The organism is Kineococcus rugosus (assembly GCF_050871975.1).
Classification (GTDB): domain Bacteria; phylum Actinomycetota; class Actinomycetes; order Actinomycetales; family Kineococcaceae; genus Kineococcus.
In genome coordinates, this window is record NZ_JBJLSJ010000024.1 from 1 (window position 1) to 56,661 (window position 56,661).

Here is a 56,661-nt window from a genome sequence, read left to right on the forward strand (position 1 = left end):
GGCCCCTGCCGTTCGGCAGGGGCCCTTCCGCGTCCGCGCTCAGGCCTCGTTGAGCACGAACGAGCGCACGGCGTCGGCGACGAGCTGGACGGCGATGGCCGACAGCAGCAGCCCGGCGACCCGGGTGACCAGCAGGACCCCGGAGTCCCCCAGCACCTTGTGCACGAGCCCGGCGAACCGCATCGCGAGCCAGAGCGTGACGTGGACGGCGAGCACCCCCAGGGCGACCGCGGACCAGTCCGCCCAGCCGTCCGACTGCTGGACGAAGACCATCGTCGCCACGATGGCCCCCGGCCCGGCCAGCAGCGGCGTCCCCAGCGGGACCATCGCGACGTTGACCCCGACCGTGCTCGTCGGCTCGTCGCCCTTGCCGGTGAGCAGCTCGAGGGCGATGAGCAGCAGCAGCAGGCCACCGGCGGCCTGCAGGGCGGGCAGCGAGATGTGCAGGTAATCCAGGATCTTCTGCCCGAAGACGGCGAAGGCGACGATGACGCCGAGGGCCACGAGGACGGCCTGACGGGCGGCCCGGGACCGCTCGACCGCGCTGAAGCTGGACGTGAGGCCCAGGAAGATCGGGACGGTCCCCAGCGGGTCCATGATCACGAACAGGGTGACGAAGCTCTCGCCGAACAGTTGCCAGTTCACGGGAGCGGGTGCACCGCGCGCGTCGAGACGGCGAGCGCGTCGAGGCGTTCCAGGGACTCGGGGTCGGTGGTGTTCTCGCCCAGCCGGTTCTGCTTGCCCGCGCCGTGGTAGTCGCTGGAGCCGGTGATGAACAGGTCCAGGTCGCGGGCCAGGTCGCGCAGGTGGGCGCGCTCGCCGTCGGAGTGGTCGCGGTGGTCGACCTCGAGGCCGGCCATCCCGGCCTCGGCCATCGCCTCGATCTCGGAGTCCGCGATGCAGCAGCCGCGCTTGGACGCGGCCGGGTGGGCGACGACGGGCACCCCGCCGGCGCGCCGGACGCGGCGCACGGCCTCCACGGGGTCGGGGGCGGTCTGCGGCACGAAGTACTTGCTGCGGCCCGACAGCAGCGTCGCGAACGCCTCGTCCCGGTCGGTGACGACACCGCGGGCCACGAGGGCGTCGGCGATGTGCGGCCGCCCGATGGTCGCGGCGCCGTGGACCTGCTCGAGGACGTCGTCCCAGCGCAGCCCGGTGTCGGGGGTCAGCCGCTCCACCATCTGGCGGGCCCGGCCGACCCGCGAGGCGCGGGACTCGGCGAGCATCCCCACCAGGACGGGGTCCTCGGGGTCGTGGAGGTAGGACAGCAGGTGCACGGACACCCCACGGAGCAGACAGCTGATCTCGACCCCCGGCACCAGCCGGAGTCCCAGTCGATCGGCCGCGGCCGTGGCCTCCTGCCAGCCCGAGCTCGTGTCGTGGTCGGTGAGGGCGACGACGTCGAGTCCGGCCTGCGCGGCGGAGGCGATCACGTCGGCCGGGGATTGTGTCCCGTCGGACGCCGTGGAGTGCGTGTGCAGGTCGATGCGCACCCGTCGACTCTACGCCGCGCGGCGCCCTCGTCCGTTCACGTGCGGGCCGGGACGGCCTCGGCGGCCCAGCGCAGCCGCGGCGACAGCGCCCCGCAGGGCACGTCGAGCTCGTGCGCGGGGTCGCGCAGGTCGACCAGGTGCAGGTCGTCCAGCAGGGTCAGCCCGGCCGCGGCGGGCCACAGCAGCGCCCACAGCCACACGGCCCCGGCCTCCCCCACCAGCACGGCGCGGTCGCCGTCGGCGGGCACGCTCCACAGCGGGGTCCAGGCCTCGGCGGCGTGCAGCCGCACGGCGGGCCGGCCGGAGGTGAGCCCCTCGCCGGGGTCGACGTCGTCCCGGCCGGCGAGGTGGGCGCCGAGGCCGGTCCCGGGCTGCTCGGCCACCAGCAGCACGTCCGCCACGGGCGAGCCGCCGGCGGGCCCGTGGTGGGGGCCGCTGACGGCCACCGCGACGGCCTGCGCCTCGTGCTTGCCGTCCCGCACGCAGCGGGTGCCGGTCACGAGCCAGCCGTCGGGCAGGGGCCACGGCAGCCAGACGGGCACGTCGGAGTGGCGGGCCACCCACGCCAGGTGCTCGGCGTCGGCCGGGTGCGGCGGTTGCAGCGGGACCACCTCCCCGTGGACCGCGCAGGTGTACCCCGAGTGCCAGATGCTGGGTGCCCGCACCGCGCCGTCGCAGCGGGGGCACTGCGAAGTACCGCCCATACCCCACGGTCACCCCGACCCGGCCCCACCGTCAACCTCTGCTCACCGTGCGTGCTCGGCGCTCGCGGGCGGGGTGACGGCCGCCCCCGGCGCGGGCGATGATGAACCGGTGACATCGCAGACGACGACCGGATCCGACGCGCAGGCCCGGGACACCACGATCGAGGACGTCCTGGACCGCCGGGCGCCCGAGGCGGGCGGCGCCGCCGTCGAGGGGCAGGCCGGGGACGCGCAGGGGGCCGAGGACGCCGACCGGCACCGCGCCGTGCCCCGCTCCGCCGCCTTCCGCCGCTTCATCGCCGACGGCTGGGGCCCGCGACCGGCGCAGGACCTGGACGCGGCGCCGTGGGCGCCGTACGCCGCGCGCCGCCGCGAGGTGCTGTCGTCGCTGTTCCCCGGCGAGCTGCTCGTCGTCCCCGCCGGCACCCTCGTCCGCCGCTCGAACGACACCGACTACCGGTTCCGGCCGCACTCGGCGTTCGCGCACCTGACCGGCCTGGGGACCGACCAGGAGCCCGACGCGGTGCTGGTCCTGCACCCGGACGGCGACGCCCACCGCGCGGTGCTGTACGTGCGCCCGCAGGCCGGTCGCGACACCGAGGAGTTCTTCGCCGACGCCCGCTACGGCGAGCTGTGGGTGGGCCCGCGCCCGACGCTGGAGGCGTTCTCGGCCCGGACCGGCCTCGCCGTGCACGACGTGGCGGCCCTCACCGGGGACCTGACGTCCTCCCTGGCGTCGGCGAAGGGGTCGCGGGTGCTGACCGAGGCCGACGCGGGCGTCACCTCGGCCCTGGCGGCGCTGCGCGGGCCGGTGCCGGACCGGGCCGACGACGAGTTCGCGACGGCCCTGTCGGAGCTGCGGCTGGTCAAGGACGAGTACGAGGTGGGGCAGCTGCGCGAGGCCGTCGCGGCCAGCGCCCGCGGCTTCGAGGAGATCGTCCGCGCCCTGCCGCGAGCGGTCGGCCACCCCCGCGGCGAGCGCGTCGTGGAGGCCGCCTTCGACGGCAACGCCCGCGTCGACGGCAACGCGGTCGGCTACGAGACGATCTCGGCCGCCGGCGACCACGCCTGCACACTGCACTGGATCCGCAACGACGGCCCGGTCGAGGCCGGTCAGCTGCTGCTGGTCGACGCCGGCGTCGAGGTGGACTCGCTGTACACCGCCGACGTGACCCGGACGCTGCCGGTGGACGGCACCTTCACCGAGCCGCAGCGCCGCGTCTACCAGGCCGTGCTGGACGCCGCGGAGGCCGCCTTCGCGGTCGCCCGGCCCGGGGTGCGGTTCCGCGAGGTCCACGAGGCCGCGATGCGGGTCGTCGCCGAGCGGCTGGAGGCGTGGGGGATGCTGCCGGTCGACGCGGCCACGTCGCTGCTCCCGGAGGGGCAGTTCCACCGCCGCTGGATGCCGCACGGCACCAGCCACCACCTCGGCCTGGACGTGCACGACTGCGCGCAGGCCCGCAAGGAGATGTACCTGGACGCGGAACTGCGCGAGGGGATGGTGTTCACCATCGAGCCGGGCATCTACATCAAGACCGAGGACGAGCTGGCTCCCGCGGAGCTGCGCGGCATCGGGGTGCGGATCGAGGACGACGTCCTCGTGACGGCCGACGGGGTGGAGAACCTCACCGCGGGCCTGCCCCGCACGCCCGACGCCGTCGAGGCGTGGATGGCCTCGCTGCGCTGAGGCGCGGGCCGGGCCGGGCCGGGCCGGGGTCAGCCCCGGTCGTCGCGGTCCTGGTCCTGGCGGACCGGGTGGGCGCCGCCCTCGGCGGCCTGGCGCGCGCGGGCCTCGGCGGCCCGCCGCTCCCGGCGCGCCTCCTCCACCTTCTGGGCGTACGTGGGCCCGGACAGGTCCATCGGCGGCGCGGGAGCCTCCTCGCGCGGCTTCTCGAACGAGGGCGGCGGCGGCTGGTCGGCCGGCGCCGACCCCGGCGGGGGCGGGGGCAGGTGGGCGCCGGGCGCGGCGGGGGGCGGGGCGGACGGGGGGCCCCAGGGCCGCGCGGTCGGGTCCGGCGCACCCCACGGCGCCTGGCCCGGGGTGGCCGTCCCGGTGCCCCGGCCCAGGCCGTTGGGCAGGCGGGACAGCACCTCGCGGGCCTGGGCGGCCATCTGCGGCAGGCAGAGCACGGTGTACTCCGAGGCCACGATCTGCGACGACGACGTGAAGTCGCGCCGCCCGCCGGTCAGGGCGTACGAGATGACCCCGAAGAGCATCCCGAACCCGGCCCCGATGAGCAGGCCGGTCAGCAGCGCGCCGGTGCCGCCGGACCCGAAGACCGACAGCATGAGGCCGATGAGCAGACCGAACCAGGCCCCCGAGACGGCGCCGGCGCCGGCCGCGCGCCCGTAGGTGAGGCGGCCGGTGACGCGCTCGACCATCTGCAGCCCGTTGCCGACGATGGTCACGTTCTGCACCGGGAAGTGCTCGTCGGAGAGGAAGTCCACGGCCCGCTGGGCCTCGGAGTACGTCGCGTAGCGGCCGATCGCCTCCCCCGACGGCGGGGTGGGGGTGGAGATCCGCTGCGGACCGCCCATGGGTCCGAGGTTCGACATGACGCTTCCTCACCGGTCCTGGCCCGTCCCGCGACGTCGGCGCGGGATCGGGGCGATGCTCTCGTGCGGAGATCACCGACATCCTGCCCAACGCCGCGGGGGGCGCGATCGTGCCCGTCCGGGCGGACGCCCGGGGACGGTCAGGAGGACTTGCGCTTGACCCCGGCGCGGCCGGCCTGGCGGGTGGCCTCGACCTCGGTCTGGGCGCCGGCGGTGCTCAGCTGCCCGCCGGAGGTCTCCAGGTGGGCGCGGACGAACCAGTGGTACTGCTCCAGCTGACCGGCCTGCGCGATGAGCAGGTCCTGGGTGACGAGGTCGAGGTCGTCGGTGGCCTCGATGGCCTTCCGGTGGTCCTCGATGACGCCCGCGTAGACGAGGTCGAGGGCCCCGAGGTGCTCGATGGCCCCGGCCCGCCCGATCGAGTAGTCGTCCCAGGTGCGGTCGGCGACGAGCGCGCCGGGGGTCCCCGACGGCGACAGCCCCAGGGTCGCGATCCGCTCGGCGGTGGCGTCGGCCATCTCCCGCACGGCGTCGACCTGCGGGTCGAGCATCTCGTGCACGGAGATGAAGTGCGGGCCCACGACGTTCCAGTGGATGTGCTTGAGCGTCAGGTGCAGGTCGGTCAGCGCGTTCAGGCGGTCCTGCAGGACCGCGGCGATGGCGGCGCCCTGCTCGTTGGTGAGCCCGGGGATCGTGTAGAGGGGGGTGCCCTCGGACTTCATCTTCTTGCTCTCCTTGGCCATGGCGCCACGGTAGGAGCGGGCCGGGGCCCGCGCGCGCTGGGAGCCCCTTAGCCTGGAACGTGTGACCGGACCCACCACACGTGTCTTCGCCGCCCGCCTGGCGGGCACGGCGGTGTTCGACCCGCAGGGCGACCAGGTCGGCCGGGTCCGCGACGTCGTGGGCATGCTCCGGCCGCGCGGGCCGGTCCGCGTCATCGGCCTGGTCGTGGAGGTCCCCGGCCGCCGGCGCGTGTTCGTCCCCATGACGCGGGTCACCTCGATCGACGCCGGGCAGGTCATCACCACGGGCCTGGTGAACATGCGCCGCTTCGAGCAGCGCGGCACCGAGACGCTGCTGCTGGCCGAGCTGCTGGACCGCACGGTCGAGCTCGCCGACGGCAGCGGCCAGGTCACCATCGAGGACCTGGGCCTGGACGCGGTGCGCGCCCGCGACTGGCACCTGACCCGCCTGTTCGTCCGCCGCGGCGGCGCTCCCCGCGGGCTGTCGGGCCGGTTGCGCCGCCGCGGGGAGACGATGACGATCCCCGTCGACGGGGTCGCGGGCGGGGTCGTCGCGCTGGCCTCCCCCGACCTGGACCAGGGCGCGACGAACCTGCTGGCGGCCTTCGAGGAGCTGAAGGCGACCGACCTGGCCGAGGTCATCCACGAGCTGACGCCCAAGCGCCGCCGCGAGGTCGCCGCGGCCCTGGACGACGAGCGCCTCGCCGACGTCCTGGAGGAGCTGCCCGAGGACGACCAGATCGAGATCCTGTCGGGTCTGGCCGGCGACCGGGCCGCCCACGTCCTGGAGGAGATGCAGCCCGACGACGCCGCCGACCTCCTCTCGGAGCTGCCGCCGGAGCAGGCCGAGCGGCTCATGGGGCTGATGGACCCCGAGGAGGCCGACCCGGTCCGCCGGCTGCTGGCCTACGACGACTACACCGCCGGCGGCCTGATGACGACCGACCCGGTGGTGCTGGCCCCGGACGCGACGGTGGCCGAGGCGCTGGCGCACGTGCGCCGCACCGAGCTCAACGTGCCGCTGGCGACGGCGGTGTTCGTGTGCCGCCCCCCGCTGGAGACCCCGACGGGCCGGTACCTGGGCGTCGCGCACCTGCAGCGGCTGCTGCGCGAGCCGCCGCACACGGCGCTGGGCCAGATCCTCGACAACGACGTCGACCCCCTGGCCCCCGAGGAGACGCTGCAGGCGGTGACCCGCCGGCTCGCGGCGTACAACCTGGTGAACCTGCCGGTGGTCGACGAGGACGGGCACCTGCTGGGGGCCGTCACGGCCGACGACGTCCTGGACCACCTGCTGCCGGAGGACTGGCGCGACGTCGACGAGGAGGTCCTCGACGGGCCCGGTGGGCAGGAGGCGGCCCGTGCGTGAGTCCCGCCAGAATCGCCGCGACCAGCGCCGGGAGGCGGTGTCGCTGGACACCCCCCGCGAGAGCCGGCGTCCGCTGCTGACCCGTCCGCAGGTCGACCCGGACGCGTTCGGGCGCGCCTCGGAGGCCTTCGCCCGCTTCATGGGCACGGGCCGGTTCCTCGTCTACATGACGGGGTTCGTCGCGGTGTGGCTGGCGTGGAACACCTTCGCCCCCGAGAGCGTGCAGTTCGACCCGCGGGCGCTGAACTACACGCTGCTGACGCTCATCCTGTCGCTGCAGGCCTCCTACGCGGCGCCGCTGATCCTGCTGGCGCAGAACCGGCAGGACGACCGCGACCGCGTCCTGAACGAGCAGGACCGCGCGCAGAACGAGCGGGGGCTGGCCGACACCGAGTACCTGACGCGGGAGGTGGCGGCCCTGCGCATCGCGCTGCGCGACGTCGCCACGCGCGACTTCGTCCGCTCGGAGCTGCGCTCGATCCTGGAGGAGCTGGCCGAGGAGGGCGGCACGGGCGTGCCCGCCCGCTCGCGCGACGCCAAGCGCAAGGGCGGGGGCAAGAAGCGCAAGCGGGACGGCTCGCCGTCGCCCACCGCCGGGCCGGGTGCGGCGGGCGCGCCCGCCGGGGCCGGCTCAAGTCCGGCGGGGGACGTGCCGACAGCGGACGGGTGACGACTCTCGACGACGGCCCCGGCGTCCCGGCCACGGGGCAGGTCCCGGCCCAGGGCGGCGCCCAGGTCCGCAAGCGCCTCGGTGACGTCCTCGTCGAGAAGGGCCTGCTGGTCCCGGAGGACCTCGACGTCGCCCTGGCCGAGCAGCGCAACGTCGAGGGCCCGCGCCGGCGCCTGGGCCAGATCCTCGTCGAGCTGGGGATGGTCTCCGAGGCCGAGCTCGCGCAGTGCCTCGCCGAGCTGCTGAACCTGGAGCACGTCGACCTCTCGCGCATCACCCTGGCCCCGGACGTGGTGCGGATCCTGCCGCGCGCGGTCGCCGAGCGCTGCCGGGTGCTGGTGCTGGACCGGACGCCGGAGTACCTGCTCGTCGCGGCCGCCGACCCGACGAACGTGCTCGCCCTGGACGACGTGAAGCTGTACACGCGCACGCCGGAGCTGCACGTCGTCGTGGCGATGGACTCCCAGATCCGCGACCAGCTGGCCCGGGCGTGGTCCCTGACCGAGGACACCTCGCAGGTGTCGCGGATGGTCGAGGACGCGACCGACGACGACGACGAGGACCCGCTCGCGGCCCTCAACGGCTCGGTCGACGACGACGCCCCCATCGTCAAGCTCGTCAACCGGATCCTGTCCGACGCCGTGCGGCTGCGCTGCTCCGACATCCACCTGGAGTCCCAGCGCGACCAGCTGCGGGTGCGCTTCCGCGTGGACGGCCTGCTGCGCGACGTGATGAGCGCGCCGAAGCGGGTGGCGCCCAGCGTCATCAGCCGCATCAAGATCATTTCCGGGCTGGACATCTCCGAGCGCCGCGTCCCGCAGGACGGCCGCACCCGCGTGGTGGTCGACGGCGCCGCGATCGACTGCCGCGTCTCGACGCTGCCGGCGCTGCACGGGGAGAAGATCGTCATCCGTCTGCTCACCCGCGGCGACGACGTGCCGTCGTTGCCGTCGCTGGGGTTCGAGCCCGAGCAGCTGGAGATCTTCGAGAAGGCGCTGAGCGTGCCGCAGGGGCTCGTCCTCATCACCGGTCCCACCGGGTCGGGGAAGACGAACACCCTGTACGCCGCGATCCACGCGACGATGTCGCCGGAGAAGAACATCATCACGCTGGAGGACCCGGTCGAGGTCCAGCTGCCCGGCATCACGCAGGTGCAGGTGCACGCGAAGGTGGGGATGACGTTCTCGGCGGGTCTGCGCTCGGTGCTGCGCCAGGACCCCGACATCGTCCTGATCGGTGAGGTCCGCGACTCCGAGACGGCCGAGCTGGCGCTGAAGGCGTCGATGACCGGTCACCTCGTGCTCACGACGCTGCACACGAACTCGGCCGTCGGGGCCCTGACGCGCCTGGTCGACATGGGGGCGGCGCCGTTCCTGGTGGCGAGCTCGCTGACGGCGGCGATCGCGCAGCGCCTGGTCCGCAGGCCGTGCGACTCGTGCGCCGACGGGTACATCCCGGACGACGACACCCTGGCGCTGCTGGACCTGACGATCGAGGACATCCTCGACGCGACCCCGCTGAAGGGCACCGGCTGCCCCGAGTGCGGCGGGACCGGCTACCGGGGCCGGACGGCGGTGTACGAGGTCCTGGACGTCACCCCGAGCATGCGCAAGGTGCTCATGCAGGACGCGACGGAGTCGGCGCTGCTGGCCGAGGCGGAGCGGATCGGGATGAAGACGCTGCGCCAGTCGGCGCTGGCGAAGGCGATGCGCGGGGAGACCACCTTCGAGGAGGTCATCCGCGTCACCGCCGGCGGTTGACCGACAGCTGTCGATCTGAGCGGCGTACCCTTCTCGACGCACCACTCGCCGAGGAGAGGAGACTGCCGTGCGCGCAGTCCAGTACCGGACCATCGGGGGCGCCCCGGAGGTCGTGGAGATCGAGACGCCGACGCCGGGACCCGGTCAGGTCCTGCTGGAGGTGACGGCCGCCGGGATCTGCCACTCCGACGACTTCGTCATGAGCCTGCCCGCCGAGCAGTACACCTACGGCCTGCCGCTGACGCTGGGGCACGAGGGCGCCGGCCGCGTCGTCGAGCTCGGCCCGGGCGCCGAGGGCGTCGAGGTCGGCACGGACGTCGTCGTGTACGGCCCCTGGGGCTGCGGCGTCTGCCACGCCTGCGCCCAGGGCAAGGAGAACTACTGCCCGCGGGCCGCGGAGCTGGGCATCGCCCCGCCCGGGCTGGGCGCCCCCGGCGCGCTGGCCGAGCACATGGTCGTCGACTCCCCCCGGCACCTGGTCCCGATCGGCGACCTCGACCCGGTGACGACCGTGCCGCTGACCGACGCCGGCCTCACGCCGTACCACGCGGTCAAGCGGTCGCTGGGCAAGCTGCGGGCCGGGTCGAGCGCCGTCGTCATCGGCACCGGCGGCCTGGGGCACCTGGCCATCCAGCTCCTGCGGGCCCTGTCCCCGGCCCGGGTGGTCGCCCTCGACGTCACCGAGGAGAAGCTCGCGCTCGCCACCGCCGTCGGCGCCCACGAGGTCGTGCTCTCCGACGCCGACGCGGCCGCGAACGTGCGGAGGGCGCTGGGCGGGCGGGGCGCCGACCTCGTGCTCGACTTCGTCGGCGCCCAGCCCACGATCGACACGGCGATGGCCGTGGCCGGCGTGGAGTCCGACGTGACGATCGTCGGGATCTCCAGCACGCCCGCGGCCGCGCAGGTCGGGTTCTTCCGGCAGGCCTACGAGGCGTCGGTCTCGGTGCCCTACTGGGGCACCCGCGGGGAGCTCATCGAGCTCGTCGAACTGGCCCACCAGGGCGTGCTCGACGTGCACACCGAGACCTTCTCGCTGGAGGAGGCGCCCACCGCCTACGAGCGCCTGCGCGCCGGGACCCTGACCGGGCGCGCGGTCGTCGTCCCCTCCCGCTGAGGACCCTCAGGAGCCGGCGAGCTCGGCTCCCAGGGCGGTGACGGCCGGGCCGAGGTCCAGGTCGGCCGTGCGCACGGCCCGGCCCGTCGCCAGCGAGGCGTTCCCCGCGATGCCGACGACGACCGACCGGACGCCGTCGCGCCAGGAAGCGGTGCGCTGCAACGGGTCCGGGCCCGGGCCGTCGAAGACGTCGCGCAGCAGCAGCGCGTCGCCGCCGCCGTGCCCGCCCTCGCCGCCGACGATCGGGACCTCGCGCGCGGTGCGGAAGTGCTGCTGGACGACGAGGCGCTCGGACACCGGCCGGGCCGCGTCGGCGCCCACGCCGTCGGGGTGCATGCTCGGGTCGACGACCACCCCGTCGGCTCCCCCGGCTCCCCCGGCCCCGTCGGCCGGCGGCACCGACCCCCGCTCCACGACGGTCAGCTCGGCCCGGCCGCGGGTGCCGTTGACGGCCACCACGTACCCCTCCCAGGGCGAGTGCGCGTTGAGCGCGTACGACATCGTCGCGGTCCGCCGGCCGGCGGCGTGGGGCACGGCGTAGTCGACGACCAGGGCGAGGTTGTCCTCGATGGTGATGCCGTCGTCGAAGACGTCCCGGTCGCGCAGGTACCCGTCGTACCGCTCGTTGTCGAGGTACAGCTCGCGGTAGGCGTCGTTCGCGGCGAGGTCCAGGCTGAAGGCGTCCCGGCGCCCGGCCTCGGACGTCCCGCGCTCGGGGCGGGGCCCGAGCCCGCGCGCGGCGGCGTTCTCGGCGCCGTAGAAGCGCAGCCCGCCGCTGGCGAAGACGCGGGTGGGGACGCCGGAGGTCCACCAGTTCACGAGGTCGAAGTGGTGGGAGCTCTTGTGGACCAGCAGGCCGCCGGAGTTCTCCTTCTGCCGGTGCCAGCGGCGGAAGTAGTCGGCGCCGTGGGCGGTGTCGAGGACCCACTCGAAGTGGACCGAGGTCACGTCGCCGATCTCGCCGTCGGCGATCACCTGCTTGAGGGCGCTGTTGCGCGGCGCGTACCGGTAGTTGAACGTGACGAGCACCTCACGCCCGGTGCGCTCGACGGCCTCGGCGATGCGCCGGACGCCGTCCTCGTCGGTCGTCAACGGCTTCTCCACCACGGCGTCGGCGCCGGCGTCGAGCGCGGCGACGACGTGCTCGGCGTGGAAGCGGTCGGGGGCGGTGACGATGACGCGGTCGATCCCGAGGCGACGCACGGCGTCGGCGAGGCCGGTGGGGTCGAGGTGCTCGGGGGCGGGCCGGCCGGCCTCGACGAGGCGGCGGGTGTGCACGGCCATCCGGCCGGGGTTGGTGTCGGCGAGCGCGACGAGCAGGTCGCCGCGCCCACCGGTGTCGGCGGCGAGGGCGGAGACGTACATCGAGGCGCGGGAGCCGGTCCCGACGAGGGCGTAGCGACGAGCGGGCACGTGGTCCTCCACGGTGAGGGAAGCGCTTTCCAGCGTCACCCTCCCACCGGGGGGCGGAGGGGTCAACCACCGCCCCGTACGCTGGGGGCATGTCGTCCACGCCCGGTCCCGAGAGCGTGCGCGCGGGAGTCCTGCAGGCCCTGAAGTCGGTCGACGACCCCGAACTGCACCGGCCCATCACCGACCTCGGCATGGTCGACGGCGTCGACGTCGACGACGCCGGGCAGGTCGACGTGCGGATCCTGCTCACCACCGCCGGCTGCCCCATGCGCGACACCCTCACCCGCGAGGTCACCGCCGCGGTGCGCACCGTCGAGGGCGCCCGCGCCGTGCGCGTGCACCTCGGGGAGATGAACGCCGAGCAGCGCCGCGCCCTGACCGCCACCGTCCGCGGCACCACCGGTGCGGCCCCGACCATCCCCTTCAACGACCCCGGCAACCTCACCCGGGTCTACGCCGTGGCCTCCGGCAAGGGCGGGGTGGGCAAGTCCAGCGTCACCGCCAACCTCGCCGCGGCCATGGCCGCCGACGGCCTGCGCGTCGGCCTGCTCGACGCCGACGTCCACGGGTTCTCCATCCCGCGCCTGCTCGACGTGCGGGGCAAGCCCACCAAGGTCGACTCGATGATCATCCCGCCCGTCGCGCACGGCGTCCGGGTCATCTCCATCGGGATGTTCGTGCCCGGCAACCAGCCCGTGGCCTGGCGCGGCCCGATGCTGCACCGCGCCCTGCAGCAGTTCGCCTCCGAGGTGTTCTGGGGCGACCTGGACGTGCTGCTCCTGGACCTGCCGCCGGGCACCGGCGACGTCGCCATCAGCGTCGGGCAACTGCTGCCGCGGGCCGAGATCGTCGTCGTCACGACCCCGCAGGTCGCCGCGTCGGAGGTGGCCGAGCGCGCCGGGTCCGTCGCCGCGCAGACCGAGCAGCGCGTCGTCGGCGTCGTGGAGAACATGAGCTGGCTCGAGCTGCCCGACGGCCAGCGCCTGGAGGTGTTCGGCTCCGGCGGCGGGGCCGTCGTCGCGCAGTCGCTGACGCACAAGCTCGGCACCGACGTGCCCCTGCTGGCGCAGGTGCCGATGGACGTCGCGCTGCGCGAGGGCGGCGACGCCGGGGCCCCCGTGGTGCTCACGCACCCCGACTCCCCCGCCGCCCGCGTCCTGCGCGACCTCGCCCGGACCCTGGCCCGCCGCCCGCTCGGGCTCGCCGGCCGGCGCCTGGGCGTCAGCGTGGCCTGAGCCTCAGCTCAGGTCGCGTCCTCGTCGTAGGGCACCGGGGAGGGCTTCGCCGCCGGCGCCGAGGCGCCCTTCGACAGGTCCAGCCCACCGGTGGAGCGCTTCGCCGGCGTCGACCGCGGCGCGGGCTCGTCGTCGTCCCACGCCTCGGTCAGGGCGTCGCGCACGATGCGGCGCGGGTCGTACTGCCGCGGGTCGAGCTTCTGCCAGTCGATGTCGTCGAACTCCGGGCCCAGCTCCTCGCGCATCTGCGCCTGAGCGCCCTTGGCGAAGCGCCGCGCGGACTTGACCAGACCTGCCAGTTGCTCGGCGTAGTGCGGGAGGCGCTCGGGACCGAGCACCACCAGCGCCACGACGAGGAGGACGATCAGTTCGCCCCCGTTGATGCCGAACACGCTGCGATCCTAACCGTCGGCTTCGAGCGTGACGGGGACCTCCACCGTCTGGTCCCCCCGCCGGACCGACAACGTCACCGTTTCGCCGGGTTCGCGGGCCCGGATGTCGACGATCAGCTCCACCGGTTCGGTCACCGGGCGCCCGTCGATCGCGAGCACCACGTCCCCCGGGCGCAGACCGGCGCGGTCGCCCGGTCCACCCGCCTCGACGGCACCGGGCTGGTCGACGATCTGCACGCCCTGCCCCGTGTAGGAGTTGTCCAGGGAGACCCGGATGACCGGGTGGACGGCCCGGCCGGTGCGGATCAGCTGCTCGGCGGTGCGGCGGGCCTGCTCGGACGGGATGGAGAACCCCAGCCCGATGCTGCCGGTCCCGCTCTGCCCGGCCCCCGGCAGGGCCGCGATGGCCGAGTTGATGCCGATGACCTGCCCCGCCGCGTTGAGCAGCGGCCCGCCGGAGTTGCCCGGGTTGATCGCGGCGTCGGTCTGGATGGCCTGGATGTAGGAGGCGTCGTCGGACTCCCCGGCCGTCACCGGGCGGTTCAGGGCCGAGACGATCCCCTCGGTGACGGTGCCCTGCAGCCCCAGCGGAGCCCCCACGGCCACGACGGGGTCGCCCACCACGACGGAGGCGGAGTCGCCGAACGGCAGGGCGGCGAGGTCGGTGCGCTGGACCCGCACGACGGCCAGGTCGTAGGAGGCGTCGGCCCCGACCACCTCGGCCTGCGCCTGCTGGCCGTCCTGGAAGACCACGACGACGCCGTCGGCCGAGGCCCCGGCCACGACGTGGTTGTTGGTGAGGATGAAGGTGCCGTCGTCGCTGGGGGCGTCGAGCACGAAGCCCGACCCGGTCCCCGCCCCCTGGGCCCCGACCACCTGCAGGGCGACCACGCTGGGCAGCGCCGTCGCGGCGATCCCGGCGACCGACCCCTGCGGGCGCTCGGTGCTGCCGGCCGACGGGCTCGGCAGCGCCACCGACGGGTACGTGCCGTCCCGGTCGGACAGCTCGTCCTGCAGCAGCCCCCCGGCGAAGCCCCCGACGACGCCGAGCAGCAGCACCAGCGACCCCGCCCCGATCCAGCGGGCGGGCGAGCCCTTGCCCCGGCGGGGAGCCGGGCCGTGGGGGTCCGGTGGCGCGACCGGCCCGGGGCCGGGACCGACCGCGTAGGGGTCGACCGGCGCGTGCGGGGGGTAGGCGTCGTGACCCGCCGGCGGCGGGGCCCCCTGCGGCCCGGGCTGCCACCACGGGTTGGTCGAGCGGGGGTCCTGCGGGCCGCCGGCCCACGGGTCCCGGGGCGCGGGCCCGTCGGCGGGGTCGGCCCAGCCGCCGGGCCGGTCCGGCTCGCGCCCGGACCGGTCGCCGCCGGGGTGGCCGGGGGTGCTCACGGGGCCGCGGTGGGGGTGGCGCCGACGGCCGGGTCCGCGGCGGGCGGGGTGACCGTGGCCACCGGCGCGCCGGAGGACGCCGACGGGGTCGCCCGCAGCTCCGCCACGGGCGCCTGCACGTCACCACCGCCGGGCAGGCCGCCGAGCACGAGGACGCCGACGATGCCGGCGCCCAGCAGCGAGAAGGTGCCCGCGAGCGCGACGGCCACCGGGCGGCGGCGCGCGCGGCGCACCGCGCGGCCGGCCGGGCCCCGGGTGCCGCGCCGGCGCACCGGGTCGGTCCGCGACGGCGGGGCGACGCCCACGACCGGCCGCGCGGGGTTGGCGATCGGGGCGTCGCGCGGGCGCAGCGGGCCGCTGGGCCCGCCGATCTCCAGCAGGCGGGTCACGAGGTCCTCGGACAGCTCCGGGACGCCCAGGGAACGCAGGCGGGCCCGGACCAGCCGCTCGGCTTCGACGGCGTCGGCGCACTCGGGGCAGGCGCGGACGTGCTCACCGGCGCGGGCCTCGGCGTCGGCCGCGAGCCGCCCGTCGACCAGCGGGGACACGCGGGCGCCGAGGTGCGGACCGCTCACCGCTTCTCCTCGCCGAGGGCGAGCTGGGCGGTGCCGGTACCGGGCCGCGGCGCGCGGTGGGCCAGCGCGGCGCGCAGCTGGGCGCGGCCGCGGTGGATGCGCGAGCGCACGGTGCCGAGCTTGACGCCCAGCGTCGCGGCGATCTCCTCGTACGACAGCCCCTCGATGTCGCACAGCACCACGACGGCGCGGAAGTCCGGCGGCAGGGCGTCCAGGGCCCGCTGCACGTCGTCGTCGAGGTTGCGGTGCTCGTAGGCGCGCTCGGGCCCGACGTCGGTGCTGGGGAGCTTCTCGTTCGCGTCGTCGGCGAGCGCGTCGAACCGGATGCGCTGCTTGCGGCGGACCTGGTCGAGGAAGAGGTTGGTGGTGATGCGGTGCAGCCAGCCCTCGAAGGTGCCGGGCTGGTAGTTGGACAGGGACCGGAAGACGCGGACGAAGACCTCCTGGGTGAGGTCCTCGGCGTCGTGGCGGTTGCCCGTGAGGCGGTAGGCGAGGCGGTACACCCGGGTGGAGTGGTCGCGCACGACCTCCTCCCACGTGGGCGGCACCCACGCCGAGGCCGCGACCGCGGGCGACAGCGTCGCGGGGTCGACGGCGGGTACGGCGGACCGACCGGCGGTGTCGCCGGTGTCGTCGCTCACGGTGTTCCTCCTGGAACGGGCGGGGAAGGGGGCCGCGAACGGCACCGCCAGTGCTCCCATGGTCTCCCACTCCCAACGTCTGGGCCAGTCACCACCGCCAGGTCCACCCCGTCGGCGTCGGGGGGTCCAACGGAGGTCTGACCTGCGGGGTTCCCCGGTCCTCCCGAGGGGCGTCGACACGCGGCCCCCGCACGCCTCGGTCACGGTCCGCGCACAGCGAGGGCACCCACGCCTTGACGCAGCGCAGCCGTTCGGCGACGAGGGGTGAGATCGGGGTGTGCACTAGATTGCGCACGTGCCGACGTCTCCGTCTCGCCCGTCCAGCAAGCAGCCCGCCAGCTGGGCCTACACCGAGCAGTTCGTCCCCGAGGACGACGTGCTCCAGCGAGCCCGGGCCCGCGCCGCCGAGCTCGACGTCGAGCCGGTCAGCACCGGCGTGGCCGCCGCCCTCACCGTGCTCGCCGCCGCCGCCGGCGCCCGGACGGTCGTGGAGGTCGGCACCGGGACCGGCGTGTCCCTGCTCAGCCTGCTGCGCGGCATGGCCGACGACGGGGTCGTCACGACCATCGACCCCGACGGGGAGGCCCAGCGCGCCGCCCGCGAGGCCGTCGCCGACGACGGCATCCGCACCAACCGGGCCCGGTTCATCAACGGGCGGGCCCTGGAGGTGCTGCCCCGGCTGACCGACGGCGCCTACGACCTCGTCCTGCTCGACGGCGACGAGCGCGAGTACGGCGCCTACCTGGAGCAGGCGCACCGGCTGCTGCGGGCCGGAGGGCTGCTCGTCGTGGACGACGCCCTGTTCAAGGGGCGCGTGGTGGACCCGGCCGTGCGGGACGCCTCGACCGCGGCGCTGCGCGAGGTGTCCCGCGTCGTGCTCGAGGACGGCAACTGGTTCCCCGCGATGCTGCCCACCGGCGACGGGCTGCTCCTGGCCGTCAAGCACGGCTGAGCCGCCGACGGCGCCGGCGGGTCGGCCCCGCGGGGTCAGCCCCGCGCCACCGACGACTCCAGCCACTCCAGCAGCAGCCGGGCCCCGAAGCCCGTCGCCCCGCGGGTGACCTCGTGCTCGGGACCGTCGGCCCGGCCGGTCCCGGCGATGTCCAGGTGGGCCCAGCGCCGGCCGCCGGTGAAGGGCCGCAGGAACAGCGCCGCCACGATCGAGCCGGCCCCGTGCCCCGGGGTCGTCGTCACCTGGCGGGCGTCGGCCACGTCGGACGCGATGGCGTCGGCGTAGTCCTCGACCAGCGGCATGTGCCACACCCGTTCGCCCGTGACCCCCGCCGCCGCGACCAGCTCCTCCACCAGGGACGCCTCGGTCGCGTACAGGGCGGCGTGCCGCTTGCCCAGCCCGAGCGTCGCCGCCCCCGTGAGGGTCGCCACGTCGACGAGGACGTCGGGGCGCAGGACGGCGTCGGCGTAGGCCAGGGCGTCGCCCAGCACCAGCCGGCCCTCGGCGTCGGTGTTGTTGACCTCCGTCGTGCGGCCGCCGTAGTGGGTCACGACGTCGCCGGGCCGGTAGGAGGAGGCGCCGAAGGAGTTCTCGGCCAGCGCCAGCAGCCCGGTCACCCGCACCGGCAGCTCCAGGCGCGCCGCGGCGGCGACGACGGCCAGCACGGCCGCCGACCCGGCCATGTCGGTCTTCATCGCCACCATCGACTCGCGCGGCTTGATGCCCAGCCCGCCGGTGTCGTACGTGATGCCCTTGCCGACCAGGACGACGTGCGGCGCGCCCGGCGCGGCCCGCGGGGTCCAGCCCACCTGCACCAGCGCGGGCGGGGACGCGGACCCGGCGCCGACGGCCAGCAGGCCGCCGAAGCCCTCCCGGCGCAGCCGCGCCTCGTCGCGCACGTCCACCTCCAGCCGCAGCCCCTGCGCGACCTGCCGGGCCTGCTCGGCCACCCACCGCGGGTCCTTGAGGTTCGACGGCGTGGCCGCCAGGTCCCGCGCCAGGACGGTCGCGCCGGCGCTGACCTCGGCGTGCCGGACGTCGGCGGGGTCCACCGCCCCGAACAGCACCAGCCGGCGGGCGGCCGGCTCCGAGGCCGCGCGGCGGCCGCTGACCGGGGGGGCGTACGAGGCGAGCAGGAACCCCTCGACGAGGGCGCGGGTGCCGGCCGGGCCGACCCCGTCGGCCAGCGTCGTCGCCACGTCGCCGGTCGAGGCGGCCCGCGCCAGCGCCGCACCGCTGCGGCGCAGCGCGGCCGGGGAGGAGTCGCCGACCGCGACCACCAGCAGCTTGCGGGGGCTGCCGTCCGGAGCGGGGACGGGCAGGCGGGTCACCGCGGCACCGGCCCCGGTGACCTGCTCGGCCGCGCAGACCGCGGCCAGGTCGATGCCGTAGCGGACGGCGGCGTCGGCGGCCCCCGGTCGCGGCTGCAGCGGCGCGTCCGCGCCCTCGCCCGCCGCGACCGGCACCGCCAGGACGTCCAGCCCGGACAGGTCCGCGCCCACGAGGTCGCCGCGGCGCACCTCGACGGCGGGCGGCACCCAGCGGCGCAGGTCGGGGGCGGCGGAGGTGACCGGGGAGCCGGTGGTGGAGGTGCTCACGGGGTGTCCTGTCGTCGAGGTGACGGGTGGTGCGAACGGGTCGGGGCGGGCACCGTCGCGGTGCCCGCCCCGTCCTGGTCCCTCAGCCCACGACCGAGGTGATGGCCTCTCCGAGCGCCTTGGCCTCGTCGGGAGTCATCTCCACCACGAGCCGGCCCCCGCCTTCCAGCGGCATCCGAAGGACGATGCCGCGCCCTTCCTTGGTGACCTCCAGCGGACCGTCCCCGGTCCTCGGCTTCATGGCCGCCATCGGCGTGCTCCCTCTCGTCGTCTCTCGTGCGCAGCGGACCCGGCGACCGGTTGCCTGCGCACCCGGTCAGGTCGGCGTGTCGGGGTACATCATCCCCCACCGGACCCCCCTGCTCGGCGCAGGGGCTCGCCGACGATCACGCGCGCAGCGCGCGCCGGTCACGGCGGCCAGTCCGCGGGCGGGGAGAACCGCCACAGCCAGGCCACCCACACCACTTGCAGGGCAAGCGAACAGACGACCCACCCGGTCAGCGGTGCCGGTCCCCGGCGACCGGTCGCGACGAGCGCACCGAGGGGGAAGAGGAAGATCAGGTAGCGGAACAGGCTGGTGAACGGGTCCAGCACCAGCAGCAGGTACCCCACGTACGCCAGGCACCACGCCCGCAGCTCCGGGCCCAGCACGCGGGTGCGCGCCGACAGCAGCCACCAGGCGTAGGCGGCGACGGCCGCCACCAGCAGCAGCGGGCCGGGCGGGCCCAGGACGTACTGCGAGATCCCCCACCAGGGCTCCAGCGGGACCACCTCACCGCCGGCCCGCCAGGCCCCCATCGTCGCCGTGTAGGCGTCGCGGCGCCCCGTCATCGACCAGGTGATCAGCGGCCACAGCAGGCCCGCGGCCCCGGAGGCGGCCAGCAGGCCCAGGCAGCGCAGCGCCTCCCGGCCGCCCAGCACCGCCCCGGCCCGGCGCCCGGCCCGCGCGCGCAGGGCCAGGTGCACGACCACGACCACCGACAGCGGCACCGCCACCGGCCGGGTCAGCCCCAGCAGCAGGGCGACGAGCGCCGCCGGGCCGTACCGGCCGCGCTGCAGGCACAGCAGGAAGGCCACCAGCAGGGCCAGCGCCGGGCCCTCGGTGTACGGCACCTGGAACACCGGGGAGGGCGGGGTGAGGCAGAACAGGACGGCCGCGCTCCACGCCCCGCGCCGGGCCACCGCCGGCGGCACCCGCTCGCTCAGCGCGCGGTGCAGCAGGGCGTGCACCCCCACCGCGGCGGCCGCACCGCCGGCCAGGGCGACGAGCGCACCGGCCGCCTCGAAGGACATCCCGGTGACCATGAGGAGCCGGGCCAGCAGCGGGGCCAGCGGGTAGAACGCCAGCGCCGACTGCTGCGGGTCCCCCGCCGGCCCCAGCGGCACCGACGAGGGGTACCCCTCGGTGGCGATCCGCCGGTACCAGGTGGCGTCCCACAGCCCCAGCACGTCGCCGTAGCCGGGGTCGTCCGGCGTCCACTGGCTGGCGACCTGGAAGCGGGCGACCTCGGCCAGCACGAACGCCGAGAACAGCCGGGCGAGGGCGTAGACGGCGAGCACCCGCGCGGCGGCGGGCGCGCGCGACCACCACCGGTGCGCCGAGGCCGTCGCCGACCGGACCGACCGCGCCAGCGGTGAGGGCGCGCGCGGTCCGGTGACCGGTGCGCTCACGACGGTCCGCGCAGGTCGTCCGCCGCGGCGCGCAGCACCGCCTCGAAGGCCGTCCGGCCCACCAGGCCCGGCAGCGGGCCGCCCAGGGCCGCCAGCCGGGCCAGCCACCGCGGGCGCACGACGATCCGCTCGGTCCACTCCACCCGGACCAGCCCCGGCCCGGCGGGGGCCACGACGATCTCCACGTCACCGCCGAGCACGTCCCCCGTCTTCACGACGCCCACGCGCCCGGCGACCCCGGAGGCGGGGTCCGGCACGACGCGGGAGACGACCTCCATCGAGTCGACCAGGACGAACGGACCCAGCGTCGTGGTCGCCGTGAACCGCTCCCCCACCGCGGCGACGGGCCCGCCGTCGGGGCGCGCCACGACGGTCGCCGGGACCCAGGCCGTCTGCCGCGGCCAGTCGGTGAGGACGTCGAAGACGTGCCGCACCCGGCCCGGGACCAGGGCGGTGGCGGTGAAGTCCACGGTCCCGCGCGGGCCCACGGCGCTCAGTCCTCGGCGGTGCGCCACGCCGCCAGCTCCTCGTCGCGTTCGCGGATCTCCTCGCGCAGCCGGTCCAGGACGGCGTCCACCTCGTCCATCCGGTAGCCCCGCAGGCCCAGGGAGAAGCGGACCGCGTCGACGTCGGCCGCCACCACGGGCCCCTCGGGCAGCCCGCGGAACGGGCGGGTGGAGGTGGCCGGGCCCAGGGCGCCGCTGACGCGGCCGGTGACGACGGCGACGACGGCGCCGACGGTCAGCAGCACGAGGACCAGCAGGACGAGCGTCACGACGTCCCCCCCTCCCGCAGCGCCCCGGCGCCGTCCCCGGTGTCGGTGGGGAACTCCACGAACGTCCCGACGATCTCCGAGCTCGGCAGCCGCACCCGCTCCCGGGGCGCCCGCTCCAGGTGGTCCAGCGCCTCCTCGGGGTCGTCGGTCCAGCGGATGCAGTCGAAGACCAGGGGGCGGGCGAAGCCCCGGGCCACCAGCCCCTCCAGCCAGTCCTTCAGCCCCGCGTAGTGACCGTCGCAGTCCAGCACCGCGAGGGGCTTGGTGTGCAGGCCGATGGTGCGGGCCACCCAGATCTCGAACAGCTCCTCCAGCGTCCCGAGCCCGCCGGGCAGCACGACGAACGCGTCGGCCCGGGCGTCCATCTCGGCCTTGCGCTGGCGCATGTCCTGGGTGACGACGAGCTCGCCGAGCCCGGCCGGCGGCAGCTCGAGCTCCATCAGCGCCTGGGGCATGACGCCCGTGGTGCGCGCCCCCGCGGCGCGGGCCGCGGCCTCGGCGGCACCCATGACCGACGTCCCGCCCCCGCCGTAGACGAGGTCGTGGCCGCGTTCGCCGATCAGCCGCCCGACCCGGGCGGCGAGCTCGACGTGCGCCGGGTCGATCCCGCCGGATGCGCTGCCGTACAAGCAGATCGTGCTCACGAGTCCCCTCCCAGCAGCCAGCCGGAGAGGACGTCGAGGCACTGCTCGAGCTCCGCGGTCCGGCAGCGTTCGTCGTCGGCGTGGGCCGTGGCGTTGTCGCCGGGCCCGTAGTTCACGGCGGGCACGCCCAGCGCGGAGAACCGGGCCACGTCCGTCCAGCCGTACTTCGGCAGCGGGGTCGTGCCCGTGCGGGCGACGAAGTCGGCCGCCGCGGGCAGGTGCAGCCCGGGCCGGGCGCCGTCGGCGGCGTCGGTGACCCGCACGTCGAACCCGTCGAAGACCTCCCGCACGTGCGCCTCGGCGGCGGCGGCGTCGATCGAGGGCGCGAACCGGTAGTTGACGGTGACGACGCACCGGTCGGGGATGACGTTCGTGGCGATGCCGCCGGAGACCAGCACGGCGTTGAGGGCCTCGCGGAACACCAGCCCCTCGACGTCGACCTCGCGCGGCTCGTACGCGGCGAGCCGGGCCAGGACGGGCGCGGCGTCGTGGATGGCGTTGCGCCCGCGCCACGGCCGGGCCGAGTGGGCGGCCTTGCCGGTCGTGGTGACCTCGGCCCGCAGGGTGCCGTTGCAGCCGCCCTCCACGACGGCCGAGGACGGTTCGAGCAGCACCGCGAAGTCGGCCGCCAGCAGGTGCGGGGCGTTGCGCGCCAGCCGGCCCAGGCCGTTGCGGGCCGCCTCGACCTCCTCGTGGTCGTAGAACACGAACGTCACGTCGCGCCGGTTGGCCTCCCCCGCGGCCGCGACGCGCCGGGCCAGCGCCAGCTGCACCCCCACGCCGCCCTTCATGTCGCACGTCCCGCGGCCCACGAGGACGTCGCCGTCGACGGGGTGCTGCTCGCGGCGCACCGGCAGGTTCGGCGGGTCGGTCAGCGGGACGGTGTCCAGGTGCCCGGCCAGCAGGACGCGCTCGGCGCGGCCCAGCGCCGTGCGGGCCACCACGGCGTCCCCGTCGCGGGTCACCTCGAAGACCCCGGGGGCGCGCAGCGCGGCCTCGACGGCGTCGGCCAGCGCGGTCTCGTCACCGCTGACGGAGGGGGTGTCGCACACCCGCCGCGTCAGCTCGACGACGTCGATCGAGGGGTCGGTCAGGTCGAGCGGGTGGGGCGCTGCGGTCACGGGCTCACCCTAGCCACGGCCCGCGACGGGACGTCGGACCCGCGGGGCGGCGCTTGTAGGGTCGGGTCCGTGAGCGCGCAGAGCACCGACGACCAGACCCCCGCGACGTCCGGGACGACGACGGGCCGGCGGGCCTGGGGGCACGGGCTGGCGACCTACGCCGAGGACGGGACCGTGCTCGACGTGTGGTTCCCCTTCCCCGCGCTGGGGGGCGCCCCCACGACCAGCTCCTACGGCGTGCCCGCCGAGCTGGCCTCGCTGGAGACCGACGACATCCACCGCCGCACCAGGCAGCGGGTCCTGACCGTCGACGTCGACCTCGACGCAGCCCCGGCCGACACCGCCGACGCCTACCTGCGCCTGCACCTGCTCTCGCACCGGCTCATCGCCCCGCACGGGGCGAACCTCGACGGGATCTTCGGGGTCCTGGCCAACGTCGTGTGGACCAACCACGGCCCGTGCGCCGTCACCGACTTCGAGCGGACCCGGCTGGCGCTGCGGGCCAACGTCGGCCCGGTGACCGTCCTCGGCATCGACAAGTTCCCCCGGATGACCGACTACGTCACGCCCACCGGGGTCCGCATCGCCGACGCCGACCGGGTCCGCCTGGGCGCGCACCTGGCCGAGGGCACGACCGTCATGCACGAGGGCTTCGTGAACTTCAACGCCGGCACCGTGGGCGTGTCGATGGTGGAGGGCCGCATCTCGGCCGGGGTGGTCGTGGGCGACGGTTCCGACGTCGGCGGCGGCGCCTCGATCATGGGGACGCTGTCCGGCGGCGGCAAGCAGGTCGTCCGCATCGGCGAGCGCACGCTGCTGGGCGCGAACTCGGGCACCGGCATCAGCCTGGGCGACGACTGCGTCGTGGAGGCCGGCACGTACGTCACCGCCGGCACGAAGGTGACGCTGCTGGCCGAGGACGGCACGGTCCGCGAGATCGTCGCGGCGCGCGCGCTGTCGGGCTCGGACGGGCTGCTGTTCCGCCGCAACTCCCTGACCGGCCAGGTCGAGGCGCTGCCCCGCAAGGGCGTCAAGGTCGAGCTGAACGCCGCGCTGCACGCCAACTGAGGTGCCGACCCGCGACGCCCGTCCCGCCCGCCCCGCCCGTCCCCGCCGCCCGTCGGCGGGGACGCGCCGCACCCGCCGGCTGCGCCTGGCGACGACGCTCCTGGTGACCGGGGTGGTCGTCGCGGGCACGGCGGTGTGGATCACCCGCGACCCCGACGCCCCCGTCGTCGTCGAGCGCTGCACCGCCACGGTCGACGGCGAGTCGACGTCGATGAGCCCGGAGCAGGCGGCCAACGCCGCCACCGTCGTGGGCCTGTCGGTGCGCCGCGGCCTGCCCGCGCGGGCGGCCACGATCGGGATCGCGACGATCGTGCAGGAGTCGGGGATGCGCAACCTCGACCACGGCGACCGCGACTCCCTGGGCCTGTTCCAGCAGCGGCCCTCGCAGGGCTGGGGGACCCCGGAGCAGCTGCAGGACCCGGTGTTCGCCACGAACGCCTTCTACGACGCGCTCGTGGAGGTCGAGGGGTACCGGGACATGCCGGTCACCGACGCCGCGCAGCGCGTGCAGCGCAGCGGGTTCCCGCTGGCGTACGGCGACCACGAGGACGAGGGGCGGCTCATCGCCTCGGCGCTGACCGGCTACTCCCCCGGCGGGTTCACCTGCCACCTGCGCGACGCCCCGCGCTCGCAGGTCTCCGGCGACGACGTGCAGCTGTCCCCCGAGGCGCAGCGGGTCGCGGACGCGGCCACGACGCAGGTGACGACGGCGACCCCGCGGGTCGTGGAGGGCACCCGCGGCCGGGCGCTGGAGTTCGAGCTGGACGGGGACGCGCGGCTGGCGTGGGCGGTCGCGGGCTGGGCCGTGGCGAGCGCCGCGGCGTACGACGTCACCGAGGTCAGCGTCGAGGGGTCGCGCTGGACGCGCAGCGCGTCCGGGCGCGGGTGGACCGACGCCGCCACCGGGTTGCCCCGGGGCGGCGTCCAGATCCGGCTGGGGGTCTGAGCCTCAGCGGCCCTGCAGGTCGACGTAGTCGCGGGCGCCCTCGCCGACGTACACCTGGCGGGGGCGGCCGATCTTCGTGGCCGGGTCGTTGATCATCTCGCGCCACTGGGCGATCCAGCCGGGCAGGCGGCCCAGGGCGAACAGCACCGTGAACATCTTCGTCGGGAAACCCATGGCCTTGTAGATCAGGCCCGTGTAGAAGTCGACGTTCGGGTACAGCTTGCGCTCGATGAAGTAGTCGTCGTTGAGGGCGATCTCCTCCAGGCGCAGCGCGATGTCGAGCAGCTCGTCGCGCTTGCCGAGCTGGGACAGGACCTGGTCGGCGGTCTTCTTCACGATGGCCGCGCGGGGGTCGTAGTTCTTGTACACCCGGTGGCCGAAGCCCATCAGGCGCACGCCCTTCTCCTTGTTCTTGACCTTCGTCATGAACGTGTCGACGTCGTCGTCGGAGTTCCGGATGGTCTCGAGCATGTCGAGGACGGCGGAGTTCGCGCCGCCGTGCAGCGGCCCGGACAGCGCGTGGATGCCGGCCGAGACGGAGGCGAAGAGGTTCGCCTGGCCCGAGCCGACGAGCCGGACGGTGGAGGTGGAGCAGTTCTGCTCGTGGTCGGCGTGCAGGATGAGCAGCTGGTCCAGGGCGCGGACCAGGACCGGGTCGAGCTCGTAGTCCTCGGCGGGGTTGCCGAAGGCGAGGCGGGTGAAGTTCTCCACCAGGCCCAGCCGGTTGTCCGGGTACAGCAGCGGCTGGCCCAGGGACTTGCGGTGCGCGTACGCGGCGATGGTCGGCAGCTTGGCCATCAGCCGGATGGTGGACAGCTCCACCTGCTCGGCGTCGAAGGGGTTCAGCGAGTTCGGGTAGAACGTCGACAGCGCGCTGACGGCGCTGGACAGCACGGGCATCGGGTGCGCGTCGCGCGGGAAGCCGTCGAAGAACCGCTTGAGGTCCTCGTGCAGCAGCGTGTGCCGCTTGATCCGGTCGGTGAAGTCGGCCAGCTCGGTCTCCGAGGGCAGGTGCCCGTGGATGAGCAGGAAGCTCGTCTCGACGAAGGTGGACTTCTCGGCGAGCTGCTCGATGGGGTACCCGCGGTAGCGCAGGATCCCGGCCTCACCGTCGATGTACGTGATCGCCGACGTGCAGGACGCCGTGTTGGTGAACCCGGAGTCGAGGGTCACCAGCCCGGTCTCCTTCAGGAGGCTGCCGATGCCGAAGCCGGCGGCACCCTCGGCGGCGGGGGTCACGGGGAGGTCGAGCTCGCCACCTGCGTGCTTCAGCGTCACGGAGTCAGCCATGTCGCGACCGTACCCGCCCCCGCCGACGCACCCCAACACCGGTCCCGCCGCCCCGCCGTCGAGTCAGGCGAGACCGCTCAGCCGCCCGGGCACCTCGCCGATCCGCTCGTCGGTGGAGGTCAGCGCCACCCGGACGTGCCGCGCGCCGGCCGGCCCGTAGAAGTCCCCGGGGGCGACCAGGACGCCCCGCTCGGCCAGCAGGTCCACCGTGGTGCGGCAGTCCTCGTCGCGGGTGCTCCACAGGTACAGCCCCGCCTCGGAGGCGTCGATGCGGAAACCGGCGCCCTGCAACGCTTCTCGCAGGACGCGGCGGCGGCCGCGGTACAGCTCGCGCTGAGCGGCGACGTGCTCGTCGTCGGACAGCGCGGCGCGCAGGGCGACCTGCACGGGCCACGGCACGATCATCCCGGCGTGCTTGCGCAGCTCCAGCAGCTCGCGGACCAGGGCCACGTCCCCGGCGAGGAAGGCCGCGCGGTACCCCGCGAGGTTCGACTGCTTCGACGTCGAGTACGCCACGAGCAGCCCGGTGTGATCGTCACCACACACGCGGGGGTCGAGCACCGAGGTGACCAGCCCACCGGTGGTGGTGTCGTGCGCGGGCAGCCAGCCCAGCTCGGCGTAGCACTCGTCGGAGGCCACGACGACGTCGTGGGCGCGGGCCCAGGCGACCAGCGCCGCCAGCTCCTCCACCGTGCGCACCGCGCCGGTCGGGTTCGACGGCGAGTTCAGCCACAGCAGCCGGACGCGGGCCCCGGCCTCCCACGCCGCGTCCAGCTCGGCGACGGTGTCCGCCGCCAGCGGCGTCGCGCGGGCCAGCCGGGCCCCGACGTCGTAGGTGGGGTAGGCCACCGCGGGGTGGGCCACGACGTCGCCCTCCCCCAGCCCGAGCTGGAAGGGCAGCCACGCGACGAGCTCCTTGGAGCCGACCGTGGGCAGCACGCCGTCGGGGTCCAGGTGCGGCACCCCGCGCCGGCGGGCGAACCAGGCGGCGACGGCCTCGCGCAGCGGCGCGGTGCCGTGCGTCTGCGGGTAGCCCGGGGCGTTCGCCGCGGCCCGCAGGGCGTCGGCGACGACCTGCGGGGTCGCGTCGACGGGCGTGCCGACCGACAGGTCGACGATCCCGCCCGGGTGGGCGGCCGCCCGGGCCTTGGCGGCCGCCAGGGAGTCCCACGGGAAGTCCGGCAGCGCCGCGCCGACCCGGCGACGTGCGTGCTGCGGCCGGGTCGGCGCGGTCATCAGTGGCCCTCGCCCTGGGGCGGCAGCCCCTGGACGACCTCGGCGTCGGCTTCGATGCGCCCCATCTTGGCGGCGCCACCGGGCGAGCCGATGGTGTCGAAGAAGACGACGTTGGCCGCGGTGAAGGCCGACCACTGCTCGGGGACGTCGTCCTCGTAGTAGATGGCCTCCACGGGGCACACGGGTTCGCAGGCACCGCAGTCGACGCACTCGTCGGGGTGGATGTACAGCGATCGCTTGCCCTCGTAGATGCAGTCGACCGGGCACTCCTCGATGCAGGCCTTGTCCTTGACGTCCACGCAGGGCTGCGCGATGACGTAGGTCACGGGATGTCCTCCTCCTCCGGCGGACGGGCGGCCGGGCGTCCCGCCTAGTATCGCCGACGGCCCGCGGGCCCCGCACACGCGCACCACCGCTGGAGGACCACACGTGGCCGACGTCACCCCCACCCACCCCGTGCGGGACCTGCCCGTGGGCGCCCGCGTCGTCGTGCGGCACCGCCTGCCGGACGGCTCGGCCACCGACGCCCTCGGCGACCTGGTGGCCGCCGACGCGACGACCCTGCGGATCGCGACGCGCCGCGGGGAGGTGAGCGTGGCCCGCGCCGACGTGCTGGCCGCCAAGCCGGTGCCCCCGCCGCCGGCGCGCCGGGGCGCCCCGCACACCGCGATCGGCACCGAGGACCTCCAGCGGGTGATGGCCGAGCACTGGCGGCCGCTGGAGCGCCTGGACCTGGGCGGCTGGCGGCTGCGCGCCGCCGGCGGCTTCACCGGCCGGGCCAACTCGGCGCTGGCCCTCGGCGACCCGGGGCGCCCGCTGCCGGAGGCGATCGCCGCGGTCGAGGCGTTCTACGCCGCGAGGGGGCTGCCGCCGCTGGTCGCCGTCGCGCACCCGGCCGGCGGGCTGGGCGAGGGCACCGAGCCCGCCGACGCGCTCGCCGCCCGCGGCTGGACGGTCCGGACGCCGACGCTCGTGCTGACCGCCGCCACCGACGACCTGCCCGGCCGGGCCGAGGCCCCGCTGCCGGCCGGCCTGCGCGTCGAGACCGCCGCCGTTCCCGACGAGGCGTGGCTGGCGCAGTACCACTACCAGGGGGCGCCGACCGTGCCGGAGGCCGGGCGGCGGATCCTCGTCTCGGCCGACGAGCAGGTCTTCGTCCGGGTCGTCGAGGGCGCGACGACGGTCGCCGTCGCCCGCGGGTCGCTGTCCCCGGGGTGGGCCGGGGTCACGGCCGTGGAGACCGCCCCCACCCACCGGCGGCGCGGGCTGGGCCGCCGGGTGCTGGCCGAGGTGGCGGACTGGGCGCGGGCCCGCGGCGCGGGCGCCACCTACCTGCAGGTCCAGGGGGACAACGCGCCCGCGCGGGCGCTGTACGAGGGCGCCGGGTTCGCGGTGCACCACGCCTACCACTACCGGGTGGCCCCCGGGGGACCCGGGCGGCGGTAGGCCGCACCGGGGGTCCTGCGCCGCGGTCGTGGCTCCCCTCCTGACGCCACGACCGCGGCGAGCTTCACGGCCTGCGGGTCGCGGGGGCGCCCTCGCGCAGGTCGACGACCCGCGGCGGCTGCTGCGCGCCGTCGCGGGCGGCCTCGAGCACGTCGGTGATCTCGTGCCCGATGAGCTCGTGCCGCTCCAGCAGCGCGTCGCGCAGCGCGGCGACGAGGTGGCGGTGGCGGCCGAGGAGCTCGCGGACGGACTCCTTCTGCTCGCTCAGCAGGTTCTCCACCAGGCGGCGGCCCTCGGCGTCGCCCAGGACCCGGCTGACGAGGTTGCCGTCGGTGAAGGCCCCCTGCTGCACGGCGGCGAAGGAGACGAGCGTGCCGGCCATCCCGGCCGAGCCGACCATCTGCGCCGCGACCGACGTCGCGGACTGCAGGTCGCCGGCGGGGCCGGTGGACACGTCGCCGAAGAACAGCTCCTCGGCCACCTGCCCGCCGAACGCGATCTTGATCATGCCGGCCAGCTCGGTGCGGGAGCGGGTGTAGACGTCCTCGGCGTCGCCGTGGGCCAGCAGGCCCAGGGCGCTGGCGCGCTTGACGATCGTGAGGATCTCCAGCCGGCGCTGCGGGGCCACGAGCCAGGCGACGACGGCGTGCCCGGCCTCGTGGGTGGCGATGAGCCGCGCCTCGTGGTCGGTGTAGGCCACGGGCTGGCCCAGGCCGACCTCGGTCACGAGGCGGGCGTGCTCGACGTCGGCCCAGCTCATGCCGTCGGCGTCGCGGCGGACGGCGTTGACGAGGGCCTCGTCGAGCAGGTTCTCGATCATCACCGGCGAGTAGCCGTTGGTGATGCCGGCCAGGGCGTCGCGGCGCTCGGGGTCGTCGAGGGCCGGTTCGTGGGCCTTGCGGGCCAGGAAGTGGTCCACGAGGTCGCGGCGGCCGTGCTTGTCGGGCAGCCCGAAGCTCATCCGGCGGTCGAAGCGGCCCGGGCGCAGCAGCGCCGGGTCGAGGGCGTCGGCGCGGTTCGTGGCGGCGATGACGAGGACCTCGACGGGTTCGGTCACCGGGCGCCGCAGCTGCCGGTGCTGCGGCAGGAACCGGTTGGCGAGGTCGACGAACCAGCCGTGGACGCGTTCGCCGCCGGTGGGCTCGTCGAAGGACTGCATCTGCACGAGCAGCTCGTTGACGACGCCGCTGGCGCCCTCGCTGGAGGCGAGCCGCTCGACCTGCAGCGCGGACGAGGCCGTGGTGGGCAGGGTCATCGGCAGGTTCGTCAGACCCCCGCAGCCGACGACCTGGCCGCCGGGAGCGGCCGTCATCGAGCTCATCCCGCCGCGGGCCCCGGCGATCGCGTCGATCTCCTCGATGAAGCCGATGGCCCCGCCCTCGCGGCGGGCGGCCTTGCGCAGCGCCCGGAAGTAGGAGCGCAGCCGGCGGGCCGTGGCGCCGTACCACATGGACTGGAAGCTGGTCGCGGAGACGAACAGGAAGGGCACCCCGGCCTCGCGGGCCATCGCCTTGGCCATGTGCGTCTTGCCGGTGCCGGGCGGGCCCTCGAAGAGCAGGCCGCGGCGCGGGCGGCCGCCCATGCGGGAGCGGAAGGTGCGGGCGGCCAGGAACAGGTCGAGGCTGCGCTCGACGTCCTCCTTGACCGGGTCCAGGCCCTTGACGTCGTCGAGGGAGACGTCGACCTGCTCGGGGCGGAACAGGACGTGCGGGGAGCGGCCGGAGACCAGGCTCTGCCCGAGCAGCAGGGCGATCATCACGGCGAAGAAGATCCCGACCATGACGTAGATCGGGTCGACGGCGGGCAGCGACGGCACGAGGGAGCCGCCGAGGGCGAGCCGGACGTCGACGGCGAGCACGACGGCGAGCACGACCAGCAGCAGGGTCCGGGTGCGGCGGCGGCGGTTGCGCTCGCGCAGGCGCCCGACGTCGGCGCTGTCCCGGCCGGTGCGGGCGCCGGTGCGGGCGTCCGCGCCCGGCCGGCTCTGGGGGGCGCGCTGGGGGTGGGCCACGGCCGCTCCTTCCGGGTCGCGCCCGGCGGGTTCCGGACGTGGACCCAGCCAACCCCGCCCCGTCACGCACGGCCACCTACGGTGACGCGTTCGGACGATCGCGTTCACCCGCCCGGCGCAACGCGGCGTGCCGGGGTGACCACGCCCTCAGCCGGCGGGGGCCACGCCCGCGAACAGGTCGGTCTCGCGGCCGTCGTCGTCGCGCGGGCCGGCGAGGACGCCGTGGACGAGGCGGAACCGCTCGACCGGCCAGACCGGCTGCGGCACGCCGTTGGACAACCGCAGGACGGGGACCTCGGCGTCGAGGTCCAGGGTGACCTGGGTGGCGTGCGCGCGCAGCGCGGCGATCTTGGCGGGCAGCTGGCCGGTGCCGTCGACGGCCGTGGTGACCTGCTCGTCGGGCACCACGACGCTCGGCAGCGGTCCCTCGGGGTCCGGGGCGCCGGCAGCCCCCGAGGCGGCGATCGCCCGCAGGGCCGCGCGCACGGCCGACTCCGGCTCGACGATCTCGTAGACCTTCGCGACCTGCCACGGGACGGTGCCGTCGTGGTGGTCGCCGGCGGCCAGCACCAGCGCCCGCAGCGTCGCCTCGTGCGCCCGCACGTGGTCGGGGTGGCCGTAGCCGCCGCCGGGCTCGTAGGTGACGACCACCTGCGGCCGGACCTCGCGCACCACCGCGGCGACCTGCGCGGCCACCTCCTCGGGGTCGGCGGCGGCCAGCGCCCGCGGGTCCACGTCGTCGCCGACGGCCGCCCGCCCCGGCTCCAGCCACACCATCCCCGAGTCCCGGTAGGCGGTGCCGTCCGGCCGCGCCAGGAACCGGTGGTCCTCGACCCCCAGGGCCTCCATCGCCGTCGCCAGCTCCTGCACGCGGTGCGCGGCCAGCGCGTCGGGGTCCAGGTGCGCCAGCTCGGCCGGGATGACCTCCCCCAGCTCCCCGCGGGTCAGGGTCAGCAGCACCACGGTGGCGCCGGCCTCGGCGTAGCGGGCCATCGTCGCGCCGGTGCCGATGGTCTCGTCGTCGGGGTGGGCGTGCACGAACAGCACGCGCCGCGGCTGGTCCAGGTGGTCCATGGCCGCGACCGCCTGCGGGTCCAGCTCCCCCAGGGCGTCCTCCACGGCGTCGGCCGCGACCTCCAGCGGGTCGCGCCCCGCCACGGCCGCCGCGGGGTCGTCGGGCTGGGGAGGGGGCTGCGTCGTCATCCCCCCATCCAAGCCCCCCACGACGACGGGAGCACCCCCACCCCGCGGGGCGGGGGTGCTCCCCGGGTCGTGCACCGGGACGGGCCCGGCGGGTGGATCAGCCCTTCTTGGCCTTCGAGGCCGCGCGGGCGCGCTGGGTCTGGTCCAGCTCCACCTTGCGGATGCGGACGGCCTCGGGGGTCACCTCGACGCACTCGTCCTCGCGGCAGAACTCCAGGGCCTGCTCCAGCGACAGCTTGCGCGCCGGGACCAGGCGCTCCAGCTCGTCGCCGGTGGAGGAGCGCATGTTGGTGAGCTTCTTCTCCTTGGTGATGTTGACGTCCATGTCGTCGGCGCGGGAGTTCTCCCCGACGATCATGCCCTCGTACACCTCGGTGGTCGGCTCGATGAACAGCGAACCGCGCTCCTGGATGTTGGCGATCGCGAACCCGGTGGCGACACCGGAGCGGTCGGCCACGAGCGAGCCGGAGGCGCGGGTGCGGATCTCCCCGGCCCAGTGGTCGTACTGGTTGAAGATCGCGTGCGCGATGCCGGTGCCGCGGGTCTCGGTGAGGAACTCGGTGCGGAAGCCGATGAGCCCGCGCGAGGGGACGTAGAACTCCATGCGCACCCAGCCGGTGCCGTGGTTGGTCATCGTCTCCATGCGGCCCTTGCGGGCGGCGAGCAGCTGGGTGATCGCGCCCAGGTACTCCTCGGGGGAGTCGATGGTCAGGCTCTCGAAGGGCTCCAGGAGCTTGCCGTTCTCGTCCTTGCGCGTGACGACCTGCGGCTTGCCGACGGTCAGCTCGTAGCCCTCGCGGCGCATCTGCTCGACGAGGATGGCCAGCGCCAGCTCACCGCGGCCCTGCACCTCCCAGGCGTCGGGGCGGTCGGTCGGGAGCACGCGCAGGGAGACGTTGCCGACGAGCTCGGACTCCAGGCGGTCCTTGACCAGGCGGGCGGTGACCTTCGAGCCCTTGACGCGGCCGGCCATCGGGGAGGTGTTGGTCCCGATGACCATCGAGATCGCGGGCTCGTCGACCGTGATGAGCGGCAGCGGGCGCGGGTCCTCGGGGTCGGCGAGGGTCTCGCCGATGGTGATGTCCTCGATGCCGGCGACCGCGACGATGTCGCCGGGGCCGGCCTTCTCGCCGGGCACGCGGGTGACGGCCTCGGTGACCAGCAGCTCGGTGATCTTGACGCGCTGGATGGTGCCGTCGTGCTTGCACCAGGCGACCTGCTGGCCCTTGACCAGCTCGCCGGAGAAGACGCGCAGCAGCGCCAGGCGGCCCAGGAACGGGGAGGCGTCGAGGTTGGTGACGTGCGCCTGCAGCGGGGTCTCGGGGTCGTAGGTCGGCGCCGGGATCGTGTCCAGGATCGTCTGGAACAGCGGGACGAGGTCCTCGGAGTCCGGCAGGCCGCCGTCGGCGGGCTGGGTCAGGGACGCCCGGCCGTTCTTGGCCGAGGCGTAGACGACCGGCACCTCGAGCAGCTTGTCGGCGTCGATGCCCTCGACGTCGGCGGCGAGGTCCAGCAGCAGGTCGTAGGTCTCCTCCACGACGGCGGCGATGCGCGCGTCGGGCCGGTCGACCTTGTTGACGAGGATGACCACGGGCATGCCGGCCGCGAGCGCCTTGCGCAGCACGAAGCGGGTCTGCGGCAGCGGGCCCTCGGAGGCGTCGACGAGCAGGACGACGCCGTCGACCATGGACAGGCCGCGCTCGACCTCGCCGCCGAAGTCGGCGTGGCCGGGGGTGTCGATGATGTTGATGGTCATGCCGCCCTCGGGAGCACCGGGGCCGGAGTACCGGACCGAGGTGTTCTTCGCGAGGATGGTGATCCCCTTCTCGCGCTCGAGGTCACCGGAGTCCATGACGCGCTCGTTGACGTCGGCGTTGGCGCGGAAGGCGCCGGACTGCCAGAGCATCGCGTCGACGAGGGTGGTCTTGCCGTGGTCGACGTGGGCGACGATCGCGACGTTGCGCAGGTCGGCGCGGGTGCTCAAGGGCATCAGGTTTCTCGATCCGCTCTTCGAAGACTCGACGTGTCCGGGCCAGCGCGCGCACGGGGGACGGGGCCGGGCCAGGAGGGTTGACGCCACAGTCTATCCGCGCTCGCGCCCGGCCTGTCGGGCCGACGGTGCTTGAGGACCGTAATACCTCCCTGACCTGCGGCGACGCCGCCGCGGTGGCCCGATCTGACCAGTCTCGGTTGGCCTGGACTAGTCACTTCGTGCCACCCTCGGCGCCATGTCCGCACCGCCTGAGCCCCGACACGACACCGGTTCGACACCTCTCGAAGGGCCCGCTCAGGGCCACACCTCCTTCCCCGTCGACAAGGTCGTCTTCGGTGTCAGCGCCGTTGCGGTCGCGGTCTTCCTGGCCCTGGCCCTCGCCTTCCCGGACGGGTTCTCGACCGTCTCGACCGGCGTGCTGGGCTGGCTGACCGGCAACTTCGGCTGGGCGTTCGTGCTCGCCGCGACCGGCTTCGTCGGCTTCGCCGCCTGGCTGATGCTGTCCCGGCACGGCCGGATCCGCCTCGGCCACGACGACGACCGCCCCGAGTTCTCGACGTTCTCCTGGTTCGCGATGATGTTCTCCGCCGGGATGGGCATCGGGTTGCTCTTCTACGGCGTCAGCGAGCCGATCTCGCACTACCTCACCCCGCCCGAGGCCGGCATCGCGCCCGGTTCGGACGAGGCGGAGCGCTCGGCCATGACGTACGTGATGTTCCACTGGGGTCTGCACCCGTGGGCGATCTACGCGATCGTCGGGCTGGCCCTGGCCTACGCCTGGTACCGCAAGGGCCGCACCGGCGGCTTCTCGGCGCCCTTCGTCCCGCTGCTGGGCGGCCGCAAGGGCCCGGCCAAGGTGATCGACGTCCTGGCCATCTTCGCCACGCTCTTCGGCACGGCCACCTCGCTCGGCCTGGGCGCCGCGCAGATCAACGGCGGCCTCGACCAGGTGTTCGGCGTGGAGATCGGCCGCGACGCGCAGGTCGTGATCGTCGCCGTGCTCACCGTCTGCTTCGTCCTGTCGGCCTTCTCCGGCATCGAGCGCGGCATCAAGTGGCTGTCGAACACCAACATGCTGCTCTCGCTGGCTCTGCTGTTCTTCCTGTTCGTCGTGGGCCCGACCGTGTTCATCCTGAACCTGGCCCCCGCGACGGCGGGGAACTACCTGTCCTCGCTGCCCCGCATCTCCCTGCGCACCGGCGCCTACGGCGGCCAGGAGTGGCTGAGCGGGTGGACGATCTTCTACTGGGCCTGGTGGATGTCCTGGGCGCCCTTCGTGGGGACGTTCCTGGCGCGCATCTCGCGCGGGCGCACCGTGCGGGAGTTCGTCCTCGGCGTGGTGGCCGCCCCCACCGTCATCGCCCTGGTCTGGTTCTCCGTCCTGGGCGGCACCGCCCTGACCACCGAGCGCGCCGGCACCGACCTGAGCGCGCTGGCGCAGGAGAGCCAGTTCTTCACCATGCTGGACACCCTGCCGCTCTCGTCCATCAGCTCGGTGCTGGTGATGCTGGCGATCGTCATCTACTTCGTGACCAGCGCCGACTCGGCCTCGATCGTGATGGCCTCGCTGAGCTCCCACGGCTCCGACGACCCCAACCGCTGGGTCACGGTGGCCTGGGCGCTGCTGACCGGGGCGACCGCCGGGATCCTGCTCTGGGTCGGCGGGTCGGACGGGAACGGCATCCAGGCGCTGAAGAACGTCGCGATCATCGTGGCGTTCCCCTTCATGATCGTCATGGTGGCGCTGTGCGTGGCGCTCGTGAAGGACCTCCGCTCGGAGGTGGCGCAGCGCCGGTCCCGGCCCACCCCCGAGGGCGCTGAGCGGGGCTGAGCAGCACCGCGGGCCACCGGGCCCCGGACGTCGACCCGACGCCCGGGGCCCGTGCCCGTCCTCAGGACCGCTCCATCACCTCGACCAGCGGCACGTCCCCGGGCAGCCAGTCCACCGACAGCCACCGCCCGCGCGGCAGCCAGCGCAGCTCGTCGTGGTCCTGCAGCGGCTGCGGCGTCGCGTCGACCACGGCCCACCACACCCGCATGACCAGCGCCGGGGTCAGCGGCCAGGCGCCGTCGGGGTGCTCCACCTCGGCCCCCAGCCGGGCGCCGACGCCGAGCTCCTCGCGCAGCTCGCGGTGCAGGGCGTCGGTGGGGCCCTCCCCCGGTTCGACCTTGCCGCCGGGCAGTTCCCAGCGCCCCGCCAGGACGGGCGGGGCGCTGCGGCGGGCCGCCAGCAGCCGCGTCGGCGCGCGCAGGTCGTCGACGATCGCGGCGCCGACCACGAGCCTCACGACGCCGCCAGGGGCTGGGCGCCGCGGGCGCTGAGGTAGTCCGTCAGCAGCTGCGTCTCCGCGCGCTGGGACGTCACGATCGCCGCGGCCAGGGTCCGCACCTGCGCGGTCGTGGCGTGGTCGGCGCCGTACTGCGCCATCTCGATCCCCCCGGCGTGGTGGCGCAGCATGAGCTGCAGGAAGTCGACCTCGAAGGCCTGCCCGGTCTCCGAGCCCAGCCGCGCCGTCTCGGCCGCCGTCGCCATGCCCGGCATGATCCGCCCCTGCGCCTGCTCGGCCTCGTGCCGCGCGTGCAGCGACGTGCCCGCCATCCACGCCATGACGCCCGTCCCCGCCGACGACAGCGGCTGGTCCCAGGACAGCAGCAGCTGCTGCATGCGACCCATCTGGTTGCCCTGCGTGGAGGCGATGTCCACGGCGAGCTGGCGGACCTCCGGGGAGGGCGCGGTCTGGATCGCCGTGTACGCCATCGCCACGGCCTGGGAGTGGTGGGTCGTCATGTCCCGGGAGAAGCCGACGTCGACGGAGTTCGCGCCCGGCGCCGTGGGCAGCGCGCGGCCGGCGAGCACGCCGAGCACGAGCACCGCGAGGAGCGCCACGACGGCGAGCAGCACCTGCCGGGACGAGAGCGCGCGCATCAGCCGGTGGGCGTCCCGGTGCCGTTGGAGCACAGCGCCCCCGGCTCGGGCGTCTGGGCGCCCTGGACGAACTTGGCCAGGAAGGCGTCGATGCGCGGGTCCTCGGCGCTGTCGACCGCGAGCTGGTTGTTCCACGCCGACAGCACGACGGGCGAGGGCAGCCCCTCGTAGGGCGACAGGACGGTGTACGTCTCCCCCGCCACCGCGGACCGCAGCTCCTCGACCTGGTCGGCCGGCAGGTCGGGCCGGTAGGTGATCCAGACGGCGCCGTGCTCCATGGAGTGCACGGCGTTCTCGTTCGGCACGGGCGCGTCGTAGACGCCGCAGTTCAGCCAGGTCGGGTCGTGCGGGCCCCCGGCCGGCGGCGTCTGCTCGTACGCGACGGGGTCGGTCGTGTGCTCGCTGGCCGCGTAGTCGAACGTCCGCACCGCGTCCAGCGAGGGCGGCTCGGGCCGGTTGAGGAAGACGGCGGTGACGGTCCCTGCGACCGCGAGCACCGCCACGGTGGGGATGGCCACGACCAGGGCGCGCCGGCGGCGGGCGCGGGACCTCTCGGCGGCCTTCATGGCCGCCACGCGGGCCGCGCGGTCGGCGCGGGCGCCCGCACCGGGGCCGGCGGGGTCCGGGGTGTCGCTCACGTGCTGGGTCCTTCCCGTCGTGGTGGTGCCGCCACGGCGGGGCCTGAGGGGTCAGGGTGGCGATCTCCCCGTCTCCAACGGGTCAGCCCGCGGAAAGGTTCACCCCGCGACGCGGGGACGGGGTGAGCTGACTCACACGTCGAGGCGGGCGCGCTCGGCCTCGCGGGCCCGCCGGGCCCGGTCCCCGTGGCCGGCGCGCTCGACGGCGGCGAGGCGGTGGCGGGGGCTGGTGCGCCAGTAGACGACGGCGACCCCGGCGGCGACGGCGAGGACGACCACGACGATGACGTGCATCGGACCACGGTAGCCCCGCGAGCGCCTGCGGCGCAGCCCCCGCGGCGGCTCCCGGGGACGTCGCCGGGAGCCGCCGCGGCCGGTCAGGCGCCGAGCTGGATGCTGCCGCCGGGGATCGCGGCCAGCAGGGCCCGGGTGTACTCCTGCGCCGGGTTCGCGAAGACCTCGTCCACGGAGGCGTGCTCGACGAGCCGGCCGCGCTGCATGACGACGACGTCGTCGGCGATCTCCCGCACGACGGCCAGGTCGTGGGTGATGAACAGGTACGTCAGCCCCAGCTCGGCCTGCAGGTCGTTGAGCAGGGTCAGGATCTGCCCCTGGACCAGGACGTCGAGGGCCGAGACCGCCTCGTCGCACACCACGACCTCCGGCTGCAGCGCCAGGGCCCGCGCGATGGCCACGCGCTGGCGCTGCCCGCCGGACAGCTCGTTGGGGTAGCGCCGCAGCGAGCTCTGCGGCAGGGCGACCTTGTCGAGCAGGTCGCGCACGCGCGCCTCGCGGCTGCGGGCGTCGCCGACCCGGTGCACCCGCAGCGGTTCCTCGATGGAGCGGAAGATGCTCCAGCTGGGGTCCAGCGACCCGTACGGGTTCTGGAAGATCGGCTGCACCCGGCGGCGGAACGCGAACCGCTGGGCCCGGTCGAGGGTCGTGACGTCGACCCCGTCGAACCGGACCTCGCCGCGGGTGGCCGGCAGCAGGTTCAGCACCATCTGCGCGACGGTGGACTTGCCCGACCCGGACTCGCCGACGACGGCCAGGGTGGTCCCGCGCCGCACCGAGAAGCTCACGTCGTCGACGGCGAGCAGCTTCTCCCCGCGCGCCCCGGCGCCGCGGATGACGAACTCCTTCGTGAGGTTGCGGACCTCGATGACCTCGGCCGTCACCTGCTCGGGCACCTCGACGGGCGTCTGCGCGGCGACGATCTCGTGGGCCTGCAGGGCGTGCGCCTCGGCCTGCTCGACGATCTGCGCGCGGTGCTCGGACTGCCTGCGGCGCGAGGCCAGCGAGGGCGCCGCGGCCACCAGCCGCTGCGTGTAGGGGTGCTGCGGGTCCTGCAGGATCTGCAGCGCCGGCCCGGACTCGACGACCTGCCCCTTGTACATGACGACGAGGTGCTCGGCCCGCTCGGCGGCCAGGCCCAGGTCGTGGGTGATGAGCAGCACGGCGGTGCCCAGCCCGGACGTCAGGGAGTCGAGGTGGTCCAGGATGCCGCGCTGCACGGTGACGTCCAGGGCCGAGGTCGGCTCGTCGGCGATGAGCAGCCGCGGCCGGGAGGCCAGGCCGATGCCGATGAGGGCGCGCTGGCGCATGCCGCCGGAGAACTCGTGCGGGTACTGCTTGTAGCGGCGGGCCGCGTCGCCCAGACCGGCCTCGCCGAGGACCTCGATGGCCCGCTCCTTCGCCGCGGCGCCCTTGGCGATGCCGTTGGCCTCGATGGCCTCCTTGACCTGGAACCCGATGTTCCACACCGGGTTCAGGTTCGACATCGGGTCCTGCGGGACCAGCCCGATGTGCTGGCCGCGCAGGGCGACGTGCTCGCGCGCGGAGGCGTGGGCGATGTCCTTGCCGTCGAACAGGATGCGCCCGCCGACGACCTTCCCCGACCCGGGCAGCAGGCCGATGACGGCCATCGCCGACGTCGACTTCCCCGAGCCCGACTCCCCGACGATCGCGACGGTCTGGCCGGGGTAGACGGTGAAGCTGGCGCCGCGGACGGCGTGCACGGCCCGGCCGCCGGAGCGGAAGTCGACCTGGAGGTCCTCGACCTGCAGCAGCGGCTTGCTGCGGTCGACCGGGGTCGACGAGGTGCTGGTGCTCATCGGGTGCGGCCCTTCGGGTCGAGGGCGTCGCGCAGGGCGTCGCCGAGCATCAGGAACGACAGGACCGTCAGCGACAGCCCGATCGAGGGCCACAGCAGGATCATCGGGTCGGTGCGCAGGGTCGCGCGGGCGTTGGAGATGTCACCGCCCCAGGACACGATGTTCGGGGGCAGGCCCAGGCTCAGGAACGACAGCGTCGCCTCGGCCGCGATGAACGTCCCCAGGGAGATCGTCGCGACGACGATGACGGGCCCGAGGGAGTTGGGCACGACGTGGCGCACGAGGGTGGCCATCCGGCTCAGGCCCAGCGACTTCGCCGCGGTGACGTACTCGGCGGACCGGACCTGCAGGACGGCGCTGCGCATGATGCGCGCCACCTGCGGCCAGCCGAACAGGGCCAGCGTCAGGGCCACGGTGAGGACGTTGCGGCTCTTGAGGGTCTGCAGCAGGACGATGGCGCCGAGGATGAGCGGCAGCGCGAAGAAGATGTCCGCGACGCGCGAGAGCAGCGCGTCCAGCCAGCCGCCGAAGAACCCGGCGAGGGCGCCGACGACCCCGCCGAAGACGACCACCATCAGGGTCGTGAGGATCCCCACGCTCACCGACGCCCGGGCCCCGTAGATCAGCCGCGCGTAGACGTCGGTGCCGCCGCGGGTGACGCCCAGCGGGTGCGCCGCGGACGGACCCTGCAGGGCGACGGCGAGGTCCACGAACCGCGGGTCGGTCGAGGTGAACCACGACGGGAAGAGGGACACGACGACGAGCACCAGGATGATCAGGCAGGACACGATGAAGATGGGCCGCTTGCGCAGCTGCTTCCACGCGTCGGTGAACAACCCGCCGCCGGGGGCCGACTCGTCGACGGCGTCGACCGCCGCCAGCGGCGTCTCCTCCAGGGGGGCGACGAAGTGCTCCTGGCCGGGGCGGACCGCGACGGGCCCGGTGTTCTTCTCAGACATAGCGGATCCTCGGGTCCAGGACGGCGTACAGCAGGTCGACGACGAGGTTGGCGACGAGGTAGACGAGCACCAGGATCGTCACGACCGACACCACCGTCGGCCCCTCCTGCCGGATGACCGACTGGTACAGCAGGTTGCCGACCCCGGGGACGTTGAAGATGCCCTCGGTGACGACGGCCCCGCCCATCAGCGCCCCGAGGTCGGTGCCCAGGAACGTCACGACGGGGATGAGGGAGTTGCGCAGGACGTGCACCGTCATGACCCGCGGGCGCGAGAGCCCCTTCGCGGTCGCGGTGCGCACGTGGTCGGCCGACAGGCCCTCGGCGACGGAGTTCCTCGTCAGCCGCAGGACGTAGGCGAAGGACAGCGCCCCGAGCACCGCGCCGGGCAGCAGCAGGTCGACCAGGGCCGGGTCACCGCCCACGGTGGACTTGACGATCCCCCACTTGACCCCGATGAAGTACTGCCCGACGAACCCCAGGACGAACACCGGGATGCCGATGACGATGAGGGACAGGAACAGGACGGTGGAGTCGAAGACCCCGCCGCGGCGCAGGCCGGCGAGGAAGCCGAACGCGATGCCGAACACGGCCTCGATGACGAGCGCGACCAGCGCCAGCTTGATGGTCACGGGGAAGGCCCGGGTGATCTGGTCGATGACCGGCTGCCCCGAGAACGACGTCCCGAAGTCGAACGTGAAGATGCCCTTGAGGAAGAGCAGGTACTGCACGATGAACGGCTCGTCCAGGTTGTACTGGGCCGTCAGCGTCGCCCGCGCGCTCTCGCTGACGGGCTTGTCCCCGAACAGGGCGAGGATCGGGTCACCCGGGAGCAGGAACACCAGGGCGTAGATGAGGAGCGTCGCTCCGAAGAAGACGGGCACCATCTGCAACAGACGGCGCCCGATGTACCAACCCATCACGAGCCTCCTCGGGGGACGACCTTCCGTGGCCGCCCCGGCCTACAACGTCGGACACAGTGTCGCGCTCGCGTGCTGACGCGAGAACGGGGGTGGGCCGGCGAACCGACCCACCCCCGGACCTCACGTCAGGACTTGGTGATCTGGTAGTACAGCGGGACGCTGTTCCAGCCGAACTCGACGTTGCTGGCGGCCTCGCCGTAGCCGCCCGCGGCGTTGGAGTACCACAGCGGGATGACCGGCAGGTCGGCGAAGAGGATCGTCTGCGCCTGCTGCAGGATCGTGTTCGCCGCGTCCTGGTCCGTCGTCCCCGCGGCCTGGTTCAGCAGCTCGTCGAACTGCGGGTTCGAGTAGTCCCCGTCGTTCGAGCCGGCCCCGGTGGCGTACAGCGGCGCCAGGAAGTTGTACAGACCCGGGTAGTCGCCCTGCCAGCCGGTGCGGAAGGCGCCCGTGATCGTCCGGTTGGTGATCTCGGTGCGGATCTGCGCGAAGGTCGGGTACGGCTTGCCCTCGGCCTGGATGCCCAGCACCTGGCGCAGGCCCGCGGTCACCGCGTCGACCCACGCCTGGTGGTCGCCGTCGGTGTTGTAGGCGATGGTGAAGGTGCTGCCGTTCCAGGGGGCGATGGCGTTGGCCTGCTCCCACAGCTGCTTGGCCTTGTCGGCGTCCAGCGACAGGACCTCGTTGCCCTCGACGGTCTCGGAGTACCCGGCGATGACCGGGGACGTGAAGTCCTTGGCCGGGGTGCGGGTGTCGTTGAAGACCGTCTTGCAGATCTGCGCGCGGTCGAAGGCGTAGCTGAACGCCTGCCGGCGCAGCTTGCCCTCCTCGCCGCCGAACCCGGGCAGGGTCTCGGGGATGCAGAAGGACTGGAAGATGGCGGCCGGCTGGTTGACGGCGCGCTCACCGAGGTCGTCGGTGAACGTCAGCAGCGCCGAGCTGGGGATGTTGTCCAGGACGTCGAGGTCACCGCCCTGCAGCGCCGAGTAGGCCGCGTCGTAGGTCTCGTAGAAGACGAACGCCAGGGAGTCGTTCTGCGCCTTGCGCGGGCCGTCGTAGTTCTCGTTCGGGACGAAGTCGATCCGGACGTTGTGCTGCCAGGCGCCTTCCTCCTTCAGCTTGTACGGGCCGTTGCCGATCGGGTTCTCGCCGTAGGCCGCGATGTCGGCGAAGGCCGACTCCGGCAGCGGGTAGAAGGCCGAGTAGCCCAGGCGCAGCGGGAAGTCGGACTCCGGCTGGACGAGCTTGACGGTGAAGGTGGTGTCGTCGACGACGGCCAGGCCGCTCATGGTCTGGGCGGTGGGCGGCTCGGCCTGGACGGCCTCGAAGCCCTCGATGGGCTCGAAGAAGTAGCTGGAGAGCTGGGCGTTGGTGCCCAGGGCGCCGTAGTTCCAGGCGTCGACGAAGGACTTGGCGGTGACGGCGCTGCCGTCGGAGAACTTCTGCCCCGACTTGATCTTGATGGTGTAGTTCTGCGCGTCGGTGGACTCGATGGTGTCCGCGACGTCGTTCTCGGGGGTGCCGTCGGCCTTGTAGTAGACGAGACCGGCCCACAGCGAGTCGAGCAGGCGGCCGCCGCCGACCTCGTTGGTGTTGGTGGGGACCAGCGGGTTCTGCGGTTCGGTGCCGTTGACGACGACCGCGCCGCCGCTGCCGCCGCCGCTCTCGCCCCCGCCGGAGCCCTCGTCGTCGCTGCCCCCGCACGCCGCGAGCGTCGACAGGGCCGCGATGCCCAGGGCGCCCTTCAGCCCGTTGCGGCGGCTGAACGCGGAACCGGCCACGACGCCGATGCGTTCGACGGCTGCACGACCGTCCTTCTCGAAGCTGCTCAAGGTGGAACTCCTCCTCGCAAGCATGACTGGGTGGGCACGTTGCCCATCTGCGGGGACCCCTGACGCGCAGGATGTCCACCTCTACAGGTCGGGCAGCACGTTAACACCCGGTCAAGCGAATTCCCGACGTGCGTGAACGGCGACGTGGTGCGTGCGGGGGCACGCAGCCCAGTGTCCCCCGTGCGGACGGCACCCGCACACGCGCGATCACGCACCGCGACCGACGGTGACGGGCAAAGCCGCAGGTCAGCGCGCCGGGACCCACCGCGCGGGAGCGAGGTAACGATGTCGTTGCGGTCTCGTCGAGGCTCGCGCACGGGCTGGGAGCGGTGAGGTCCCCGTCGACCCCACCGCCCGAGAATCATGGCGCACCCGCGGGCGTGCACCCGCCGCCGCGGCCGACCCGCCCCCCGATCGAGACCCGATCGTGTCCGGTGCGGGCACGACCGGAGGTGGTCGGACCCGATCAGACGTTGAAGCGGAACTCCACGACGTCCCCGTCGGCCATGACGTACTCCTTGCCCTCGATGCGGACCTTGCCCGCGGCCTTCGCCTCGGCCATCGACCCCGCCGCGACCAGGTCGTCGAAGGAGACCACCTCGGCCTTGATGAAGCCGCGCTGGAAGTCGGTGTGGATGACCCCCGCCGCCTGCGGGGCCGTCCAGCCCTGGTGGATCGTCCAGGCCCGCGACTCCTTCGGGCCGGCGGTCAGGTACGTCTGCAGGCCGAGGGTGGCGAACCCGACGCGGGCCAGCTGGTCCAGGCCCGACTCGGTCTGGCCCACGGACTCCAGCAGCTCGGCGGCCTCCTCCTCGGACAGCTCCACCAGCTCGGACTCCAGCTTGGCGTCCAGGAAGACCGCCTCGGCCGGGGCCACCAGGTCGCGCAGCTCCTGCTTGCGGCCCTCGTCGCCCAGGACCGTCTCGTCGACGTTGAAGACGTAGATGAACGGCTTCGTCGTCAGCAGCCCGAGCTCGCGCAGCTGCGGCACGTCGACGTCGTCGGCCGCCGTCGCGGCCGACAGCGGCCGGCCGGAGTCCAGGACCTTCGCCGCGGCCTCGGCCGCCCGCAGGACGGCCGCGTCGGTCTTCTTGCCCTTGACCTCCTTCTCCAGGCGCGGGACGGCCCGCTCCAGGGTCTGCAGGTCGGCCAGGACGAGCTCGGTGTGGATCGTCGCGATGTCGTCGGCGGGCTCGATGGACCCCGCCACGTGCACGACGTCGGGGTCGGCGAACGCCCGCGTCACCTGGCAGATCGCGTCGGCCTCGCGGATGTTGGCCAGGAACTTGTTGCCCAGGCCCTCACCCTCGCTGGCGCCCTTGACGATGCCCGCGATGTCGACGAACGAGACGGTCGCCGGGACCGTCTTCTCGCTGCCGAACACCTCCGCCAGCTTCCCCAGCCTCGGGTCGGGCAGCGCGACGACCCCGACGTTCGGCTCGATGGTGGCGAACGGGTAGTTCGCCGCGAGCACGTCGTTCTTGGTCAGGGCGTTGAAGAGCGTGGACTTGCCGACGTTGGGCAGTCCGACGATGCCGATGGTGAGAGCCACGAGTACCGGAGCCTACCCGCCCCCGGCGGCGCGGGGCTCGGGCAGCACCGGGTCGGCGCCCCGTCGGGGGCGGCTGGCACAGTCCGTCCCGTGGACGTCGCCGCACTGCTGACCGGACTGCTGCTCGGCCTCCTGGCCGGGGTGGTGGCCGGGGTCCTGCTCGCGCGCTGGGTCCAGCGCACCCGCACCGGCCCGGAGACCACGGCGCTGCGGACCGAGCGCGACCTGCTCAGCGCCCGCGTCGGGGAGCTGGAGGACCGCGTGCGGGCCGGCCACGAGCTGACCGCCACCGTGACCCCCGTGGCCGCGACGCTGCAGCGCGTCGAGGCCCAGGTCGCCGCCCTCGAGCGCGACCGCGTCCAGCAGTACGCCCGGCTCACCGAGCAGCTGCGCAGCGTCGCCGAGGGCACCGACGCGCTGCGCGACCAGACGGCCAGCCTGGCCGGGGCGCTGCGCGCCTCCAGCTCCCGCGGGTCCTGGGGCGAGGTCCAGCTGCGCCGCGTCGTCGAGCACGCCGGGATGCTCGACCGCGTCGACTTCGTCGAGCAGTCCTCGCTGACGACCCGCGCCGGGCGCGCCGTGCGCCCGGACCTGGTGGTGAACCTGCCCGGCGGCAAGCACGTCGTCGTCGACGCCAAGGCCCCGCTGGCCGCGTTCCTGCGCGCCGGGGAGGCCGCCGACGACGGCGAGCGCCGCCGGGAGATGCTGGCGCACGCCCGCGCGGTGCGCGGCCACGTCGACGCCCTGGCCGCCAAGGAGTACCCCACCGCCGTCGAGGACTCCCCCGACGTCGTCGTCTGCTTCGTGCCCGGCGAGGCGTTCCTGGCCGCGGCCTGCGAGGCCGACCCCGCGCTGCTGGAGCACGCCATGTCCCGGCGGGTGGTGCTGGCCACCCCCACGACGCTGCTGGCGCTGCTGCGGACGGTGGCCCTGACCTGGCAGCAGGACGCCGTCGCGGGCGGCGCGCGGGAGCTGTTCGAGGTCGGCCGGGAGCTGTACGAGCGGCTCGGGACCCTCGGCGGGCACACGGCCTCCCTGGGCCGGACCCTGCACCGCGCGGTCGAGGACTACAACCGCCTCGTGGGGACGCTGGAGCGGCGCGTGCTGGTCTCGGCGCGCCGGATCCGCGACCTCGACCTCGCCGACGACGAGCTGCCCGTCCTGCAGCCCGTCGACGACGCCGTCCGGCCGCTGACCGCGCCGGAGCTGCTCCAGGACACCGGCGCGGACCCCGGCGCGGAGGTCAGACGGGGGTGACCGGCAGCGTCCGGCGGCCCCCGGCGGCGGCCTTGAGGTCGCGGCGCAGGTCGGTCGGCAGCGCGAACTGCAGGTCCTCCAGCGCCGTCGTGACCTCCTCGACCGCGCCGTAGCCGCGCTCGCGCAGGTGCGCGAGGACCTCCTCGACCAGCACCTCCGGCACCGAGGCGCCCGAGGTCAGCCCGACCGTGGTGACCCCCTCGAACCACGCCGGGTCGATCTCGCCGGCGTTGTCGACGCGGTGCGCGGCCCGGGCGCCGGCGTCGAGGGCGACCTCGGCCAGGCGGACCGAGTTCGAGGAGTTCGCGCTGCCCACGACGATGACCAGGTCGGCCTCGGGGGCGATCTTCTTGATCGCGACCTGCCGGTTGGAGGTGGCGTAGCAGATGTCGTCGCTCGGCGGGTCCTGCAGGTTCGGGAACCGCTGCCGCAGCCGGCGCACCGTCTCCATCGTCTCGTCGACGCTCAGCGTCGTCTGCGACAGCCAGACGAGGTTGTCGGGGTCCTTCACCTCGACGCGGTCGGCGGCGTCGGGGTCGTCCACGACGGTGATGTGGTCCGGCGCCTCCCCCGCGGTGCCCTCGACCTCCTCGTGACCGGTGTGGCCGATCAGCAGGATCTCCATGTCCTGCTTCGCGAACCGGACGGCCTCCTTGTGCACCTTCGTGACCAGCGGGCACGTCGCGTCGATCGTCTGCAGCGAGCGGGCCGCGGCCGCCTCGCGGACGGCCGGGCTGACGCCGTGCGCGGAGAAGACCAGGTGCGCGCCCTCGGGGACGGCGTCGGTCTCGTCGACGAAGACCGCCCCGCGCTCCTGCAGCGTCCGGACCACGTGCTTGTTGTGGACGATCTCCTTGCGCACGTAGACCGGCGCCCCGTACAGGTCCAGCGCCTTCTCCACCGCCACGACCGCGCGGTCCACCCCGGCGCAGTAGCCGCGGGGGGCGGCCAGCAGGACGCGCTTGCCGCCGTCCCAGGCCGCCCGCCCCGCCGGGGCCGTCAGCAGCGAGGTGTCGTTGCAGTCGTCCGTCACGGGCTCGGTCAGGCTCTGGGTCACGTCGTCCATGGTAAGTCGGCGCTCGCGGGGGGCCGGGGTGAGTGCCGTGGAGGTCCCGGCTGGGAGGATGGGCCGGTGCCCGCCGACCCGCCGCCGCGCCGACCGACCACCGCCGGGGAGACGACGGCCGAGAACCCGTGGCCCGTGCGGCTGCTCGCGGCCAAGATGGACGCCTACATCGCGAAGATGCCGTGGACGTGGGTCGAGGGCCAGGTCGTCCAGGTCAACGACCGCCCCGGCTCGTCCGTGGTGTTCGTCACCCTGCGCGACGCCGACACCGACATGTCCCTGCCGGTCACCATCGCCCGGCGCGTCCTGGGCCGGCTGCGCGAGGCCCTGCCCGACGGCCTGGCCCACGGCACCCGCGTCGTCGTGCACGCCCGGCCGGAGTTCTTCGCCAAGCGGGGGTCGCTGAGCCTGGCCGCCGACGACGTGCGGCCCGTCGGCGTCGGGGAGCTGCTCGCCCGCCTGGAGCACCTCAAGCGGGTCCTGCGCAGCGAGGGGCTGTTCGACGCCGACCGCAAGCGGCCGCTGCCGTTCCTGCCGCACACCGTGGGGCTGGTCTGCGGCCGGGCCTCGGCCGCCGAGCGCGACGTCGTCGAGAACGCGCGGGCCCGCTGGCCCGCGGTCCGCTTCGAGGTCCGCGAGGTCGCCGTGCAGGGGCCGAACGCGGTCACCGAGGTCGCCGCGGCCCTGGCCGAGCTGGACGCCGACCCCCTCGTCGAGGTCGTCGTCGTCGCCCGCGGCGGCGGCAGCGTGGAGGACCTGCTGCCCTTCAGCAACGAGACCCTCGTCCGCGCCGTCGCGGCCGCCCGCACGCCCGTCGTCTCGGCCATCGGCCACGAGGTCGACTCCCCGCTGCTGGACCTGGTGGCCGACGTGCGGGCCTCGACCCCGACCGACGCGGCCCGGCTCGTCGTCCCCGACGTCGCCGAGGAGCTCGCCGGGGTCGGGCAGCTGCGCTCGCGGGCCCGGCGCGCCGTCACCGGCCGCCTGGAGCGCGAGGAGCACGCCCTCGCGGCGCTGCGCAGCCGGCCCGTGCTGGCCGCCCCGCACGTCCTGCTCGACACCCGCGCCGCCGAGGTCGACGGGCTGCGCGAGCGGGCGCGGCGCGCGGTGGGGCACCGGCTGGACCGGGCCGCGGTCGACGTCGACCACCTGCGCACCAGCGTCCGCGCCCTCTCACCGCGCTCGACGCTGCTGCGCGGGTACGCCGTCGTGCAGCGCGCCGACGGGGCGCTGGTGCGCGACCCCGCCGACGCCCCCGACGGCGAGCGGCTGCGGATCCGGCTGCCCGACGGGGAGGTCGCGGCCACCGCTGGGTAGCGTCTGCGGGGTGCCGGACGAACCCACCGCCCCCGCCGACCTCAGCTACGAGCAGGCCCGCGACGAGCTCGTCGACGTCGTGCGCCGGCTGGAGACCGGCGGGACGGGCCTGGAGGAGGCGCTGGCGCTGTGGGAGCGCGGCGAGGCGCTCGCCGACCGGTGCCGGCAGTGGCTGGACGGGGCCCGGGCCCGGCTGGACGCCGTGCAGGGCGAGGACCCCACCGGCTGAGCGGCCCCGCGGGCGGTCTCAGCCGCGCACGCCCCAGGGCGTCCCGGCGGCCGCCCAGCCGGCCAGCGCGGCCTCGACGAGCTCGGTGAGGACCTCGTACCCGCCCTCGCCGGTCACCAGCAGCGTCTGGCCGTCCTGGGTGCGCACCAGGCTGTACCGCTGGCGGTCCGGCTGCAGGTACCGCTGCCACACCTGGCCGTCGATCGTCTGCTCGCCGTCGGCGTCCCCGCTCTGCGTCTGGGCCCGCAGCCAGCTCTTCGTGGTGTCCCGCGCGGTCTCCAGCGCGAGGTAGTTCCCGTCGTCGGCGCGGTAGCCGACGTGCCAGGTGACGACGCCGTCGGTGGAGCGGTTCACGTTGGCCGACGTCGCCGTCCAGCCCGCCGGCCCCTGCGGGACGAGCGGCGCGAACGGCAGGGTCGACTCCTGGCCCGCGGCCGCGTTGGCCACGTCGACCGCCGGCTGCTCGATGGCGTTGGGCCGCGGCAGCAGGAGCACGACGACGGCGACCATCGCCAGGATCAGGGCCATCGACAGGACCATGGAGCGGACGTTCCCGCCGGAGTGCCGGCCGCGGGGCACCCCGCGCGGGTCCTCCCCGGAGGTGCCGGCGGGGGTGGTGTCGGGGGAACTACCGGTCGTGCTCACGCCCCCATGGTGACGGATAGAGTCGGCAGCCGACGACGACCGTCGCCGGCGGCCCGCCCGGGGGCACCGGATCCCGTGATGCCGACCCCCGAGTCCGCGACACCAGGAGGCCACCCGTGTCCCGCACCTCCCACCCCACGACGCTCCCCCCGGCGCTGGCCGTCGGGGACGAGGCCCCCGACCGCAACCTGGCGATGGAGCTGGTCCGCGTGACCGAGGCCGCCGCGATGGCCGGCGGCCGCTGGGTCGGGCGCGGGGACAAGAACAAGGCCGACGGCGCCGCCGTGAACGCCATGCGCACCCTCATCGGCACCGTCTCCATGAACGGCACCGTCGTCATCGGCGAGGGCGAGAAGGACGACGCCCCGATGCTGTTCAACGGCGAGCGCGTCGGGGACGGCTCGGGCGCCGAGTGCGACGTCGCCGTGGACCCCATCGACGGGACCACCCTGACCGCCCGCGGCATGCCGAACGCCGTGGCCGTCCTGGCCGTCGCCGAGCGCGGCACGATGTACGACCCCAGCGCCGTGTTCTACATGGACAAGCTCGCGGTCGGGCCCGAGGGCGCCGACGTCGTCGACATCCGCCTGCCCGTGCGCGAGAACATCCGCAAGCTGGCCAAGGCCAAGAAGCGCTGGGTCGAGGACGTCACCGTCTGCATCCTGGACCGGCCCCGGCACGCCCAGCTGGCCCAGGAGGTCCGCGACGCGGGGGCGCGCATCAAGTTCATCTCCGACGGCGACGTCGCCGGCGCGGTGATGGCCGCGCGCGAGGGCACCGGCGTGGACCTGCTGCTGGGCGTCGGCGGCACCCCCGAGGGCATCATCACCGCCTGCGCGATGCACTGCCTGGGCGGCACCATCCAGGGCCGGTTGTGGCCGCGCGACGACGACGAGAAGCAGAAGGCGCTCGACGCCGGCCACGACCTGGACGCGGTCCTGGACACCGAGGCCCTCGTCGCCAGCGACAACGTCTACTTCGTCGTCACCGGCATCACCGACGGCGAGCTGGTCCACGGGGTGCGCTACCTCGGCGACACGGTCACCACCTCCAGCATCGTCATGCGCTCCAAGTCCGGCACGATCCGCAAGGTCGAGAGCGAGCACCGCCTCTCGAAGCTGCAGGCGTACTCGGCGGTCGACTTCACCGGGCCGCGCTGATGGCGGCGCCGTCCACCCGCCGCAGCGTCGTGGTCGGCGAGGCGCTCGTCGACGTCGTGCACCGCGCCGGGTCCGGGCCCGCCGCGGAGCACCCGGGCGGGTCCCCGCTGAACGTGGCGTACGGCCTGGGCCGGCTGGGGCACGACGTCGCGCTGCTGACCCGCCTGGGCGACGACGCCCGCGGGCGGCTGCTGCGCGAGCACCTGGACGCCGGGGGCGTGCGGCTGCCCCCCGGTGCGGTGGACGGCGACCCGACGTCGGTGGCGCGCGCCGAGATCGACGCCGAGGGGAAGGCGTCGTACGAGTTCGACCTCGTGTGGCGGCTGCCGGACGTCGAGCTGCCCGAGGACGTCGCCCTCGTGCACACCGGTTCGATCGGGGCGGCGGTCGACCCCGGCGCCCGGGCGGCGCTGGAGCTCCTGCGGTCGGTGCGGGGCCGGGCCACGACGAGCTACGACCCGAACGTGCGGCCGGCGTTCTTCGCGTCCCCGGCGGCCGCGCTGGCCCGGGTCGAGGAGTTCGTGGCGGCCTCCGACGTCGTGAAGGCCTCCGACGAGGACCTGGCCTGGCTGCTGCCGGGCCAGGACGTGGACGCGGTCGCGCGGCGGTGGCAGGCGCTGGGCCCGGCGCTGGTCGTGGTGACCCGCGGCGGTGAGGGCGCCGTCGCGGTCTCGGGGGCGGGCACGCTGCAGGTCCCGGCCCCTCGGGTCGACGTCGTGGACACCGTCGGCGCCGGGGACGCGTTCATGTCGGGGCTGCTGCACGCCCTGGCCGAGCACGACCTGCTCGGCGGGGCGGCGCTGCCGCGGTTGCGCCACCTCGGCCTGCGCACGCTCGAGGCGGTCGTGGGCACGGCGATCCGCTCGGCGTCGATCACGTGCTCGCGGGCGGGGGCGAACCCGCCGACGCGCGCCGAGCTGGACGGCTGAGCCCTCAGCCCCGGCGGCGCCCGAGCCGGGGGCGGCGCCGGGCGGCCCGCAGCGGGGCCGCCGGTGCGGTGCAGCGGCGGGCCAGCCCGCCCCGCAGCCGCTCCACGGCGCCGCTGAGGGCCCCGGCGACGGACTCGACGGAGCGGTCGAGGCGCTCGTGGCGGCGGATCTCGTCGCGGTAGGTGCGCCGGAGGAGGTTGAGGCGGTCCACGAGCCCGGGCAGCAGGTCCTGCCCGGTGGGGGCCAGCACCAGGCGGACGGTCTGGCGGGCGACCGGTTCGAGCCGCTGCTTGTAGGCCTCGTCCCCGCGCAGCAGGTCCAGCTCGCGGTAGCCGGAGACGATGGCGCGGCGGCGCAGCCGCAGCAGCAGCAGGGTGCCCGGGCCCGTGGCGGCGTACCGGGCGCGGTAGCTCTGGACGTAGCCGTGCAGGGCCCGCGGCCCGGCGAGGCAGAAGGCGTAGGCGACGAGCTCGCCGTCGACGCGCAGCCCGGACAGCTGCACGGTGCCCGGCGGGGAGGTCCACAGCACCTCGGTGAGGGTGCGCCCGGACGCCCCGCGCCAGGGCCGGCGGCGGCGGCCGGCGTGCGGGTGGGCGTCGTCGACCTCGGCGAGCTCGGTGACGAGCTCCTCGAGCCGGTCGGCGGCGGCCTCGGGGTCGTGCCGGCGCAGCTCGGCCAGGCCGTCGAGCAGGTCGTCGGCGACGACGAGCTCGCCGAGCTCGGCCAGCCGTCGCCACTGCCGCCGCTCCTCGTGCCGCGCGTGCCGCCCCAGGCCGGCGTCGTGCTCCTCGACGGTGGCCGGCAGCGGGACGGCCCGGACGGTGGCCTGCGGCAGGGAGCGGACGCCGTACCCGCGGTGCCGGGCCCACCGGCCGATGAGCTCGACCTGCTCGCCGGTGACCGGCACCTGCTCCAGGTCGAGCACGGCGCCGGGGACCTCGCGCAGCGCGCCGTCGAGGACGGCGGCGACGAGGCGGGCGACGGGGACGTCGGCGCCGGGGTCGGCCAGGACGCCGGCGTAGTCGCTGCCGCCGGCGCCGAGGAAGGTCAGCAGCGGCCGGGGGCCGCCGAGGAGGGCGAACGCGCCGAGGGCCAGCAGGCGGCCGTCGCGGCGGACCGAGACGAGCAGCGGCTCACCGGCGCCCAGGTGGGTGTGCACGGCGCGCAGCCAGTCGGGCCCGGTGAAGGGGGACTGCCCGGCGCGGGCGGCCAGGGCCCGCCACTCGGGGACGGGGGCGTTGTCGAGGTCGCGGCGGGCGGTGACCGACAGCCCGTGGGAGGGGTCGAGGACCAGGACGAGGTCGCTGCCGGTGGTGGGGGTGGTCTCGGGAGGCGACGCGAGGTCCGTCACCGTCCACCACCCTCCGCGCTCGGGGCCCGCCCCTGTGGAGGACCCGTGCGCGCACCTTAGCCCCGCTCCCCGACACGGACGCGGAACCTCCTCACGCGTCGCCGGAGTATCGACGGAGGGTCACGGAGTACTCACTGAACGCTGAGGAGGGGGCCGGCCGCGCGAGCGGCCGGCCCCCTCCGGGGGTGGTCGGGTCAGGACCCGGCGTGCGCCGGGGTCCGCCCCGCGCTGCCCTGGGCCCGCTCCAGCGACCGCTTGCGCAGCGCCTCGGACTGCTCCCCGATCTTCCGGGCCTTGTCCTCGTCCCGGGTCAGGTTCGCGCCCGTGCCCGGGTCGAACACGTGCATCCGCTTCGGGTCGAACCACAGGTGGGCGGTGTCGCCGTCGCGCACCCCGCTCATCGCGTCCAGCGTCACCACGAGCTGGGAGCGCATGCTCTCCCCGTCCAGCTCGCGGTCCAGCTCGGCCAGCTGCTGCCTCGTCTCCTCGGCCGCCTCGAACGGGATGTAGGCGTACAGCTCGTTGCCCAGCCACTCGGTGACGTCGACCTGCGCCTGGAACGTCACCGCACCGGCGGGGGCGTCGGTGACGTCGGCGTCGTCGAAGTGCTCGGGGCGGACCCCGACGATGAGCAGCTTGCCCTCGTGCTCGGAGCCCACGACGTCCGGCTTGGGCACCTCGCAGAACGGCAGCTGCAGGCGGTCCCCGGCCACCCGGGCCGGCAGGAAGTTCATCGGCGGCGAGCCGATGAACCCGGCCACGAACAGGTTGACGGGCTGCTCGTACAGCTCCCGCGGGCTCGCGACCTGCTGCAGGATGCCCTTGCGCAGGACGGCCACCCGGTCCCCGAGGGTCATGGCCTCGGTCTGGTCGTGGGTGACGTACAGGGTCGTCGTCGCCAGCGAGCGCTGCATGCGGGCGATCTCGGTGCGCATCTGCCCGCGCAGCTTGGCGTCGAGGTTCGACAGCGGCTCGTCGAACAGGAACGCCTTCGCGTCGCGGACGATCGCGCGGCCCATCGCGACCCGCTGGCGCTGGCCGCCGGACAGGTTCGCCGGCTTGCGGTCCAGGTGCTCGTTCAGCTCCAGCATGTCCGCCGCGCGCTGCACGCGCTCGCGGATCTCGCTCTCGGGCACCTTGGAGTGGTTCAGCCGCAGCGGGAAGGCGATGTTCTCCCCCACCGTCAGGTGCGGGTAGAGGGCGTAGTTCTGGAACACCATCGCCAGGTCGCGGTCGCGCGGGGCCAGGTCGTTGACCCGCTTGCCGTCGATGAGCAGGTCCCCGGAGGTGATGTCCTCCAGCCCCACCACCATCCGCAGCAGCGTCGACTTCCCGCACCCCGAGGGCCCGACGAGGATGACGAACTCGCCGTCGGCGATGTCGAGGCTGACGTCGTTCACCGCGGGGAAGCCGTCACCGTACTGCTTGACGATGTTCTTCAGTTCGATGCGCGCCATGTGCGATCAACCCTTCACTGCGCCGTTGGTGAGACCCGCGACGATGCGGCGCTGGAACACGAGCGCCAGGACCACGACGGGGATGGTGACGATGACGGCGGCCGCCGAGATGGCGCCCGTCGGCTGGACGAAGTAGCTGGACCCGGTGAAGCTCGACAGCGCCGCCGGGACCGGCTGCGCGTCCGAGGTCGAGGTCAGCGAGATGCCGAAGACGAAGTCGTTCCAGGCGATGAAGAACGCGATGATCGCGGTGGTGAACACCCCGGGCGCGGCCAGCGGGACGATGACCTTGCGGAACGCCTGCCAGCTCGTCGCCCCGTCGACCTGCGCGGCCTGCTCCATGTCCCAGGGGATGCCGCGGAAGAACGCCGACATCGTCCAGATGGAGATCGGCAGGGTCAGGGCCAGGTACGGGATGATCAGCCCCGGGATGGTGTCGTACAGCCCGATCTGGCGCCACGCGTTGAACAGCGGCGTGACCATCGTGATGACGGGGAACACCGCGACGGCCAGCGCGCTGGTGAGCACGACCCGCTTGCCGGGGAAGTCCAGCCGCGCGATCGCGTACGCCGCGAACATGGCCAGCACCACCGCGATGAACGTCGCGACGAGGCAGGTGATGATCGAGTTGCGCAGCGCCGGCAGGAACAGGTTCGACCCGTTCCCGTTGAAGATGCCGTCGTAGTTCGCCCAGGTCGCGGTGGTCGGGAAGAACGTCTTCTCCGCCAGCGCCCCCTCGGACTTGAAGCTCATCGAGACGATGTACACCACCGGCGCGATCGCGTACAGGACGATGACCGCGGCACCGAGGTACCAGCCGATCTTCTCCTTCGTGGACATCGCACCCATCAGCCTTCACCTCTCGCCCGGGCCAGGTCGACCTTGAACACCTTGATGGCGATGAAGCAGATCGCCAGCACGCACACGAACAGCAGCACCGACACCGCCGACCCCAGGCCGATCTCCAGCCGGGAGATCGTCTGGTTGTAGGCCAGCGAGGAGACCGTCTCGGTCCCGGCGGCGCCGTTGGTCATGATGTAGACGTTGTCGAAGATGCGGAAGGCGTCCAGGGCGCGGAACAGCAGCGCCACCATGATCGACGCCTTCATGTTCGGCAGCGTCACCCTCCACAGCCGCTCCCACGCCGTCGCGCCGTCGACCTTGGCCGCCTCGGTCATGTCCGAGGGGACCTGCGCCAGACCGGCCAGCAGCAGCAGGGAGATGAACGGGGTGGTCTTCCAGATCTCCGACAGGCAGATGACCGCCAGCGCCGACCACTTGTTCGCGAAGACGTCGTAGTCGCCCAGCCCCAGGACGCTGTTCATGAAACCGGTCGTCAGGCCGAACGCGTACTGCCAGGCGTAGGCCGAGACGACGGTGATGATCGCGTACGGGATGAGGATGGCGGTGCGCACGATGGGCCGCAGCCAGCCGAGCACCTTGTGCATCACCATGGCCAGGGCGAAGCCGATGACCAGCTCGACGGCCACCGTGACGACGGTGATGAGCGCGGTGTTGCCCAGCGCCCGCCACCACAGCCCGTCGGACAGGATGACGCCGTAGTTGCGCAGGCCGATGAACTCCCGGTCGGCCGGTGCGGTGAGCCGGAAGCTGAACAGCGACTCGTACAGGGCCTGCAGGATCGGGTAGCCGGTGACGGCCACCAGGATGATGAACGCGGGCCCGGCGAGGTACCAGCCCAGGCGGGCCTCGGCGCGGGACTTGTCGGTCTTGCGGGCCCGGCCCGAGACCTTCTTGGTGACCGTGACCCCACCGGTCGACCGGGTCTCCGTCTGTTGGCTCACAACAGTTTCTCCCCTCGGAGGACCTCGCCGATGTACTCCTGCGACGCGGCCGGCGTGGACTCCGAGACGTTCGCGACCGGCTGCCACTGGTCGGCGATGCCCTGGCTGACCTCGTTGTAGTACGCCGTCTGCGGTCGCGGCGACGCGGCCTGCAGCGACGTGCGGATGGTGTCGTACATCGGGTACGCCTCCTGCACGGCCGGGTCGTCGTAGACGGCCTCGCTGGCGGCGGGGTTGCCGTCGGAGACCATGTACGCGGCCTGGCTCTCGGCCGACACGATGCAGCTGACCGCCTCGAACGCGGCGTCCTTGTGCTCGCTGAAGGCGCTCACGCCGATGTCGATGCCGCCCAGCGGCGGGGCCGCGGGGTCGGTGTCGTTCATCGCCGGGTACGTCGTCCAGCCGTAGTCGTCGAAGACCGCCCGGTCCATCGTGCCCTCCTCGGCCGCGGACTTGCCCTGGGCGTACACGAACGGCCAGTTCACCATGAAGGCCGCGTC

At 74.4% G+C, this 56,661-nt stretch carries 55 protein-coding genes (1 of these 55 only partly in view); 16 read left to right on the forward strand and 39 right to left on the reverse strand.

Annotated features, from left to right (window positions below; genetic code table 11):
* Positions 1-39: 39 nt before the first annotated feature.
* From ACRYM6_RS14485 to ACRYM6_RS14495, 3 genes are read right to left on the reverse strand one after another with little or no spacing between them, the layout of a single operon-like run.
* Positions 40-645: a MarC family protein gene (locus ACRYM6_RS14485; protein ID WP_432543590.1), complete on the reverse strand. Its 606-nt coding sequence runs from the start codon at positions 643-645 to the stop codon at positions 40-42.
* The gene (locus ACRYM6_RS14490) at positions 642-1,493 is read right to left on the reverse strand and encodes a PHP domain-containing protein (RefSeq protein WP_432543591.1); all 852 of its coding nucleotides are present in this window, start codon (positions 1,491-1,493) and stop codon (positions 642-644) included. The genes ACRYM6_RS14485 and ACRYM6_RS14490 overlap by 4 nt, the downstream gene beginning before the upstream one ends.
* A 35-nt stretch (positions 1,494-1,528) precedes the next feature.
* Positions 1,529-2,197, reverse strand: a complete 669-nt coding sequence (locus ACRYM6_RS14495) for a DUF6758 family protein (protein ID WP_432543592.1) — start codon at positions 2,195-2,197, stop codon at positions 1,529-1,531.
* A 109-nt stretch (positions 2,198-2,306) separates the two neighbouring features.
* Between ACRYM6_RS14495 and ACRYM6_RS14500 the strand changes: the two genes are divergently transcribed.
* Complete coding sequence (locus ACRYM6_RS14500) at positions 2,307-3,884, forward strand: aminopeptidase P family protein (protein WP_432543593.1); 1,578 nt, start codon at positions 2,307-2,309, stop codon at positions 3,882-3,884.
* A gap of 29 nt (positions 3,885-3,913) precedes the next feature.
* Here the strand turns inward: ACRYM6_RS14500 and ACRYM6_RS14505 are convergent, their stop codons facing one another.
* Positions 3,914-4,753, reverse strand: coding sequence for a YflT domain-containing protein (locus ACRYM6_RS14505; protein WP_432543594.1), 840 nt, complete (start codon positions 4,751-4,753; stop codon positions 3,914-3,916).
* Positions 4,754-4,893: 140 nt separating this feature from the next.
* On the reverse strand, positions 4,894-5,496 hold the full coding sequence (locus ACRYM6_RS14510; RefSeq protein WP_432543595.1) for a Dps family protein: 603 nt from the start codon (positions 5,494-5,496) through the stop codon (positions 4,894-4,896).
* A gap of 61 nt (positions 5,497-5,557) precedes the next feature.
* Between ACRYM6_RS14510 and ACRYM6_RS14515 the strand changes: the two genes are divergently transcribed.
* From ACRYM6_RS14515 to ACRYM6_RS14530, 4 genes are all read left to right on the forward strand, one after another.
* Complete coding sequence (locus ACRYM6_RS14515) at positions 5,558-6,865, forward strand: magnesium transporter MgtE N-terminal domain-containing protein (protein WP_432543596.1); 1,308 nt, start codon at positions 5,558-5,560, stop codon at positions 6,863-6,865.
* A complete protein-coding gene (locus tag ACRYM6_RS14520; RefSeq protein ID WP_432543597.1) occupies positions 6,858-7,535 on the forward strand; it encodes a DUF1003 domain-containing protein in 678 nt (225 codons plus the stop codon). Before ACRYM6_RS14515 ends, ACRYM6_RS14520 begins: the two co-directional genes overlap by 8 nt.
* Entirely contained in the window at positions 7,532-9,295 is a 1,764-nt protein-coding gene (locus tag ACRYM6_RS14525; RefSeq protein WP_432543598.1) for a GspE/PulE family protein, read from the forward strand. The genes ACRYM6_RS14520 and ACRYM6_RS14525 overlap by 4 nt, the downstream gene beginning before the upstream one ends.
* 67 nt (positions 9,296-9,362) lie before the next feature.
* Positions 9,363-10,409, forward strand: a complete 1,047-nt coding sequence (locus ACRYM6_RS14530; RefSeq protein ID WP_432543599.1) for an NAD(P)-dependent alcohol dehydrogenase — start codon at positions 9,363-9,365, stop codon at positions 10,407-10,409.
* Positions 10,410-10,415: 6 nt separating this feature from the next.
* On the opposite strand, the gene ACRYM6_RS14535 is transcribed toward ACRYM6_RS14530, so the two are convergent.
* Positions 10,416-11,774 (reverse strand): Gfo/Idh/MocA family protein, encoded by a 1,359-nt coding sequence (locus ACRYM6_RS14535; protein ID WP_432543655.1) that lies wholly within the window; start codon positions 11,772-11,774, stop codon positions 10,416-10,418.
* A gap of 137 nt (positions 11,775-11,911) precedes the next feature.
* On the opposite strand from ACRYM6_RS14535, the gene ACRYM6_RS14540 reads away from it, so the two are divergent.
* Positions 11,912-13,057 (forward strand): Mrp/NBP35 family ATP-binding protein, encoded by a 1,146-nt coding sequence (locus ACRYM6_RS14540; RefSeq protein ID WP_432543600.1) that lies wholly within the window; start codon positions 11,912-11,914, stop codon positions 13,055-13,057.
* An 8-nt stretch (positions 13,058-13,065) separates the two neighbouring features.
* Here ACRYM6_RS14540 and ACRYM6_RS14545 read toward each other — a convergent pair whose 3' ends face one another.
* From ACRYM6_RS14545 to sigE, 4 genes are read right to left on the reverse strand one after another with little or no spacing between them, the layout of a single operon-like run.
* Entirely contained in the window at positions 13,066-13,449 is a 384-nt protein-coding gene (locus ACRYM6_RS14545; RefSeq protein ID WP_432543601.1) for a twin-arginine translocase TatA/TatE family subunit, read from the reverse strand.
* A gap of 9 nt (positions 13,450-13,458) precedes the next feature.
* On the reverse strand, positions 13,459-14,835 hold the full coding sequence (locus ACRYM6_RS14550; protein ID WP_432543602.1) for a S1C family serine protease: 1,377 nt from the start codon (positions 14,833-14,835) through the stop codon (positions 13,459-13,461).
* Positions 14,832-15,410, reverse strand: coding sequence for an anti-sigma factor family protein (locus ACRYM6_RS14555; RefSeq protein WP_432543603.1), 579 nt, complete (start codon positions 15,408-15,410; stop codon positions 14,832-14,834). Before ACRYM6_RS14555 ends, ACRYM6_RS14550 begins: the two co-directional genes overlap by 4 nt.
* Positions 15,407-16,111, reverse strand: a complete 705-nt coding sequence (gene sigE, locus ACRYM6_RS14560) for an RNA polymerase sigma factor SigE (RefSeq protein WP_432543604.1) — start codon at positions 16,109-16,111, stop codon at positions 15,407-15,409. The genes ACRYM6_RS14555 and sigE overlap by 4 nt, the downstream gene beginning before the upstream one ends.
* 235 nt (positions 16,112-16,346) lie before the next feature.
* Here sigE and ACRYM6_RS14565 point away from each other — a divergent pair, with 235 nt between their 5' ends.
* Complete coding sequence (locus ACRYM6_RS14565; protein ID WP_432543605.1) at positions 16,347-17,003, forward strand: O-methyltransferase; 657 nt, start codon at positions 16,347-16,349, stop codon at positions 17,001-17,003.
* Between the two features lie 35 nt (positions 17,004-17,038).
* Here the strand turns inward: ACRYM6_RS14565 and ACRYM6_RS14570 are convergent, their stop codons facing one another.
* The 7 genes from ACRYM6_RS14570 to dapE form a co-directional block, all read right to left on the reverse strand.
* Positions 17,039-18,601 (reverse strand): leucyl aminopeptidase family protein, encoded by a 1,563-nt coding sequence (locus tag ACRYM6_RS14570; protein WP_432543606.1) that lies wholly within the window; start codon positions 18,599-18,601, stop codon positions 17,039-17,041.
* A gap of 82 nt (positions 18,602-18,683) precedes the next feature.
* Positions 18,684-18,851, reverse strand: coding sequence for a DUF3117 domain-containing protein (locus tag ACRYM6_RS14575; RefSeq protein WP_106210338.1), 168 nt, complete (start codon positions 18,849-18,851; stop codon positions 18,684-18,686).
* A 158-nt stretch (positions 18,852-19,009) separates the two neighbouring features.
* Positions 19,010-20,272, reverse strand: coding sequence for a hypothetical protein (locus tag ACRYM6_RS14580; protein WP_432543607.1), 1,263 nt, complete (start codon positions 20,270-20,272; stop codon positions 19,010-19,012).
* A complete protein-coding gene (locus ACRYM6_RS14585) occupies positions 20,269-20,787 on the reverse strand; it encodes an SRPBCC family protein (protein WP_432543608.1) in 519 nt (172 codons plus the stop codon). The genes ACRYM6_RS14580 and ACRYM6_RS14585 overlap by 4 nt, the downstream gene beginning before the upstream one ends.
* Entirely contained in the window at positions 20,766-21,047 is a 282-nt protein-coding gene (locus ACRYM6_RS14590) for a DivIVA domain-containing protein (RefSeq protein WP_432543609.1), read from the reverse strand. Before ACRYM6_RS14590 ends, ACRYM6_RS14585 begins: the two co-directional genes overlap by 22 nt.
* Positions 21,044-21,691 (reverse strand): LOG family protein, encoded by a 648-nt coding sequence (locus tag ACRYM6_RS14595; RefSeq protein ID WP_432543610.1) that lies wholly within the window; start codon positions 21,689-21,691, stop codon positions 21,044-21,046. Before ACRYM6_RS14595 ends, ACRYM6_RS14590 begins: the two co-directional genes overlap by 4 nt.
* Positions 21,688-22,812: a succinyl-diaminopimelate desuccinylase gene (gene dapE / locus ACRYM6_RS14600; RefSeq protein ID WP_432543611.1), complete on the reverse strand. Its 1,125-nt coding sequence runs from the start codon at positions 22,810-22,812 to the stop codon at positions 21,688-21,690. The genes ACRYM6_RS14595 and dapE overlap by 4 nt, the downstream gene beginning before the upstream one ends.
* A gap of 69 nt (positions 22,813-22,881) precedes the next feature.
* Here dapE and dapD point away from each other — a divergent pair, with 69 nt between their 5' ends.
* A complete protein-coding gene (gene dapD, locus ACRYM6_RS14605; RefSeq protein WP_432543612.1) occupies positions 22,882-23,880 on the forward strand; it encodes a 2,3,4,5-tetrahydropyridine-2,6-dicarboxylate N-succinyltransferase in 999 nt (332 codons plus the stop codon).
* Between the two features lies 1 nt (position 23,881).
* On the forward strand, positions 23,882-24,826 hold the full coding sequence (locus ACRYM6_RS14610; RefSeq protein WP_432543613.1) for a hypothetical protein: 945 nt from the start codon (positions 23,882-23,884) through the stop codon (positions 24,824-24,826).
* Positions 24,827-24,829: 3 nt separating this feature from the next.
* Here ACRYM6_RS14610 and ACRYM6_RS14615 read toward each other — a convergent pair whose 3' ends face one another.
* The 3 genes from ACRYM6_RS14615 to fdxA form a co-directional block, all read right to left on the reverse strand.
* Positions 24,830-26,116 (reverse strand): citrate synthase, encoded by a 1,287-nt coding sequence (locus ACRYM6_RS14615; protein WP_432543614.1) that lies wholly within the window; start codon positions 26,114-26,116, stop codon positions 24,830-24,832.
* Between the two features lie 63 nt (positions 26,117-26,179).
* Positions 26,180-27,352, reverse strand: a complete 1,173-nt coding sequence (dapC, locus tag ACRYM6_RS14620) for a succinyldiaminopimelate transaminase (protein WP_432543615.1) — start codon at positions 27,350-27,352, stop codon at positions 26,180-26,182.
* Complete coding sequence (gene fdxA / locus ACRYM6_RS14625) at positions 27,352-27,678, reverse strand: ferredoxin (protein ID WP_432543616.1); 327 nt, start codon at positions 27,676-27,678, stop codon at positions 27,352-27,354. The genes dapC and fdxA overlap by 1 nt, the downstream gene beginning before the upstream one ends.
* Positions 27,679-27,781: 103 nt before the next feature.
* Between fdxA and ACRYM6_RS14630 the strand changes: the two genes are divergently transcribed.
* Positions 27,782-28,798 carry a GNAT family N-acetyltransferase gene (locus ACRYM6_RS14630; protein WP_432543617.1) on the forward strand — a complete coding sequence of 339 codons (1,017 nt, stop codon included), beginning with the start codon at positions 27,782-27,784 and terminating at the stop codon, positions 28,796-28,798.
* Between the two features lie 64 nt (positions 28,799-28,862).
* On the opposite strand, the gene ACRYM6_RS14635 is transcribed toward ACRYM6_RS14630, so the two are convergent.
* The 3 genes from ACRYM6_RS14635 to typA form a co-directional block, all read right to left on the reverse strand.
* Positions 28,863-30,809: an AAA family ATPase gene (locus tag ACRYM6_RS14635; protein WP_432543618.1), complete on the reverse strand. Its 1,947-nt coding sequence runs from the start codon at positions 30,807-30,809 to the stop codon at positions 28,863-28,865.
* A 147-nt stretch (positions 30,810-30,956) separates the two neighbouring features.
* Positions 30,957-32,012 carry an N-acetyl-1-D-myo-inositol-2-amino-2-deoxy-alpha-D-glucopyranoside deacetylase gene (gene mshB, locus ACRYM6_RS14640; RefSeq protein WP_432543619.1) on the reverse strand — a complete coding sequence of 352 codons (1,056 nt, stop codon included), beginning with the start codon at positions 32,010-32,012 and terminating at the stop codon, positions 30,957-30,959.
* A 97-nt stretch (positions 32,013-32,109) separates the two neighbouring features.
* On the reverse strand, positions 32,110-34,002 hold the full coding sequence (gene typA / locus ACRYM6_RS14645) for a translational GTPase TypA (protein ID WP_432543620.1): 1,893 nt from the start codon (positions 34,000-34,002) through the stop codon (positions 32,110-32,112).
* A gap of 238 nt (positions 34,003-34,240) precedes the next feature.
* Between typA and ACRYM6_RS14650 the strand changes: the two genes are divergently transcribed.
* Positions 34,241-35,836: a BCCT family transporter gene (locus tag ACRYM6_RS14650; protein WP_432543621.1), complete on the forward strand. Its 1,596-nt coding sequence runs from the start codon at positions 34,241-34,243 to the stop codon at positions 35,834-35,836.
* 61 nt (positions 35,837-35,897) lie between these two features.
* On the opposite strand, the gene ACRYM6_RS14655 is transcribed toward ACRYM6_RS14650, so the two are convergent.
* The 9 genes from ACRYM6_RS14655 to ychF all read right to left on the reverse strand — a co-directional run bounded on the left by ACRYM6_RS14655 (position 35,898) and on the right by ychF (position 44,945).
* Positions 35,898-36,293, reverse strand: coding sequence for a (deoxy)nucleoside triphosphate pyrophosphohydrolase (locus ACRYM6_RS14655; protein WP_432543622.1), 396 nt, complete (start codon positions 36,291-36,293; stop codon positions 35,898-35,900).
* Complete coding sequence (locus ACRYM6_RS14660; protein WP_432543623.1) at positions 36,290-36,931, reverse strand: DUF305 domain-containing protein; 642 nt, start codon at positions 36,929-36,931, stop codon at positions 36,290-36,292. The genes ACRYM6_RS14655 and ACRYM6_RS14660 overlap by 4 nt, the downstream gene beginning before the upstream one ends.
* Positions 36,931-37,569, reverse strand: coding sequence for a DUF3105 domain-containing protein (locus ACRYM6_RS14665; protein WP_432543624.1), 639 nt, complete (start codon positions 37,567-37,569; stop codon positions 36,931-36,933). Before ACRYM6_RS14665 ends, ACRYM6_RS14660 begins: the two co-directional genes overlap by 1 nt.
* A gap of 132 nt (positions 37,570-37,701) precedes the next feature.
* A complete protein-coding gene (locus tag ACRYM6_RS14670; RefSeq protein ID WP_432543625.1) occupies positions 37,702-37,863 on the reverse strand; it encodes a hypothetical protein in 162 nt (53 codons plus the stop codon).
* Between the two features lie 83 nt (positions 37,864-37,946).
* The gene (locus ACRYM6_RS14675) at positions 37,947-39,683 is read right to left on the reverse strand and encodes a dipeptide ABC transporter ATP-binding protein (protein WP_432543626.1); all 1,737 of its coding nucleotides are present in this window, start codon (positions 39,681-39,683) and stop codon (positions 37,947-37,949) included.
* Complete coding sequence (locus ACRYM6_RS14680; RefSeq protein WP_432543627.1) at positions 39,680-40,642, reverse strand: ABC transporter permease; 963 nt, start codon at positions 40,640-40,642, stop codon at positions 39,680-39,682. Before ACRYM6_RS14680 ends, ACRYM6_RS14675 begins: the two co-directional genes overlap by 4 nt.
* Complete coding sequence (locus ACRYM6_RS14685) at positions 40,635-41,561, reverse strand: ABC transporter permease (protein ID WP_432543628.1); 927 nt, start codon at positions 41,559-41,561, stop codon at positions 40,635-40,637. The genes ACRYM6_RS14680 and ACRYM6_RS14685 overlap by 8 nt, the downstream gene beginning before the upstream one ends.
* A gap of 128 nt (positions 41,562-41,689) precedes the next feature.
* Entirely contained in the window at positions 41,690-43,342 is a 1,653-nt protein-coding gene (locus ACRYM6_RS14690; RefSeq protein ID WP_432543656.1) for a peptide ABC transporter substrate-binding protein, read from the reverse strand.
* Between the two features lie 517 nt (positions 43,343-43,859).
* On the reverse strand, positions 43,860-44,945 hold the full coding sequence (ychF, locus tag ACRYM6_RS14695) for a redox-regulated ATPase YchF (RefSeq protein WP_432543629.1): 1,086 nt from the start codon (positions 44,943-44,945) through the stop codon (positions 43,860-43,862).
* A gap of 90 nt (positions 44,946-45,035) precedes the next feature.
* Between ychF and ACRYM6_RS14700 the strand changes: the two genes are divergently transcribed.
* On the forward strand, positions 45,036-46,202 hold the full coding sequence (locus ACRYM6_RS14700) for a DNA recombination protein RmuC (RefSeq protein WP_432543630.1): 1,167 nt from the start codon (positions 45,036-45,038) through the stop codon (positions 46,200-46,202).
* Here the strand turns inward: ACRYM6_RS14700 and ACRYM6_RS14705 are convergent.
* Entirely contained in the window at positions 46,189-47,268 is a 1,080-nt protein-coding gene (locus ACRYM6_RS14705) for a 4-hydroxy-3-methylbut-2-enyl diphosphate reductase (protein ID WP_432543631.1), read from the reverse strand. The two genes, ACRYM6_RS14700 and ACRYM6_RS14705, sit on opposite strands and share 14 nt — an antisense overlap.
* Positions 47,269-47,334: 66 nt before the next feature.
* Here ACRYM6_RS14705 and xseA point away from each other — a divergent pair, with 66 nt between their 5' ends.
* A complete protein-coding gene (gene xseA / locus ACRYM6_RS14710) occupies positions 47,335-48,585 on the forward strand; it encodes an exodeoxyribonuclease VII large subunit (RefSeq protein ID WP_432543632.1) in 1,251 nt (416 codons plus the stop codon).
* A gap of 10 nt (positions 48,586-48,595) precedes the next feature.
* Positions 48,596-48,814: an exodeoxyribonuclease VII small subunit gene (locus ACRYM6_RS14715; protein ID WP_432543633.1), complete on the forward strand. Its 219-nt coding sequence runs from the start codon at positions 48,596-48,598 to the stop codon at positions 48,812-48,814.
* A gap of 18 nt (positions 48,815-48,832) precedes the next feature.
* Here the strand turns inward: ACRYM6_RS14715 and ACRYM6_RS14720 are convergent, their stop codons facing one another.
* Positions 48,833-49,459, reverse strand: a complete 627-nt coding sequence (locus ACRYM6_RS14720) for a DUF4245 domain-containing protein (RefSeq protein ID WP_432543634.1) — start codon at positions 49,457-49,459, stop codon at positions 48,833-48,835.
* Positions 49,460-49,653: 194 nt separating this feature from the next.
* Here ACRYM6_RS14720 and glpX point away from each other — a divergent pair, with 194 nt between their 5' ends.
* Both glpX and ACRYM6_RS14730 read left to right on the forward strand, forming a co-directional pair.
* The gene (glpX, locus tag ACRYM6_RS14725; RefSeq protein WP_432543657.1) at positions 49,654-50,619 is read left to right on the forward strand and encodes a class II fructose-bisphosphatase; all 966 of its coding nucleotides are present in this window, start codon (positions 49,654-49,656) and stop codon (positions 50,617-50,619) included.
* On the forward strand, positions 50,619-51,548 hold the full coding sequence (locus tag ACRYM6_RS14730; RefSeq protein WP_432543635.1) for a carbohydrate kinase family protein: 930 nt from the start codon (positions 50,619-50,621) through the stop codon (positions 51,546-51,548). Before glpX ends, ACRYM6_RS14730 begins: the two co-directional genes overlap by 1 nt.
* A gap of 4 nt (positions 51,549-51,552) precedes the next feature.
* On the opposite strand, the gene ACRYM6_RS14735 is transcribed toward ACRYM6_RS14730, so the two are convergent.
* The 5 genes from ACRYM6_RS14735 to ACRYM6_RS14755 all read right to left on the reverse strand — a co-directional run.
* Positions 51,553-52,899, reverse strand: a complete 1,347-nt coding sequence (locus tag ACRYM6_RS14735; protein ID WP_432543636.1) for a GNAT family N-acetyltransferase — start codon at positions 52,897-52,899, stop codon at positions 51,553-51,555.
* A 194-nt stretch (positions 52,900-53,093) separates the two neighbouring features.
* Positions 53,094-54,356: an ABC transporter ATP-binding protein gene (locus ACRYM6_RS14740; protein WP_432543637.1), complete on the reverse strand. Its 1,263-nt coding sequence runs from the start codon at positions 54,354-54,356 to the stop codon at positions 53,094-53,096.
* Positions 54,357-54,362: 6 nt separating this feature from the next.
* Entirely contained in the window at positions 54,363-55,196 is an 834-nt protein-coding gene (locus ACRYM6_RS14745; RefSeq protein WP_432543658.1) for a carbohydrate ABC transporter permease, read from the reverse strand.
* Positions 55,197-55,204: 8 nt separating this feature from the next.
* Positions 55,205-56,161: a carbohydrate ABC transporter permease gene (locus ACRYM6_RS14750; RefSeq protein ID WP_432543638.1), complete on the reverse strand. Its 957-nt coding sequence runs from the start codon at positions 56,159-56,161 to the stop codon at positions 55,205-55,207.
* On the reverse strand, positions 56,158-56,661 hold the end of the coding sequence (locus ACRYM6_RS14755) for an extracellular solute-binding protein (RefSeq protein WP_432543639.1). Its footprint extends 798 nt past the window's final position; the window shows 504 of its 1,302 coding nt (coding positions 799-1,302); the start codon falls outside the window, past its right edge — the gene reads right to left on this strand; its stop codon occupies positions 56,158-56,160. The genes ACRYM6_RS14750 and ACRYM6_RS14755 overlap by 4 nt, the downstream gene beginning before the upstream one ends.

Coding starts and splice junctions, on each gene's coding strand:
- ACRYM6_RS14650 (WP_432543621.1), top strand. CDS start 34,241: ATGTCCGCACCGCCTGAGCCCCGACACGACACCGGTTCGACACCTCTC.
- mshB (WP_432543619.1), bottom strand. CDS start 32,012: ATGACGACGCAGCCCCCTCCCCAGCCCGACGACCCCGCGGCGGCCGTG.
- ACRYM6_RS14615 (WP_432543614.1), bottom strand. CDS start 26,116: ATGGCTGACTCCGTGACGCTGAAGCACGCAGGTGGCGAGCTCGACCTC.
- glpX (WP_432543657.1), top strand. CDS start 49,654: ATGGAGCTGGTCCGCGTGACCGAGGCCGCCGCGATGGCCGGCGGCCGC.
- ACRYM6_RS14575 (WP_106210338.1), bottom strand. CDS start 18,851: ATGGCGGCCATGAAGCCGAGGACCGGGGACGGTCCGCTGGAGGTCACC.
- ACRYM6_RS14730 (WP_432543635.1), top strand. CDS start 50,619: ATGGCGGCGCCGTCCACCCGCCGCAGCGTCGTGGTCGGCGAGGCGCTC.
- ACRYM6_RS14680 (WP_432543627.1), bottom strand. CDS start 40,642: ATGTCTGAGAAGAACACCGGGCCCGTCGCGGTCCGCCCCGGCCAGGAG.
- ACRYM6_RS14685 (WP_432543628.1), bottom strand. CDS start 41,561: ATGGGTTGGTACATCGGGCGCCGTCTGTTGCAGATGGTGCCCGTCTTC.
- ACRYM6_RS14740 (WP_432543637.1), bottom strand. CDS start 54,356: ATGGCGCGCATCGAACTGAAGAACATCGTCAAGCAGTACGGTGACGGC.
- ACRYM6_RS14670 (WP_432543625.1), bottom strand. CDS start 37,863: ATGCACGTCATCGTCGTGGTCGTCCTCGCCGTCGCCGCCGGGGTCGCC.
- ACRYM6_RS14505 (WP_432543594.1), bottom strand. CDS start 4,753: ATGTCGAACCTCGGACCCATGGGCGGTCCGCAGCGGATCTCCACCCCC.
- ACRYM6_RS14745 (WP_432543658.1), bottom strand. CDS start 55,196: ATGTCCACGAAGGAGAAGATCGGCTGGTACCTCGGTGCCGCGGTCATC.
- ACRYM6_RS14705 (WP_432543631.1), bottom strand. CDS start 47,268: ATGGACGACGTGACCCAGAGCCTGACCGAGCCCGTGACGGACGACTGC.
- ACRYM6_RS14495 (WP_432543592.1), bottom strand. CDS start 2,197: ATGGGCGGTACTTCGCAGTGCCCCCGCTGCGACGGCGCGGTGCGGGCA.
- ACRYM6_RS14510 (WP_432543595.1), bottom strand. CDS start 5,496: ATGGCCAAGGAGAGCAAGAAGATGAAGTCCGAGGGCACCCCCCTCTAC.
- typA (WP_432543620.1), bottom strand. CDS start 34,002: ATGCCCTTGAGCACCCGCGCCGACCTGCGCAACGTCGCGATCGTCGCC.
- dapC (WP_432543615.1), bottom strand. CDS start 27,352: ATGACCGCGCCGACCCGGCCGCAGCACGCACGTCGCCGGGTCGGCGCG.
- ACRYM6_RS14675 (WP_432543626.1), bottom strand. CDS start 39,683: ATGAGCACCAGCACCTCGTCGACCCCGGTCGACCGCAGCAAGCCGCTG.
- ACRYM6_RS14535 (WP_432543655.1), bottom strand. CDS start 11,774: ATGTACGTCTCCGCCCTCGCCGCCGACACCGGTGGGCGCGGCGACCTG.
- ACRYM6_RS14660 (WP_432543623.1), bottom strand. CDS start 36,931: ATGCGCGCGCTCTCGTCCCGGCAGGTGCTGCTCGCCGTCGTGGCGCTC.
- ACRYM6_RS14540 (WP_432543600.1), top strand. CDS start 11,912: ATGTCGTCCACGCCCGGTCCCGAGAGCGTGCGCGCGGGAGTCCTGCAG.
- sigE (WP_432543604.1), bottom strand. CDS start 16,111: ATGGGAGCACTGGCGGTGCCGTTCGCGGCCCCCTTCCCCGCCCGTTCC.